Genomic DNA, 57,671 nt, shown 5'->3' on the forward strand with positions numbered 1-57,671 from the left:
GTGCGCGGGCGGGGCACGAGGGGCAGCTCGCGCGTGGGCTCCACCACGGGAGTGTTCAGGAGCAGGGGCTCGATGCGCGAGGCGAGGCCCGCGACGGTGGGCGCTTCGAAGAGCGCGGCCAGGGGCACCTGGACGTGGAAGGTGTCGCGGAGCTGGTTGAGGAGCTGCGCGGCCATGAGGGAGTTGCCGCCCAGCTCCAGGAAGTTGTCGTCGCGGCCGACGAAGTCCATGCCCAGCCGCTCACGCCAGAGGGTGGCGATCCGCAGTTCGACATCGCCGCGCGGCGCGTCCTCACGGCCTGAAGGCACGGAGACGGAAGCAGGCTCCAGGGGAGGGTGGGCGGTCGGTGCTCTGGCGGCCGGAACGTTCACCGGGACAGGGTCCGCAGGCGTCGGAACCGCATGGCCCTCCGGAGCACGGGGCAATGCGGGCGTCACAGTCGGGAGGGCACTTGCAGGCGTCGCACTCGTGGCGGACGCAACCTCGGGCGGACGTCCGGAGGGCTTCGCGGCCGACGGCGCACCGTCCTGGCCGCGAGGCTCCACCCAGCAGCGCTTGCGCAGGAACGCATAGGTGGGCAGGTGCACGCGGCGCCGCTGCTCATGGGCGTAGAAGGCGCTCCAGTCCACCTCCAGGCCCGAGGTCCACAGCTCCCCCACGCACTGGAGGAGGCCGGACTGCTCCGTCGTCGTGCCGCCCCGCCGCAGCGAAGCGAGCGCCTTCACCCGCTCCTTGTCCTCGCCAAGGCAGGCGCGCATCAGCGGCGTGAGGTCCTGGCCGGGCCCCACCTCCAGCAGCACGCTGCACCCTTCTTCGAGGAGCGAACCCACCGCGTCGGTGAATCGCACGGGCTGACGCATCTGCGTGGCCCAGTAGTCGGCGGAGGCCAGCTCACCCGGTCGCGCCACCGCGCCGGTGAGGCTGGACACGTAGCGCACGGAAGGCTCATGGCGCTGAAGCGTGGCCACCACGCGCGCCAGCTCCCCCATCAGGGGCTCCACGTCCGCGGAGTGGAAGGCATGCGGCGAGGGCATGCGCACCGCGCCGGCCTTGCGCTGCTGCAACAGGGGCTGGAAGCGCTCCACCTCCTCCACGGGACCGGAGACGACGCACCGATCCGGAGCGTTGATCGCGGCGAGCGTCAGACGTCCGGACAGCAGCGGCTGAACGTCCGTCGCCGGCAGGGCCACGCCAAGCATCGCGCCCGGGGGCAGCCGGTGCATCAGCTCGCCCCGGACCACGGCCAGTCGCAGGGCTTCGGGCAGGGAGAGGACCCCCGCGACACACGCGGCGGCGTACTCGCCAAAGCTGTGGCCGAGCACGGCGTGGGGGACGATGCCCCAGTCCTGCCACAGCCGCGCCAGTGCCACCTGCACCGTGAAGAGCGCGGGCAGCGCGACGCGGGTGTCCGCGAGCACCGCCCCGTCGGCCTCGCGACCCGGGCGCAGCAGTGCTTCCACCCTCGCGCGCAGCGGCTCCTCCAACAGCGCGAGGCAGGTGTCCACATGCGCTCGGAAGGCCGGCAGGGATTCGGAAAGCTCCCGCCCCATGCCCAACTGCTGGCTGCCCTGTCCGGAGAAGACGAACGCCACCCGCTTGCGGCGGGCCGCCTCCACGTCCTTCACGCGCACTGGCGTGATCGACTTGCGCAGCTGCTTCGCCAGGTCCTCCGCGTCGCGCGCCACCACCGTGCGCCGGTACTCGAAGGCCCGCCGTCCGACGGCCTGCGTATACGCCGTGTCCGCGAGCGTCGTCTCCGCTCCGGAGACCTGCACGGAGAACTGGGACGACAAGGCCTCCAGGGCCCCTGGAGAACGGGCGGACAGCACATGCAACGCGAGCTGCTTCGCCACCGCCTCCAGCGCCTCGGGCGAGCGCGCCGACAGCACCTGCTGGGCAAGCTTCAGCGAAGCCGCCTCCAACGCTTCCGGGGCCCGGTTCGCGAGCACGTGCGCCGCGAGCTTCAGCGCCGCCGCCTCCAGCGCCTCGGGTGAACGCGCCGACAGCACGAAGAGCTGGTGCGAGCGCGACGTGGGACCACTGGGGGCCACCGGCGCCTCCTCCAACACGGCGTGCGCGTTCGTTCCGCCCACCCCGAACGAGCTGACCGCGGCGCGTCGGGGCGTCTCCCCCCGGGGCCAGGGTCGCAGGCGGGTGTTGACGAAGAACGGCCCCGAGTCGAAGTCGATCTGGGGGTTCGGCTGCTCGAAGTGGAGGCTGGGGGGAATCTCGCCTTCACGCAGCGACAGCGCGACCTTGATGAGGCCCGCGATGCCCGCCACCGTGTCCAGGTGGCCCACGTTCGTCTTCAGCGACGCGAGCGCGATGGTGCCCCGATGTTCGGTCCCCAGGCCGTAGGCGCGCTGGAGCGCCGCGACCTCGATGGGATCGCCCAGCGGGGTCGCCGTGCCGTGCGCTTCCACGTAGCCAATGTCCTGGGGCGCCACGCCCGAGCGGTTCAGCGCCTGGGTGATGACGGCCGCCTGCCCCTGCACGCTCGGCGCGGTGAAGCCGGACTTGTTGCGCCCGTCGTTGTTCACGGCGGTGGCGCGGATGACGGCGTGGATGGGGTCGCCGTCGCGCACGGCATCCTCCAACCGCTTGAGCACCACGGCGGCCACGCCACTGCCGGAGACCGTGCCCTTGCCCTGCGCATCGAAGGCTCGGCAGTGGCCATCCGGGGAGTAGATCATCCCCTCCTGGTGCACGTAGCCGGTGCGCTGCGGCACCGACAGCCGGGTCGCTCCCGCGAGCGCCACGTCCGACAGGCCCGTCAGCAGGTTCTGACAGGCGACGTGCACCGCCACGAGCCCCGTGGAGCACGCGGTGTACACGAGCATGCTCTCGCCGGTGAGCCCCAGCTTGTAGGACACCTTCGTCGGCAGGCTCTGGTACGTCGCGGTGCCGAACAGCTCGAAGAAGGCCGCCGAGTCCAGTGGCAGGTGCTGCCGGACCTCGTTCGCGTAGCCGGATTCGTTCGCCCCCGCGAACAGGGAGATGACGCCCGGGAAGCGCGAGGGGTCGATGCCCGCGTCCTCCAGCGCGGCCCAGGCGCACTGAAGGAACAGCCGCTGCTGCGGGTCGGTCCACTGCGCCTCGCGCAGGGACATGTCGAAGAAGGCGGGATCGAACTGATCAATGTCCGCGAGCACGCCCTGCGCGGGGACGAAGCCCGGGTGTTGCCACAGCTCCACGCCCGGAGGCAGGCCGGGCAGGTGCTCCAGTTCCTCGGGAGAGAAGCGGGAGATGGACTCCACGCCCTCGCGCAGGTTCTTCCAGAACTCCTCCACCGAAGTCGCCCCGGGGAACCGCCCGGACATGCCGACGATCGCGATGGCGCCCGAAGGCAGCGCGGGCGTCGGAGCCTTCTCCGACGTTCCCGGTGACACCCCGGAGGAAGGCCCAGGTTCTGCCGTAGTCGAAGCCGTAGGGAGCGGCACTGATTGCCCCAGCGTCGGCCCAGGCGAGGCGGTGAGAATCAACGCGGGTGCCGACACTGCCGCAGCCGTAGGCGTCGGACGTGGAGCCGCCGGCTCCGCCAGAGACGTGACGGCCTTCGCGCCCTCCCGCTCCAGACGCTGGGCGAGCGCATGGACAGTGGGATGTTCGAACAGCCAGACCACGGGCACGTCGCGCTGGAGCGCTTCACGCAGCCGGTGGCTGACGCGCACCACGGTGAGCGACGTGCCGCCCAGGTCCTCGAAGAAATGGTCGTGCACGCCGATGCGGCGGGCTCCCAGTTCCCGCGCCCAGATGGCGGAGAGCTGATCCTCCAGCGGACTTCCGGGCTCCACGAAGCGGCCCTTGCGCGCGGTGGACGCGGCGTCGGGCTCCGGAAGGGCCTTGCGGTCCAGCTTGCCGTTGGGGGTGAGCGGCAGGGCCGGCAGCGTGACGAACGCGGTCGGCACCATGTACTCGGGCAGCCGCTGCCGCAGGTGTTCGCGCAGGGCCTGGACGTCCAGCACGCCAGCGACGGTGGGCACCACGTAGGCCACGAGCCGCTTGTCGCCCGGCACATCCTCGCGCACGAGCACGGCGGCATCGGCGAGGGCAGGGCGCCAGCCCTTGAGCGCGGCTTCGACCTCGGACAGCTCGATGCGGTAGCCGCGCACCTTCACCTGGCTGTCGATGCGGCCCAGGAAGTCCAGGCTCCCATCCGCGCGCCAGCGCACCAGATCGCCCGTGCGGTAGACACGCTCGCCCCGCGAGGTCGCGAACGGATCCGGCACGAAGCGCTCCGCCGTCAGCTCCGGACGGGAGAGGTAGCCACGCGCGAGCCCGTCACCACCGATGAGCAGCTCCCCGGGAACGCCCACGGGCACGGGCCGGAGCGCGCCGTCCACCACGTACACCCGCGTGTTCGACACGGGGGGACCGATGGGGAGCAGGTCGCCCGTCACATCCTCGGGGCGCTCCATGCGCAGGCAGCAGGTGAAGACGGTGGCCTCGGTGGGGCCGTAGCCGTTGACCACCGGAAGTCCCAGCGTCTCCACCACGCGGCGCGTGTGCGTGGGCGACAGCACGTCCCCGCCCACGAAGAGCTGCCGCAGTCCACGCAGCACCTCCAGCTTCACGTCCACCACCTGCGCGAACAGGCCCGCGGACAGGTAGAGCGACGTGACGCCGTGACGGCGCAGGACCTGTCCCAGCAGCTCCAGGTCGGTGGGGGGCTGCGGCGGGAAGACGACGAGCCGACCTCCGGACAGCAGCGGGCCCCAGATCTCCAGCGTGGACGCGTCGAAGGACAGCGGCGCGATGAGCAGGAAGGACTCTTCCGGAGTGAAGCGCGCCCAGGCGGCACCGTGCAGCAGGCGCAGCACGCCCCGGTGCTCCACGGCGACGCCCTTGGGGCGCCCCGTGCTACCGGAGGTGAAGTCCACGTACGCGAGGTTCCGCGCGGAAATCACCACATCCGGAGCGGTGGTGGGCTGTCCCTCCAGGGACTGCTCCTCCACGAAGAGGCAAGGCACCGCGTCCGGAATGGACAGCGTGGAGCGCAGCGAACGCGTGGTGACGAGCAGCCGGGGCGGAGCGTCCTCCACCATGAGCGACAGCCGCCGCGCCGGATACGCCGCGTCCAGTGGCACGTACGCGCCCCCGGCCTTGAGGATGGCCAGCAGCGTGACGATGAGCTCCACGGAGCGCTCCAGGCAGACCGCCACGAGCGCATCCGGACCGACGCCCTGCGACCGCAGCACGTGGCCCAACGCATTGGCGCGCGCGTCGAGCTGGGCATACGTCAGCCGCGTCTCTCCGAACTCCAGCGCGATGGACTCCGGGCGCAAGGCGACCTGATGCGCGAAGCGCTCGGCCAGGTTCGACTCTCGCGGGTAGTCCACGCCGGTGGCATTCCACGTCGTGAGCACCTGTCGGCGCTCCTCCGCCGTGAGCCACTCCAGGCGGGACAGCGCCACGTCCGGATCCGCGACGACCGCGTCCAGCAGCGTGCGCAGGTGGCCGATCAGCCGCTCCACGGTGGAGCGCTCGAAGAGGTCGGTGCTGTATTCGAGCACGCCGCGCAGGCCGTCCGGTGCCTCGTGCAGCAACAGGCCCAGGTCGAAGCGCGCCGTGGCGTTGTCCACCGGCACCGGGCGCAGCGTGAGGCCCGGCGCCTTCAGCTCGCCGGTGGGGGCGTTCTGGAGCGCGAAGACAGCCTGCACCAGGGGATTGCGGCTCAGGTCGCGATCCACCTGAAGCTCCTCCGCCAGCTTCTCGAACGGCAGGCTCTGGTGCTCGAACGCGGCGAGCGTCGAGGACCGGACCTGGGCGAGCAGGGGCCGGAACGTGTCCCCCGACCGCACGCGCCCGCGCAGCACCAGCGTGTTCACGAAGAAGCCGACCAGTCCCTCCAGCTCCCCGTACTCACGGCCGGCGATGGGCGAGCCCACCAGCAGCTCCTCCTGCCGCGAGTAGCGCGACAGCAGCACCTGCCACACCGCGAGCAGCGCCATATAGGGCGTCGCCCCTTCCTTACGGCCCAGCGCCACCAGCCGCTCCACCGACTCCGAAGGCAGGTGCACGGGAAGCAGGGCACCGTGCGTGGACTGGAGCGCGGGGCGGACCTTGTCGGTGGGCAGCTCCAGCACACGCGGAGCCCCGGCGAGGTGCTGCTTCCACCACGCCACCTGCTGCGCCAGCACGTCCCCCTGGAGCCAGGAGCGCTGCCACACAGCGAAGTCGGCGTATTGCACGGGCAGCGCGGGAAGCACGGGCGTGCGGCCCGAGGCAAAGGCCTCGTAGCCCGCCACCACCTCCCGCACCAACACGCCCAGCGACCATCCGTCGGAGACGATGTGGTGCATGCACAGGAGCAACACGTGTGCCCCCGCATCCAGGCGCAGGAGGCGCGTGCGAAGGAGCGGCCCCCGGCCCAGGTCGAACGGACGCGCGGCCTCCTCCACGGAGATCCGGCGGGCCTCGTCCTCGCGCCTCTCTGCGTCCACGGCCGACAGGTCGGTGACGGGCAGGTCCCACGCGGAGGCGGGATGCACCGTCTGGACGGGCTGCCCGTCCTTCATCGCGAACGTGGAGCGAAGGGCCTCGTGGCGGGCGACGACGAACTCCAGGGCACGGCGCAGGGCCTCGGTGTCCAACGTGCCTTCCAGCCGCAGCGCGGTGGGGACGTTGTAGTGACTGCCGCCCGGGCGCAGTTGTTCCACCACCCAAAGCCGCTGCTGCGCGAAGGACAGCGGCAGGTCCCGTTCCCGCGACGTGGGGACGAGCGCGGGAATCGCCGGGCCGGTGACGCGCGAGAGCAGTTGGGCCTCCACCCGGTCCGTGAGTCGCGCGACGGTGGGCGCATCGAAGAGCGCGCGCAGCGGCAGCTCCACGCCGAACGTGGTCCGCAGCCGGGAGATCAGCTGCGTGGCCAGGAGCGAGTGGCCTCCGATGACGAAGAAGTCATCGTGCAGTCCCACCGTCTCCAGGCGCAGCAGGTCCTGGAACAGCGTGGCGATGCGCTTCTGGAAGAACGACAGGTGCTCCGGAGCCGAGGGGCCGGCGGCGACCGAGCGCGCATCCGGCGAGGGCAGCGCCTTGCGATCCACCTTGCCCACGGGCGTGAGCGGCAGGGCCTCCAGCGACACGAACGCGGAGGGCACCAGGGGCGCGGGCAGCCGTTCGGAGACGAAGGCGCGAAGCACCGCCGCGTCCACCGGCGTCCCAGGCACGTACCAGGCCACCAGCCGGGGATCGCCCGCGCCACCGTCCAGCACCCCGGCCACCGCGGCCTTCACAGAAGGGTGCTGCCGGAGGATGGCTTCCACTTCGCTCAGCTCGATGCGGAAGCCGCGCAGCTTCACCTGCGTGTCGATTCGGCCCAGGAAGTCCAGGGTGCCCTCCGGCAGCCAGCGCACACGGTCTCCGGTGCGGTAGAGCCGGGCCCCGGGCACGTCGCCGAAGGGCGAGGGCACGAAGCGTTCGGCGGTCAGCTCGGGGCGCCCCAGGTAGCCGCGCGCGAGGCCATCCCCACCCAGGTACAGCTCGCCCGGGACGCCAACCGGCACGGGCTGTCCATGGGCATCCAGCACGTACGTCTGGACCCGCGTCATCGGACGACCGATGGGCACCGACGTGGCGTGTTCCGGCAGGTCCACCAGGTCATGCGTGGTGACGCCGACCGTCGTCTCCGTGGGGCCATACAGGTTCACCAACCGGCCTGGAGGCCCCGCCCGCAGCACCCCGCGAGCCGCATCCGCGTTCGCGGCCTCACCCGCGAAGAGCACCACGCGCATCGTGGCGAACGCGTCCGGAACCTCGCGGGCCACCGTGTGGAACAACGCCGTGGCGAACAGGGCGGTGGTCGCGCCCACCTCGCGCAGGGTCCGTGCCAGCTCCCTGGGAGACAGCGTCACGTCGCGCGGAAGGATGACCAGCCGGGCGCCGTTGAGCAGCGCGCCCCAGACCTCGAAGGTGGCCAGGTCGAACGACGGCGTACCGGCCTGCACCATGCAGTCGTCCGGCGTCAGCCGCACGTAGTTCGTGTCCCGCACCAGGTGCGCGATGGAGTGGTGCGTGATGCCCACGCCCTTGGGCCTGCCGGTGGAACCCGACGTGTAGAGCACGTAGGCCAGCTGCTCCGGATCCACGACCACGCCTTCGGGTGGCAGCACCGACTGTCGGTCGAGCACCGCCGCGTCGGAGTCCAGGCACACCGTGGGCAGGGAATGCACCGGCAGCGCCCCCAGGAGTTCCTGCTGGGCCACCACCGCGCAGATGCCCGCGTCCTCGAACATGAACGCGAGCCGCGGACGTGGGTACGCCGGGTCCATGGGCACGTAGCAGCCGCCGGCCTTGAGGATGCCGAGCATCCCCACCACCAGCCCCAACCCCCGCTCCACGCACAGCGCGACGCGGGCCTCCGGCCGCAGCCCAGAGGCGAGCAGGTGCCGGGCAAGCTGGTTGGCGCGAGCCTCCAGCGCCGCGTAGGTGAGCGACCGTCCTTCGACTTGCACCGCCACGGCGTCAGGCGCGCGCAGGACGTGCGGCGCGAACAACTCCGGGACGCCATGGGGCGTGAGCGGCCGGTGCGTCGCGTTCCAGTCCACCAGCACGCGTTGACGCTCGGAGCCTTGCAGCAGCGAATGCCGCGACACCGGAACCTCTGGCCGGGACGTGAGCGCCCCGAGCAACGCCTGGAGGTGCGTCACCATCCGGGCGACGGTGGTGGGCGTGAAGAGGTCGGTGCTGAAGTTGAGCTCGCCGCTGAACGCGCCGTCTCGCTCCTGGAGGCTGAAGTCCAGGTCGAACTTCGCCGTGGTGATCTCCCCGCTGCGCAGCTCCAGGCGCAGGCCGGGAAGCTCCAGCGCTCCCACCGGTGCGTTCTGGAGCGTGAAGGCCACCTGGAACAGCGGCGAGCGGCTCAGGTCCCGAGCCCCCTGCATGCCCTCCACCAGCTTCTCGAAGGGAAGGTCCTGGTGCGCGTACGCCGCGAGCGTCGTCGCCTTCACCTGGGCCAGCAGCGACCGGAACGAAGCGCGCGGGTCGATGCGGGCCCGCAGCACCAGCGTGTTCACGAAGAAGCCGATGAGGCCCTCGGTCTCCGCGCGGTTGCGGTTGGCGATGGCGGAGCCCACGAGGACGTCGTCCTGTCCGGCGTAGCGCGACAGCAGCAACTGGAAGCCCGCGAGCAGCACCATGAAGGGCGTAGCGCCCTCCCGTGCCGCCAGCGCCTTCACGGACGCGGACAGCTCCGACGACAGCGTCACGGGAAGGGACGCACCCCGGAACGACTGCGTGGCGGGGCGAGGCTTGTCGGTGGGAAGCTCCAGCGCCGTGGGCGCATCGACAAGCTGCTGACGCCACCAGTCCAGCTCCGCCTGGAGCACGTCCCCCCGCAGCCACTGGCGCTGCCAGAGCGAGAAGTCGGCGTACTGGAGGGGCAGGGCGGGAAGCGTGGCCGGCTGACCGGCCGCGAAGGCGCGATACAGCGAGCCCAGCTCGCGCGCGAAGACGCCGATGGACCAACCGTCGGACACGATGTGGTGCAGCGTGAGCAGCAACCAGTGCCGCCTTGCCTCCAGCCGCAGCAGCACGGCGCGCACGAGCGGACCAGTGCCCAGGTCGAAGGGGCGGGTGGCCTCCACCGCGGAGTGCCGCCGCGCTTCTGCCTCGCGACGCTCCTCCGGAAGGGACTCCAGGTCGATGACGGACAGCGAGAGCCGTCCCTCTGCGTGGATCCGCTGGACCGGCGAATCCCCCTCGGAAGCGAAGGTGGTGCGCAGGGCTTCATGGCGCTGGACCAGGGCTTGGAGGGACTGCTCCAGCGCGCTGGCGTTCAAGGTGCCGTCAAGCATGAGGACGCCGGGCACGTTGTAGAAGGCACTGCCGGGCTGGAGCTGATCCAGGAACCACAGGCGCTGCTGCGCGAAGGACAGCGGCACCGGTCCGGTGCGAGGCGCGGCCACGAGCAGCGGCACGCGCGCAGTCGAATCCTCCCGGGCCCGCAGCGCGGCGACGCGGACGGCGAGCGTCTCCACCGTGGGCGCGGCGAAGAGGTCCCCCAGCGGCAGCTCCACCCCGAACGCCGAGCGCAGGCGCGACACCACCTGCGTGGCCAGCAGCGAATGGCCGCCCAGGTCGAAGAAGTCATCGTGGATGCCCACTCGAGCCACGTGCAGCACTTCGCCAAAGAGGCCCGCCAGTTGTTCCTCGATCGCATCGCGAGGGGCGACGAAGCGCTCCGTTGCCACCGGGGCTTCGGGCTCCGGCAGGGCCGAGCGATCCAGCTTGCCGTTGGCGTTGAGGGGCATCGCCTCCAGCACCACGAAGGCACCGGGGATCAGGTAGTCGGGAAGCCGCTGCTGGAGGGCGGAGCGCAGGGCTTGTCCTTCCAACGCCTCACCGACGACGTAGGCCACCAGCCGCTTGTCTCCGGCAGGGGCCTCGCGCACCACGGCCACGGCTTCATGCACGCCCGGCAGGGCGCGCAGGGCCGCTTCGACTTCGCCCGGCTCGATGCGGAAGCCGCGCAGCTTCACCTGGAAGTCGGTGCGCCCCAGGAAGTCCAACGTGCCGTCCGGCCGCCAGCGGGCCCGGTCTCCGGTGCGGTACAGGCGCGCCCCGGGCGTGGTGCTGAACGGGTGCGGGAGGAAGCGCTCGGCGGTGAGCGCGGGCTGGCGCAGGTAGCCCCACGCGAGTCCTTCGCCCCCGACGTACAACTCCCCGGGCAGACCAGGGGGCACCGGGCGCATCACTGCGTCCAGCACGTACGCTGTGGAGTGTGGCAGCGGACGTCCAATGGGAACGGAGGCGCCTACCGGATCACCCGCGTGCATCGCGTGGGTGGTGGAGAAGGTGGTGTTCTCCGTGGGGCCGTAGCCGTTGACGAGCACGGCGTCCGGACCGATTCGCGCCAGGTGCTCCCGCACGCGGACGGCGGGAAGCACGTCACCGCCCGCCAGCACCTGGGGCACCGCGGCGAGGGCGTCCGGATGGTGCACCGCCATCTGTTCGAAGAGCGCGGCCGTCAGCCACAGCGTGGTGACGCGATGGCGGGCCAGGGTCTCGGCGATGCGCGCGAGGGACAGCTCCCCCGGAGGCGCGAGCACGAGCCGGGCGCCGTTGAGCAGCGCGCCCCAGATTTCAAGGGTGGATGCATCGAAGGCGGCCGGTGCGAGTTGGAGGACGACCTCCTCGGAGCCGAAGCGCAGGAAGTCGTTGTCCACCACCAGTCGCAGCACGGCGCGGTGCGGAACGCAGACGCCCTTCGGCAGGCCCGTGGAGCCGGAGGTGAAGAGGACGTAGGCGAGGCTGTCACCCTCCAGCCCTGGAGCAGGCAGCGCCGTCGCCGGACGTGACGCCAGCGACGAGGACTCCTCGTCCAGCAACACCAGCGGCGTCAGCAAGGCAGGCAATTCGTCCGCGAGCGAAGCCACGGTGATGACCAGCGCGGCGCCGGACTGTTCCAGCAGCAGCGACCACCGCTCGGGCGGGGCGTTCAGGTCGACGGGGACATAGGCGGCACCGGCCTTGAGCACGGCCAGCAGCGAGAGGATGAGTTCCCGCGAACGGGGCAGGAGCACCGCGACGCGGCTGCCCTCGGCGATGCCCAGGGCGCGCAGGTGGCGCGCGAGCTGATTCGAGCGCGCATCCAGATCGCCATAGGTGACGTTGCCCTCCTCGGAAACCAACGCCAGGGCGTTGGGCGCGAGAGCGACCTGCTGAGCGAAGCGCGCGGGGATGGACTGCCGGGAGAAGTCGCGCACGGCCGGGACGCCGCTCCAGTCCTCCAGCACCCGCCGTCGGTCCTCACCCGCCAGCAGCGACAGCCCCTCCATCGGTGAGTCGAGCTGTCCGGGAAGCGCTTCGAGCAACGTGGCGTAGTCGCGGAGCAGACCTTGGAGGAAGGCGGCGTCGCAGAGGTCGGTGTTGTAGTGGAGGCCGCCGGTGAAGCCGTCCGGTGACTCCTCCAGGATGAGGCTGAAGTCGTACTTCGAGGACGTGACGGGGGAGGGCACTTCGCGCAGCGTGAGCCCCGGAGCGAGCCACTCCGTGGTGGGTGCGTTCTGGAGCGTGAGGGTGACCTGGAAGAAGGGCGTGTGGCTTGGGTCGCGCGCGGGCTGAAGCTCCTCCACCAGCTTCTCGAAGGGGACGTCCTGGTGTTCGAAGGCGCTCAGCGTCGTCGCCTTCACCTGGGCCAGCAGCGTCCGGAACGAAGCGCGCGGGTCGATACGGGCCCGCAGCACCAGCGTGTTCACGAAGAAGCCGATGAGCCCCTCGGTCTCCGCCCGGGTGCGTCCCGCGACCGGAGCGCCCACGCTGACGTCTTCCTGGCCGGCATACCGCGACAGCAGGAACTGGTACGCGGCCAGCAACACCATGAAGGGCGTGACGCCCTCCTGCTTCGCCACCGCGTGCACAGCGTCCGCCAGCCTCCGTGGCAGTCGCACGGGGAGATGATCCCCATTGACAGTCTGCACGGCCGGACGCGGCCGGTCGGTGGGAAGCATCAACAGCGGAGGCGCACCGGCGAGTTGTTCCCGCCACCATCCGAGCTGCGTCGCGAGCAGCTCCCCCTGCATCCGCTGTCGCTGCCACGAGGCGAAGTCGGCGTACTGGACGGGCAGGGGAGGCAGCGCGGGCGTCTCTCCGGAAGCCAGCGCGCGGTAGAGGGCGACCAGCTCCCGCACGAGGATCCCCGTGGACCAGCCATCCGAGGCGATGTGGTGCGTGAGGACGAGCAGCACATGCCGCGTCTCCTCCAGGCGCACCAGCACCGCGCGGAAGAGGGGACCCCGGGCCAGGTCGAAGGAGCGCCGTGCCTGCTCGGAGATGACCTCTCGCAGCCGGGCCTCGCGTGGCTCGGGGGCGAGCGTGCCCAGGTCCACCGTTTCGAAGGGACACGCCGTGTCGGAAGCGATGCGCTGGACCGGGCCGTGGGGACCGGCGGCGAACGTGGTGCGCAGCACCTCATGACGTTGGACCAGCGCGTCCAGCGCCTGTCGCAGCGCCCCGGCCTGGAGGTCTCCCTCGATCAGGACGGAGCCGGGCAGGTTGTAGGCGACGGAGCCGGGCTGGAGCTGATCCAGGAACCACAGGCGCTGCTGCGCGAAGGACAGCGGCAGGGCTTCGTCACGGGAAACGGAGCGCAGCGGCAGCTCCTGGACTCCGGGGGCGTGTCCCTGGCCTGCGTCGATCGCCGATGCGAGGGCCCCGAGCGTGGACGTCTTGAAGACGGCGCGCAGCGGAAGCTCGAACTGGAAGGCCGCACGGATCCGCGAGAGGAGCTGCGTGGCCAGCAGGGAGTGGCCTCCCAGGGCGAAGAAGTCGTCGTGAACGCCCACGCGCTCGACGCGCAGCAGCTCCGTCCACAGGGCAGCGAGTCGCTCCTCGGTGGGAGTCCTCGGAGCGACATGCACCGGGGCGACGACCGTGGCGGCGTCGGGGACGGGCAGGGCCTTGCGGTCGACCTTGCCGCTGGCGGTGAGAGGCAGGGCGTCCAGCGGGACGAAGGTCGCGGGCACCATGTACTCGGGAAGCTTCTCCACGAGGAACGCACGGAGGGCCTCGGTCTCCACCCGGGGCGCGTCCGCACGGCCGACGAGATACGCCACCAGCCGCGTGTCGCTGGCCGTGGTGCCGGCGCGAGCGACCACCACCGCCTGACGCACGGCGGGGTGTTGCTCCAGCGCGGCTTCAATCTCCCCCAACTCGATGCGCAGCCCGCGCACCTTCACTTGGAAGTCCGTGCGGCCCAGGTACTCGATGGCGCCGTCAGGCAGCCAGCGGGCCACGTCCCCGGTGCGGTACAGCCGGGCCCCGGGCGTGTCGCCGTACGCATCCGGAACGAAGCGCTCCGCGGTCAGCTCCGGCCGGCCGAGATACCCCCGTCCCACCTGCACGCCCCCGATGAACAGCTCCCCGGGAACACCCTGGGGCACCGGCCGCAGCGTCGCGTCCAGCAGTCGGATCTGCGTGTTGGCCACCGGATGGCCGATGGGCACCGAGCGCCCCAGCTTCCCGCGCACGCACTCATGCGCGGTGACCTCCACCGCGGCCTCGGTGGGGCCGTAGAGGTTGTGCAGGCGCACGGTGGGAAGCCGCTCCAGGCACCGCTCGGCCAGCTCCAGCGGCAGGGCTTCTCCGCTGCACACCACCTGGCGCAGCGACGCGCAGCGCTCCAGGCCGGGTTCCTCCAGGAACACCTGGAGCATGGACGGCACGAAGTGCGTGGTGGTGACGCGCTCCCGGGCGATGAGGTCCGCCAGATAGCCCGGCTCCTGATGTCCACCGGGCCGTGCCACCACCAGCCGCGCTCCCGTCATCAGGGGCCAGAAGAACTCCCACAGGGACACGTCGAAGCTGAAGGGCGTCTTCTGCAACACCGCGTCGTCGGGCGACAGCGGATGCGCGCCCTGCATCCACAGCAGGCGGTTGATGATGCCGGGGTGCGCGTTCATCGCGCCCTTGGGTCGTCCCGTGCTGCCAGAGGTGAAGATGACGTAGGCCAGCGCCTCCTCGGGCGACACTGGAGGCGGGGTCGCGGAGGGCTGGCACTCCACCTCCTCCCATTGGGAGTCCAGGCGGAGCACCGTCCCATCATGGACGGGCAGTCGCGATACCAGCCGCTCCTGGGTAAGGAACACGGCGGGCCGCGCGTCCTCCGCCATCCACGCGAGGCGCTGGGCGGGGAAGGACGGATCAAAGGGCACGTAGACGCCACCGGCCTTCAGCGTGGCGAGCAGCGCCACCACCAGCTCCAGCGAGCGCTCCAACAACAGCCCGACCCGGACCTCCGGCCCCACGCCCAGCCTTCGCAGGTGCCACGCGAGCTGGTTGGCGCGCGCATCCAGTCGGGCATACGTCAGGGATGCGCCCTCGAAGGTGACCGCCACCGCGTCGGGCGTGCGCGCCACCTGCGCCTCCACGAGCTGATGCAGCAGCACCCCGCGCGCAAACGCCTCGCGAGGTCCGTTCCACGCATGGAGCACGCGCTGACGCTCCTCCGCGTCCAGCAGGGACAGCTCCGACAGGCGCGCTTCAGGTCGGGCGACGGCGTCCTCCAGGAGGTTGCGCAGGTGGCCCAGCAGCCGTGCCACCGTGGCCTCGTCGAAGAGCGCGGTGCGGTATTCGGCGGTGAGCCGCAGGCCCTCCGGCCGTTCAATGGCGAAGAGGGTGAGGTCGAACTGGGAGAAGCCCCGGTCGACGCTGCGCGCATCGAGTGAGATTCCGGCGTGCCGCGCGAGGGACAGGGGCGCGTTCTGCAGGGCGAACATCACCTGGAAGAACGGAGGAACGTCCAGGTGGCGCGGCGGCTGGAGGACCTCCACCAGCTTCTCGAAGGGCACGTCCTGGTGGGCGAAGGCCCCCAGCGCGGACGCCTGCACGCGGGCGATGAGCGCCCGGAAGGACGGGTCACCTTCCAGCGAGGTGCGAAGGGCCAGCGTGTTGACGAACAGGCCGATGAGCCGCTCCAGCTCCGTACGGGAACGCCCGGCGATGGGCGTCCCCACCGTGAGATCGTCCTGGCCTGAGTAGCGCAGCAGCAGCACATTGAAGCCCGCGAGCAGGACCGTGAAGAGCGTGCTGCCCTCCTGCCTCGCGAGGGCCGACAGCCGCTGGAGCAGCTCCGGAGGCAGCAGCGCGGACACGGTCGCGCCCCGGGGATCCCCCTGCGCGCCACGGGGTCGGTCGGTGGGCAGCGTCAGGACGGCCCGGGCATCCAGCCGCGAGCGCCACCACTCGAGCTGGGACTCCAGCGCGGGGCCCCGCAGCGACTCGCGCTGCCACACGGAATACTCCGGGTACTGCAGGGGCAGCTCGGGCAGCGTCACGGGTTCGCCCGCCGCCAGCGCTTCGTAGGCCGCGCCCAGCTCCTGCACCAGCACGCCCAGGGACCAACCGTCGGAGACGGCGTGGTGCAGCTTGAGCATCAGCAGGTGATCGCTGTCGGAGATGACGAAGAGCGCGGCGCGCAGCAGGGGCCCCTGCTCCAGGTCGAACGGCGCCCGGGCCTCTTCCCGCAGCCTGCGCCACGCCGCGTCCGCGTCCGCCACGCGTTCGACGGGAAGCGGCACGACGAGCGCGGGCGCGATGTGCTGCCACGGACGCCCGTCCTGCTCCACGAAGGTGGTGCGCAGCGCGGCGTGACGGCGCACGACTTCATTCAGGCTGCCCGCCAGCGACTCCACGTCGAGCTTCCCGGAAAGACGCACGGACTGGATGAGGTCCAGCCCTGCCTGCCCAGGCGCCAGCCGCTCCTGGAACCACAGGCGCTCCTGGGCGAATGAGGCGGGCACGCGGTGCGAGGGCCGAAGCTTCTCGCGCAGCAGCTCCGCCAGCCGCGCGCGCTTCTGCTCAGGGGTAGGGGCCATGGGCTTGCGACTCCTTGAGGGGGCTTCGCTGGGGCACTCGGAAACAGCGTTGCGACACGTTCCCGGGCTGCGAGGCGGCGGATAGTAGACAGCGCCTCCGACACCCGGCAGCGTTTTGCGCCCCTGCCCGGTCGTCAGCTCGCAGCGGACCCGAGGCTGCGTGGACCGCGCGGGAATTCAATGCCACGCCCGGTGTTGGGCGCGCCGTGACAGCGGTGTTTGACCGTGATGGTGGAACGCCCTGCGCATCCCCTTCGCAGGCTGACGACGATGCCCGACGCTGCCCCCTCCACGATTCGCGAAGCGACGCCCGGTGACGCTGGCCTCCTCACGCGCGTGTTGCGCGAAGCCTTCGAGGAGTACCGGGGACGCCTGGAGCCGCCCTCCAGCGCGCACGACAAGACGGAAGCCGTGGTGACGCGGGAGCTGCGGGACGGCGGGGCCTTCGTGGTGGAAGCGGACGGACTGCCGCAAGGCTGCGTGTTCTTCCATCCGAAGGAGGACCACGTCTACCTGGATCGGCTCGCGGTGCTGCCGGCCTTCCGGGGCCGGGGACTGTCGCTCCAGCTCATGCGCGCGGTGGAGGCCCGAGCGCGCGAGCTGGGACACACGCGGGTGCGCCTGTCGGTGCGGCTCGCGCTGACGTCGCACCACGCGTGGTACGCGAGCCAGGGCTACGCCTTCCATTCCCACGGCACGCACGCGGGCTACACATCGCCCACGTTCCTGGTGCTGGAGAAGGCGCTCTAGCCCGGAGGTAATCAGTCCCGGGGCAGGGTGATGCGCCGGCCCTCCGCGTCACTCTGGAGGGCGGCCTGGAGGACGCGCACGGTCTGGCTCGCGCTCAGCGCGGACACCGGCACCGGGGCGCCGTGCAGGATGGCGGCGGCGAGCTGGCGGTAGAAATGGCCGTAGTCGCCGGGCGCGGTGGGCACGCTCTCCCCGGAGGTCAGCAGCCGGCCATGGTTCGCCGGAGGCTCGCTGCCGAAGTCCGGATGGCCGGGGCGCAGGCCCGCTTCGAGCTGGCCCTCCTGCGGATCCAGGCCGGACTTCACGTAGGCATCCCGGTCCCCCTGCAACACGAAGCGGGGCCACGGTGCATGCACCACCGAACCCGAGTGCAGGAGCACGCGCAGCGCGCCATACCGCAACACCAGATGGAACCAGTCGGTGCCCTGTGCGCCGGGGCGCTGCCGGCCCAGGTCCGCGCCCACCGACTCCGGAATGCCGAAGAGCTGCACGGCTTGATCGACGAGGTGCGAGCCCAGGTCCCACAGCGTGCCGCCGCCGGGCACATCCTGTTCCTTCCAGCGCGCCTTCACCTCCGGACGGAAGCGGTCGAAGTGGCTCTCCAGGCTGTAGAGCGTCCCCAGCCGTCCCTGGCTCAGGAGCTGGCGCACGGTGAGGAAGTCGCCGTCCCACCGGCGGTTGTGGAACACGGTGAGGCACAGGCCGCGCTCCTTCGCGAGCCCGTCCAGCCGGAGCGCTTCGTCCGCATCCAGCGCGAAGGGCTTCTCCACCACCACGTGCTTGCCCGCGCGCAGGGCCTGTTCGGCGAGCGACGCGTGGCTGTCATTGGGCGTGCAGACGACGAGCACGTGCAGGTCCGGATCCGACAGCAGGGAGTCCACCGTGCCCGTCCGGACGCCCGGCCAGTCGCGCGCCACGACGTCGGCGCGGCGCGACGCGACGGCGGCCAGCGTGAAGGCGGGCTCCGTGGCCACCAGCGGCCCATGGAAGCGCGAGCCGGACAGGCCATAGCCGAGGAGACCCACACGCAACACGGAACCCGGGGCGGGAGCAGAAGCCATGCGTGGCACGTTAGCGGGAAATGGCGCCGGCGCGGACCTCCCTCCGTGCCGCGCCGCTGTTGTCCAGTCGACAGTCTTGAATCAAATACAGAAATACAGTCATAAACAGGAAAAAGCCGCATCTAGAGTCATGTCTTCACGTCGAGGGGGTATTGACACATGAAGACTCAAAAACACGCATTCATCCGTGGAATGGTCGCTGGACTGCTCGTCACCGCTTTGGTCGGCTGTGGTGATGAAGTGGGTTCCCCTCCCGGAATAGAAACAGCGACAAGGGAGGCGGCGAGTCACTGCACCATGATTGACGCGACCGATCCCGAGGTCGCGCGACTTCTCAAGGGCGCGAAACGGACGCCCATCGGCCTGCCCACGGAAGAGCATGTGAATGGGCAGAGGATTTCGTCCTTGCGATTCCAGGTGGAGCCCGAGCTCACGTCGCAAGCCGTCTCGGGTGGGTCATTGGCCCCCATGGCCATGGGAATCGGGAAGGTCGTCTGCACGGGGGGATGCACGGGTAAGAACTGTGCTGCGCCCACGGGGTGCACTGCCACCCATGGAGGCTGCACCCGGGTCGAGTGCGATGCTCACTGTGATGGCTCCTGCACCATCCGGACGGAGTACGATCCCGCGGACGCAGGTGTTTCTGACGCAGGTGTTTCAGACGCGGGTGCCGCCGACTCGGGCATCGCTGACGCGGGCGCCTCGGACGCAGGCGCCTCGGACGCAGGCGCCTCGGACGCGGGTCCCGCCGCGTCCTGATGCGCGGAGGAGTCCCAACCCCCGGGCCCCTCCCGACGCGTTAGAGTCGGCGGCGTCGTCCGCCTCCCGGAGGAGCAAGCCCCCATGGACACCGTGCCCGTCATCGACGTCCGAGCCCTCGTCGACGCCACGTCGAGCCTCGCGGCCCGCCGCGAAGTCGCCGCGAGGATGGGCGTCGCGTGTCGGCACAACGGGTTCTTCTACGTCACCGGGCACGGCGTGGACGTGGGGCTCCAGGCGCGGCTGGAGTCCCTGGCGCGGGAGTTCTTCGCGCGGTCGGAGGCGGAGAAACAGTCCGTGCGCATGGCCTTGGGAGGCCGGGCGTGGCGGGGCTTCTTCCCGGTGGGCGGCGAGCTCACGTCGGGCCGTCCCGACCGCAAGGAGGGCTTGTACTTCGGCACGGAGCTGTCGCCGGAGGATCCGCGAGTCCTCGCCGGCACGCCGCTGCACGGCCCGAACCTGTTCCCCCGGGAGCCGGCGGGCCTGGGCGGCGCGGTGCTTGAGTACATGGAGGCGCTGACGTCGCTGGGGCACGCGCTGATGTCTGGCATCGCGCTCAGCCTGGAGCTGGAGGAGGACTTCTTCGCCGCGCGTTACATGAAGGACCCCACGGTGCTGTTCCGCATCTTCAACTACCCGCCGGGCCCGGAGGTGGACGGGGAGGGGCTGCCGGTGTGGGGCGTGGGCGAACACACCGATTACGGCGTGCTCACCATCCTGAAGCAGGACGACGCGGGCGGGCTCCAGGTGAAGTCGCGCAAGGACGGGCAGGTGCGGTGGATGGACGCGCCGCCGGTGGAGGGCACGTTCGTTTGCAACATCGGGGACATGCTCGACCGGATGACCCGGGGCGTGTATCGCTCCACGCCGCACCGGGTGCTCAACCGCGCGGGCCGCGACCGTCTGTCATTGCCATTCTTCTTCGACCCCGGCTGGACGGCGGAGATCCACGCCATCGACTCACCGGTGCTGCGCGACGGCGGCGCGGATGACCACGCGGAGCGGTGGGACCGCCAGAGTGTGCATGCGTTCCGGGGCACGTATGGGGACTACCTGCTCGGAAAGGTGGGCAAGGTGTTCCCGGACCTGCGCGCGGAGGTGTTGTAGTCCCGTGCCTTCCCGGCTCACTCGCGTCGCCGCGCCCGGATGACCAGTGACGGGCTGTCCAGCGAGAAGGGGTGGCCCTCCAGGTCTCCCCAGAGGCCGTCCTCCCGCAGGCCCGCCTGTTCGAGCAGGCCGAGCAGCTCATGCGCGGAGAACAGGCGGTAGTGGATGCGCTGCTCGTAGGCCTTGCCCGTCCGTGGGTCCCGTCCCTTGTAGTGGCGGTGGTTGCGGCTGGTGCGCGGCTCGAAGCGGTTCTCCTCCCACCAGAGCAGGGTTTCGGACTCTCCCCACTGGCGCGGAGGCTGGCGGAGGGCGTGGTCGCGGTTGTCGACCTCGATGAGGAGCTGGCCGCCGGGGACCAGCGTCTCCCGGATGGAGCGCAGCGCCTCCAACTGGGCCGCGTCGTTCTCCAGGAAGCTGAAGGACGTGTAGAGCAGGATGGCGGCGTCCTGGCCCCGGCTGGGGATGGTCCGCATGTCCGCCTGCACCCAGGTGATGTCCACGCCGGCCCGCTGGGCGCGCTCGCGGGCCATGCCCAGACGTTCGGAGGACAGGTCCAGGCCGGTGACGCTCAGGCCACGCCGGGCCAGCTCAATCGCATGGCGTCCGTGTCCACAGCACACGTCGAGGATGTTCGCGCCGGGCTTCAACTCCAGCAGGCGCAAGGCCTGCTCCACCTCCGTGGCCGCGGTGGCGTCGAGCGGCAGATACCAGACGTCATCGGTGATGGCGAAGGCGTCGTGGTACCAGGGGGGAGCGTCGGGACGCGGCTGGAGTTGCTGCCGGATGTGGGGCAGCAGTGCCGGGCCCAATGCGTCGCGCTGGCCCGCGGTGAGGTAGCGGGCGCCGCGCACCCATCCGACGCAGGTGGCCGCGCCGCATCCGCAGGGGAAGGGTGCCGCCAGGTTCCACTCGGAGGTCAGGTAGTTGAAGGTGACTTCCTGCCCGGCCGCCAACGCCGTGCGCGCCGTGAACCGGGGCGACTCCGTGTCCGAGCCGGGGTGGAACAGGGCCGTCGGTTCGCACGCGTGGTTGATGAAGCGCCAGGGGGCATCCGGCGTCGCCAGGTGCTGGTCCACGCCCACCTGGAGCGTGTCCCGGCCGGGAGCGCGGACCCGGCTGCCTTCGATGACGAGCAGCACCTCGCCCGCCGCCACCGCCCGCGTCGTCACCATGCAGGTGCCGAAGGGGCCGGACGAACGGACGAGCAGCGCAGGCGTGGGGGAGTTCGAGGAGGCAGGGGGCGTGGACATGGATGGACGTACCTGGCGGCTTCTTCCCACTATTCCAGGATGGATTCTCCATGCAAAATGAAGGTTGCCCGCACCTGGAAACTCAGGTGGAAACTCAGGCCCAGAGTTCCTGTTCGAATGTAGCGAGCAGGGCCCGGGCGAGGATGCCGTCGGGCTCTGGGATGGACTGAACGGGAGGTGAGCACCGTCTTCGTCCGGGTTCAAGCCGCGGGGAATGCAAGATGGGCGATGCACGCTCTCCGCGCGCATCGCCCGTCAAAGACAACCCAATCTGTCGCGAACTACGCGCCCGCGTACTTGCGGCGGTGTTCGACAATCTCCGCCAACCGGAACGTGCCCGGCTCCGGCGCGATGGCTTCCGGCGCGTCGTACGGCAGGTTCATCAGCCGCTCGTACTCCTCCACCGACACGCGCTCACGCTTCGCCAGCACCGTGTCCAGGTCCGCGCGCGCCATCCGCTCCGCCGCCTTCTCACCCACCACGCCGGAGTAGAACTCCGCGCAGCAGCCGCTGCCGTAGGAGAGCAGGCCCACGCGCTGGTTCGCCAGCGCCGCGCCCTCCGCGTGCAACTGGCCCGCGAGCGCCAGGTACAGCGACGCCGTGTAGACGTTGCCCACGCGCGCGTTCAGGCCCAGCGACTTCGCCACCTGCGCGTCGTAGCTCGCCTGCGACTTCGCGGACTCATCGCGCGCCTCGGGCGTGGCCGGGCCGGGGCCCACCGCGTCCTCCAGGTCGCACAGCCGCACCTGCGCGTGCGCCTTGCGCGCCATCTTGCAGAAGGGCACGTGGTACAGGATGCGCGCCAGCTGCTCACTGGGCAGCTTGGAATCCCAGCGCACCAACCCCTGCTCCATCGCGCGCTGGCGCCAGCCCCGGTACGCACCCGCCATCGCGTCCAGGTAGCAGGTGATGGAGTAGTGCCCGTCCACCAGCGCCTCCCGGCGACCCACCGGGCGCCAGAAGTCATACACGTCCGACGTGCACACGCCGTTGAGCCCCACGTCCAGCGCCAGCAGGTCCGGCGTCTCCGACACCAGCAGCGCCACCGCGCCGCCACCCTGGGTGGGCTCGCCCGCCGTCTTCAGGCCGTAGCGCGCGATGTCCGTGCACACCACCAGCGCCGTGCGTCCCGCGCCCGCGCCGGAGGCGATCCACTCCACTGCCGCCATCAGGCCCGCCGTGCCGCCGTAGCAGGCGTGCTGCGAGTCGAACGTGCGCATGGAGCGCGGCAGCTTGAGCAGGCCGTGCACGTGCGACGCGATGGGCTTCGAGTGGTCCACGCCCGTCTCGGTGCCCACCACCAGCATGCCGATCTTCGACGTGTCCACCGACTGCTGCTGGATGAGCCGAGCGGCCGCCGTGGCCGCCAGCGACACCGAGTCCTCACCCGGGTCGTTGATCGCCATCTCCTTCGCGCCCAGGCCGGCGGTGAACTTCGCGGGGTCCACGCCGCGCGCGCGCGCCAGGTCCTCGATGTCCACGTACCGCCGGGGCACCGCCACGGCCAGCGCTTCGATTCCAACCCGCTTCTTCATGGGGAACTCCTCAAGTCCAGTTGCTGCGAATCCGAATGACTCACGCCTCGGGCGGCACCAGCACCAGCCGGCCCGCCACCTCGCGGTTCTCCAACCGGAAGTGCGCACGTCCCGCATCCGCCAGCGCCACCTCCTCCGACACGAAGGGACGCACCTGTCCGGTCGCCGTCAGCCGCAGCGATTCGTCCAGCTCCTCGCGCGTCGTCGCGTATGCACCAAGAATCTCCAGCTCCTTCACGATGACCAGGCCCGGGTTCAGGTTCACCACCCCCGACTCCAGGTTGCCCACCACCACCACGCGGCCACCCGGCGCCATCGACTTGAGCGTCTGGTCGAAGGTCGCGCTGCCCACGATCTCCACCGCCACGTCCACGCCGTTGCCGAACGTGCGCTTGCGCGCCTCCGAACCGAAGTCCAGCCCGCGCGAGACGATCACCTCGTCCGCGCCGGCCTCCTTCAGCGCCGCCACCTTCGCCTCGCCGGAGGTGATGGCGATGACGCGCGCCCCGTCCACCTTCGCCAGCTGCACGGCCGCGAGTCCCACGCCGCCGCTCGCGCCTGTAATCAAGACCGTCTCACCGGCCCGCACCTTGGCCCGCGTGCGCAGGGTGTGCACCGCCGTCCCCAGCGTGCAGCACACCGTCGCGGCCACCGCCCAGGGCAGGCTTGCCGGCACGCGGCCCAGGCCTCGCACGGGCGCGACCATGAACTGCGCGTAGCCGCCCTGGAGTTCCTCACCGAAGAAGCGGTTGTCCGTCTTGCACAGGCTGTTGCGGCCCGCGAGGCACAGGGCGCACTCGCCGCAGGACATGCGCTGCAGGGTGGCCGCGCGGTCTCCGACCTTCCATCCCGGCGTGTCCGGACCCACCTCCACCACCTCGCCCGCGGCCTCATGGCCCAGGATGGCGGGGACGTGCGTGCGGGGCAGGTTGCCGCGGCGGTTGATGACGTCGTGGTAGCAGACGCCGCACGCGTGCACGCGCAGCAACACCTCGCCCTTGCCCGGCCGGGGCACCGGCACGGTCTCCAGACGCAGGTTCTCGGCATTCCCGAACTGGCGAAGAACGACAGCCTCCATGCGGTGCCTCTTTCCGTGTTGCGACAAAGGGTGTGAAGGACTTCAGCTCCCGACGAGTGCGTCGCGGAGGTTGCGGGGATCCAACGCGCGGATGGCGCTCACCGTGCGCGCGTCGGGAAGGGAGGTGACAGGCAGGGCATCCGGCACCGCGAACTCGAAGCCGGTGCGCTCGGTGATGCCGTCCACCGACGCCCAGGGGTGACGCGACAGCAGGCGGGCGCCACGCGGACCGCCCAGCTCGAACGTCCCCAGGTCGGAGATGAGGCGCACCGGACGGCTGGGGTCTCGCGTCGTGGCCACCTGGACCTGCGGCACCAGGTTGCGGCGCGACTGACGCGGCACCAGCAGCACCGGGTTCTTCACCCACTGGCGCAGCGTGGCCGCGCCCGCGACCCCGGGGAACTTGGCGCGGGGCTTCTCCAGGCTGCCCGACGCCGTCATGTTGGTGCGGCCCGCCGGGTCCACCTCCGCCGCGCCGAAGAACACCGTGTCCACCCGGCCGCGCCGCGCATGGTCGAACAGGTCCGCGATGCTGACCTCCGCCGACCGACCCTCCAGGTAGCGCAAATCCTCCGACGACGGGTACAGCTCCGGCAGGTCCGGATCCAACGAGCCCACGCACGCCAGATACGTCAGCCCCGGCGCATGCGTGGCCCGGGCTACCGCGATCGCCAGGATGACCAGCGGGGACGCCACGCCGGTGGCCACCACCGCGCCGTCTTCAATCTCCCGCGCGAGCAGCGACACCACCGTCTCCGCGGGCGTCGCGTCCATCGTCGTCGCTGTCATGCCGCGCTCCGCGTCGCGCGCAGCGACATGAGGAAGTCCCGCGCTTGCCCTGCCTCGGCCGCGGCCAGGTAGGCGGCCAGCATCGCGTCGTCGTGCGGGTACTTGCCCAGGCAGCCCGTGGGCAGCGCGCCGCCAGGGGCGAGCACCACGCGCTCCACCTGGAAGCCGGGGATGGTGACGCGCGACAGCTTCGGCACGCGCTCCTCCACCGTGGCCACCACGCGCTTCGCCGCGTTCGCGACGAGCAGGTCCGTGGTGGGGTCCTCGATGTAGAGGTTGCCCTTGTCGTCCGCCGCCTGAGCATGGATGACCGCCACGTCCGGGTAGAACGCGGGCTCCACCGGCACGCGGCGGCCGGTGAAGGGATCCTCCACCGTGCGGGGGGCGTCCACCTCCGCCAGCTCCGACACGTCCGCGTCCGGAGCGGGGATGAACGGCAGCCCCATGCCGGCCGCGCGCAGCCGCTGCACCACGCGATAGCCGTCGTGCTCACGCCAGGCGATGTCGCCTGCCTCGATGGCCCGCTTCAGGCAGGGCAGGGGACGCACCCGGTTCTCCAGCACCAGCGCGCCGAAGGGGAACTCCACCCGCTTGAGGCAGCCCCCCGCCACCAGGAACTCCGCCGGCAGCGGGTTGGGCAGGGAGATGAGCTGCAGGTCCCGCTTCTCCTGCGCGACCAGCTCCAGCACCAGCGCCATGGGCGCCCGGCCCAGCATGAACCCTCCGGCCGCGACCCACGCGCCGTTGGGAATGGAGGCCACGGCCTCCGTCAGGGAACACCATCGGGCGCGGTTCACTGGGGCTCCTCCCCGGAAGCGGCGCGCGGCACCATGCGCAGCGGCGCCGAAGCATTCGCATCCGTCGTGGACGCGGCGGGCGTGGAGAGGCCGGGGAGGATCATCGCCACCATGCCGTCGGCGATCTGTTCCTCCGTCAGGCGGCCGTCCGGCTTGAACCACTTGTAGACCCAGAGGACCATGCCCAGGAACGAGAAGGCCGCGACCGTGGGGTCCACGCCGGGCAGCAGGCCCTGGCGGCTCGCATCCGCGAACGCGTCCTCCAGGAAGCGCACGTAGCGCTTCTTGCGCCGGTCGATGAACTCTCGCGGTTCACCGGTGAGCGTGGCGTGCTCGTGGAGGATGATGATGACCTCCTTGCTGCGGCCGCTCGTCACCAGGTGGATGTTGTGGCGCATGCACTGGCGCAGGCGCTCGACGGGGTCCACCACGTCCTGCACGGGCGCGAGGACCTGCTCCTCGAACACGTCCATGCCGTAGTTCATGATGGCGAAGAGCAGCTGCTCCTTGTTCTGGATGTGGTGGTAGAGCCCCGCCTTCGTCATGCGGCACGCGGCGGCGATCTCCTGCATCGAGGTGCCCTCGTAACCCCGCTCGCAGATGAGCCGGGCCGCCGTCTCCAGGATGGTCCGGTACCGCTCGCCCTCGTCCGGTTTGCGCCCCGTGGGTGTCACGCGTGCTCTCCTTGCCGGCATCCAACGCCTTCGCCGGGCTCGACGACCTACCGACCGGTAGGTCACCACTGCCTACCGACCGGTAGGTAGCACTGGCCGACGCGCGTCGTCAACGGGCAAGTACTGGAGGGCAGGTGGGATAAAAGGCCCTGTAAACAAGGACTTGGGACGACTTGTCAGGTTAGGTTGCGGGGCGTTCCATGCGCTCCACGCTCCTGCCCATCCTGCTGTTGTGCGCCGCGCTGGCCAGCGTGGGGGTGGGGGTCTGGACGCTGGTGAAGCGCAGCCGGACCACCCTGGTGGAGCAGTTCGCGGGGGACCGGCAGAAGCAATTGGACGAGGCCGTGGGGGGCGTCACCGACTCGCTGGAGGAGGTGGGCAAGAACCTGCGGTTCGCCGGGGAGCTGATGTCCCAGCCGGGGAGCCTCGCGGAGCACCGGCGGGAGCTGCGCGCGCTGCTGGAGGCGGTGGGCCAGTACAAGGCCATCGCGGCCTATGACGGCGACGGGGTGGAGCGGCTGCTGCTGTTGGACCGGCGCACGGACTCGAAGGTGCCGCGCGAGGGGCTGGTGCCGGAGATGGGAGAGACGGCGCGCCGCGCGCTGCTCAGGCCTCCCGGGGACCTCACCACGTCGCCCATCCTGGACGCGGCCAACGGCGGCTGGTTGCGCATCCTCGCCACGGCGCTGCCCGCGACGGACGGCAAGCCCGAGGGCGCGGTGGCGGTGCTGGTGGACACCGAGTCCTTCTTCGCGCCGCTGCGCATCGTCACGTCGGACCTGGAGGCGCGGCTGCTGCTCGTGGGCACGCATGGGCAGCCCACGCCCGCGAGCGACGCGGGGCTCGCGGAGTGGTTCGGCCGCGCGGCGCAGAAGGACGCGGGCGTGCCCGGGTTCGCGTTCCTCGTCTCGCGCTTGAAGGCCGGGGCCCGCGGCATGCTGCCCTTGTCCGAACAGGAGGCGGAGCGGCTGGGGTTGGGGCGCGCGGAGGTGGTGGCCGTCTACACGCCCATCCGCATGCGCGGTGGCAGCCATTGGGCGGTGGCGACGCTGGTGTCCACCGCGGCGCTGCGCTCGCATGAGCAGTCGCTGGTGGTGCGGCTGTTGGGCGCGGGCGGGCTGGTGGCGTTCTTCCTGGTGGCCTTCGCGGTGTACGTGGTGCTGGCGCGGCGGCGCGCGGTGGCGCTGCGAGAGAGCCGGCGGCACGCGGCCCAGCTCGCCGCGCTGCATGATCAGACGCGAAAGATATTGGATCACATCCCCACGGGAGTCCTGGCGCTGACGGCGGATGGGCGGATCCGCGCCGTCAACCAGGCGCTGCGCTCGCGCGTGCCCGGCAACGTCACCGGATCGCCGCTGGCGTCCGCGTTCCCTGGGGCTCCGGAGCCGGTGCTGGAGCGGCTCTCCGCGCTGGTGGCGTCCGCGCTCAAGGAGGACCGGCCGCTGAGCCTGCTGGGCGAACCGCTGGCGCTCTTCGGGGAGGAGGGCACGTACAACCTGCACGCGGTGCCCCTGTCGGCGGGGGATCCGGAGGAAGAGGTCCGGGCGCTGCTGGTGGTGGAGGACCTGAGCGACGTGCGCGCGCTGGAGACGAAGCTGCTGCGCGCGGAGAAGCTGGCCACGGTGGGCGTGCTCGCCGCAGGCATCGCGCATGAGATTGGCACGCCGCTGGGCGTGGTGCGTGGCCGGGCGGAGTACGTGCAGGGGAAGCTGGGCCCGTCGCATCCGCAGGGGCCGGGCGTGGGCGTCATCATCGAGCAGATTGATCGCGTGAGCCGCACGCTGCGCCAGCTGCTGGACTTCTCGCGCCTCCAGCCCGCGATGGTGCGGCCGGTGGCGCTGGAGCCGCTCGCGCGCAGCGTGCATGAGTTGCTGCGCGTGGAGGCGGAGCGGCGGCAGGTGTCGCTGACGCTGGATGTGCCGGAGTCGGTGCCGGCGCTCGCGGCGGACGCGGATCAGCTCCAGCAGGTGCTGCTCAACCTCACCCTCAACGCGTGCGATGCGTGCAGCGAGGGCGGCAAGGTGGAGGTGTCCGCCTCCGCGCTGGTGGGCCCGGAGGAGGGCGCCTGGGGGCTGGTGGCGCTCACCGTGCGCGATGATGGGTGCGGGATTCCGAAGGAGCGCCTGAACCAGGTGTTCGATCCGTTCTTCACGACGAAGAAGCGCGGCCAGGGCACGGGGTTGGGGTTGACGATGGTGGCCCACGTGGTGCGCAACCACGGCGGCCGGGTGGAGCTGGAGAGCACGCCGGGGCAGGGGACGCGCGTCACCGTGCTGTGGCCGGTGGCGCGTGCCGTGCCCGAGGAACGACATGTCGAACGACAAGCCGGCTGACGCACGCATCCTGGTCGTCGACGACCATGTGGAGATGGGGCGCATGCTCCAGGAGCCGCTGGCCGACGCGGGCTGGACGGTGGACCTGGCCACGGGCGGCCAGGAGGCGCTGACGCTCATCCGCGCGCGCGTGTACGACGCGGTGCTGACCGATTTGCGCATGGAGAAGGTGGACGGCCTGGACGTGCTGGCCGCCGCGCGCGCGGTGGATCCGGAGCTGCCGGTGCTGCTGATGACGGCCTTCGGCGGGGTGGAGAGCGCGGTGGAGGCGATGCGCCGGGGCGCGTACCACTACTTCACCAAGCCCTTCCGCCTGGATGAGGTGCGCCTCTACCTGGGCCGCGCGCTGGAGGACCGCCGGCTGCGCGCGGAGCACCGGGCGCTGAAGCAGGCGTCGCAGGAGCGTTCCGGGCTGGGCGCGATGGTAGGGCGGAGCGCTCCCATGCGCGGGATGTATGAACTCATCGACCGGGTGGCGCACGCGGCGGCCCCGGTGCTGCTGCGCGGTGAGAGTGGCAGCGGCAAGGAGCTGGTGGCCCGCGCGCTGCACTTCGAAGGCCCGCGCGCGCCTGGACCGTTCGTGGCCGTCAACTGCACCGCGCTGCCGGGGCCGCTCCTGGAGAGCGAGCTGTTCGGCCATGTGAAGGGCGCCTTCACCGGGGCCACATCGGTGCGGCGCGGCCTGTTCGTGGAGGCGCACGGGGGCACGCTGTTCCTGGATGAGATTGGCGACATGCCCACGGAGCTCCAGGCGCGGCTGTTGCGGGTGCTGGAGGATGGCGAGGTGCGCGCGGTGGGCTCGGACGCGCACCGCACCGTGGACGTGCGCGTGGTGGCGGCGACGCATCAGGACCTGGAGGCGCGGGTGCGAGAGGGTCGCTTCCGCGCGGACCTGTTCTACCGGCTCAACGTCGTCACGCTGCAGGTGCCTTCGCTGAAGGAGCGGCGAGAGGACATCCCGCAGTTGGTGGAGCACTTCACCGCGCGCTCCCGGGCTCGCAATCCACGCTCGCGTGTGACGGCGCTGTCACCGGAGGTGGTGGCCGCGCTGGGCGCCATGCCCTGGCCGGGCAATGTGCGCGAGCTGGAGAACCTGGTGGAGCGGCTGGTGGTGCTGGTGCCCCGGGAGACGGTGGAGCTGGACGACCTGCGTCCCCATGCGCCCATTCCGGAGCCGGAAGCCAATCCGCTCGCGCTGGCGCAGGAGGGCGTGTGGACCCTGCGCCGGCTTGAGGGCGAATACATCCACTGGATGGTGCAGCACTGCGGCGGCAACAAGACCCGCGCCGCGGAGCTGCTGGGCATCGACGTGTCCACCATCCACCGCCGCGAGCGGGAGAAATTGTCAGGCCTTGTTTTGTGAGAATGAAGTCTATTTGGAAAGACTCAATAGGACGTGAAATGAAGACTCGGTTGCCGGTCATTTTGCTCGTGCTCGTGGTTGCGGCCAATGCTCGCGCGGATGATCTGCCTGATGCTGGAGTGACAGGTCAGGAGCCAATTGGGGCTGAAGAGCGTGAGAAGGTGCTGCCACCACCGCTTCAGAAGACATCGCCCAAGACTTGGTCAAGGCATGGATGGCAAGATTTGCGCTGGGGTATGGGGCCAGGGGATGTCGCTGATGCTCTAGAGGGACGATATTCATCTTCATATGTCATGCCCCCATTGGGGAATCGCAAAGACCCGAGCCATCATGTTGTTCTTGCTGAAACAATATTTGGATTTCAGGTGAGGGCTGGTTTTTACTTTGACGGTGGTCGGCTTGATCAGCTCTCGCTTGGTCAGATTGTTGAAGGAAAAGATCCGTCAGGACTCGAAGGTGTCCTTTGGTTTGGGTCGCTCAAGCCTGCACTAGAGGCGAAGTATGGGAAGCCCTCTTGCTTGCCGACGACTGATGAGAACCCCCAGTGTGACTGGGATAGGAAAGATGGGCGGATCAGTCTCAGTGTGCGAAGTGGAAAGGGCTGGGTAACCTATTTTGCGCCGATATCTGCTGAGAAGTTAAAGCAGATGGAAATGGAACGGCAGCAGAAGAAGAGAGAGTATGTGCGTGAGATGAACAAGCTTTGAGGGGAAGGTGCGATGTGAAGTGCTGGTGGTTTCTGTGTGGCGTAGTGGATTCTGTTGTGCGCGGCCCGCGCGCGACTGCGGACGTGAGCGAAGGCGCTGCTGGAGCCGCTCATCGTCACCCATCGTGACGCTGCGCCCCTTGCCGGATGCGGCCTGGGTACAACTGGGGCGCAGCTTGCACGGCCCGCAGGCTTCCGGGTCGAAGTGCACGACGGCGCCGGGCTCGAAGGGCTCCACCTCGCCCGCGGACATCGCGAGTGGGCCTTCCTGACCGCGTGGAACCCGGGCTCACGGCCTCGCGGCAAGGAAGAGAATCAGCGGGAGCAGGAGCGGCTGACGTCCCAACTCGTCGCGGGCGGCTGGGTGGTGGCGCCCGCCATTGGCGAGGCTGAGGACTGCAGTTGGTCCGAGCAGAGCCTCTTCATCCCGGGACTGCCCCGCGCGGAGGCGGAGCGCTTCGGTCGCGCGCACGGTCAGGTGGCCGTCCTGGTGGGTCGCACCGGAGGTCCCGCGGAGTTGCTGCTGTGTGACAACGAAGCGCCGCCATCCGCTCCATGAGTACGGGCGACAGCCGCAGACCCGTGTCGAGACGAAGTCGGGGCGCGAGCTTCACCGTGCCGCCATGAAGTCGCGCCATCGTCCACGAACCAGAGTAGGTTCCCCCTCCCTGTTCGTTGGAGTTCCGTCGATGCCACAAGCCACACCGCGCTCGTCACTTCCGGGAGCGCGTCCCAGCGTCTTCCTGCTCGCCGGAGCGTTCGTCACCGGCATGTTCCTCTTCGCCCATGGCGGCTGCGGAGGTGACGAGTGCCAGGACGCCGCCGACTGCCGTGAAGACAAGGGACTGCCGGCTTCGAACACGGAGTGGGTCTGCGAGGACAAGCGCTGTGAGCAGCATTCCGTCCAGGTGCCGCCCCCGGATTCCGGCACGGACGCGGGGACGCCCGACGCGGGGACGCCCGACTCGGGGACTCCCGACTCGGGTCCCACCACGGTGAGCGTGCAGGTGCTCGCGTTCAATGACTTCCACGGGCAGCTCGAGGAGCCCGCGGGCCAGATTCTGACGGGCGTGGCCCCCGACGGTGGACCGGTGCGGGTGAACGCGGGCGGCGTGACGTACTTCGCCCGGCACATCGCGGCCCTGCGGGCCACCAATCCGAACACGGTGGTGGTAGCGGCGGGAGACCTCATCGGCGCCTCCCCGCTGCTGTCGGGGCTCTTCCACGACGAGCCCACCGTCGAGGCGATGAACCTGATTGGCCTGGACCTGGTCGCGGTGGGCAACCACGAGTTCGACGAGGGCAGCACGGAGCTGTTGCGCATGCAGTCGGGCGGCTGCCACCCGGTGGATGGCTGCCTGGACGGGGATGGCTTCCCGGGCGCGAAGTTCAAGTTCCTGGCGGCCAACGTGGCCACGGGCGTGGACCGCACGCTGTTCCCCCGCTACGACGTGCGCGAGTTCGAGGGCGTGAAGGTGGCCTTCATCGGCATGACGTTGGAGAACACGCCGGAAAGCGTCATACCCACGGGCGTGGCGGGGCTCACCTTCAAGGACGAAGTGCAGACGGTGAACGCGCTGGTGCCGGAGCTGCGGCGGCAGGGCGTCGAAGCCATCATCGTGGTGGTGCACCAGGGCGGAATTCCGACCTCGGGCTCGCTGGTGAACGAATGCAAGGGCGCGGGTGCGGACGGCCTCATCTCAGGTGCCATCGTGGGCATGGCCAAGGGCCTCAACGACGCGGTGGATGTCATCGTCAGCGGCCACACGCATCAGGCCTACAACTGCGTCATCGATGGCAAGGTCGTCACGAGCGCCTCGTCGATGGGGCAGCTCGTCACGGACATCGACCTGACGTTGAGCAAGGCGACGGGCGACGTCGTGGAGGCGCGAGCGAACAACGTCATCGTCACTCGCGACGTGCAGGAGGTCGGCGCGGTGAAGGAGCTGGTGACGAAGTACCAGGAGCTCGTCACGCCGAGGGCCAACCGGGTCATCGGATGGGTGTCGCAGACGCTCAGGACACAGACGGACTCCGCGGGCCAGTCCACCCTGGGCTTCGTCATCGCGGACTCGCATCTGGAGGCGACGAAGCCCGCGAACCTGGGTGGGGCGCAGGTGGCCTTCATGAACCCGGGCGGCATGCGCGCGGGCATCGCCCAGGGCGAGGTCACCTACGGCGAGGCCTTCACCACGCAGCCGTTCGGCAACAGCCTGGTCACCCTGACGCTGACGGGCGCGCAAATCGAGCAACTGCTGGAGCGGCAGTGGCGGCCGTCGGGAGCCACCCTCATGCTGCTTCCGTCGGCGGGCTTCACCTATGCGTTCAGCGCGTCGGCGCCCATCGGAAGCCGCGTCGACCCGGCGTCCATCCGGATCAACGGCGAGCCAGTGAGCCTGACGGCGGAGTACCGCGTCACCGCGAACAACTACCTCGCGAGTGGGAGTGATGGCTTCCCGGTGTTCGCCGAGGGGACGAACCGGCTGGGTGGCGCCGTGGACAGCGACGCGCTGGAGGCATACCTGAAGGCGCACAGCAGCATGGCGAGCCCCTTGCCCGCCCCCGCGCTCAATCGCATCACCATGCTGCCCTAGAGCGCCGAACAGGTCAGGTCACGACGCGCGAAGGTAACGCGCGGCGACTTCGAGGTTTTGGACGACCGCGAGTCGCCTGATGTCAAAGAGGTTGCGGCGCGTGCCTCGGTAACGGGCCTTCGGGCCCTGGCGGTTGGCGAGATGTGCAAGGCGATGTTCGACGCCGACACGCTCGCGGAGTTGTGCGCGGCCCGCGCGCGACTGCAGACGTGAGCGAAGGCGCTTCTGGAGCCGCTCATCGTCACCCATCGTGACGCTGCGCCCCTTGCCAGACGCGGCCTGGGTACAACTTGAGCGCAGCTTGCACGGCCCGCAGGCTTCCGGGTCGAATTGCACGACGGCGCCGGGCTCGAAGGGCCCCACCTCGCCAGCAGGGCACGTGAGGGTGCCGTCGCGGATGTTCACTTTGAAGTCGCGCTTGCCGAACAGTCTCGTTGGTGCAGATCCCGACGTCATCATTCAGGCGGCCAAGGCCCTCTCCTCCGACCGCTCGACCACGGCGACGCTGTTAGGACTGCTCCAGTCGGAGCGCCGTGTGGAGACGCGGCAGGGCCTGCTCTACGCGCTCTGCTGGCATGGCGATCTCGGGACGTGGGACGTCATGGTCCACATCCTCGCGGATCCGCGAGAGGCTCCCCAGGTGCGGGGGCAAGCCGCAGAGGGACTGTCCTACCTGTTCATGTCGGTGAGGACGGATTCGCCGGAGTTCGACGGGGCGGTCCATGCGCTGCGCGAGGCCCTGAACGATCCCTCGCCCGAGGTCCGCTACTGCGCCGTCAACGCCCTGGGCTCGACAGGGCATCCGCCGCTCATCCCGGTGCTCCAGGAGATGCGCGGGGACCGGACCCCGATTCCTGGCTGGGTGGGGACCGTGAGCGAGGAAGCCTCCAGGGCCATCGAGGCGCTCGAAGGGCTGCACCGGATGCGCCTCAAGAACGGACGTTGAGGTCCCCGGGACGCACGGCCCTCCGTCGTCGCCGGCGCTTCAACCGCGCGTGAACGGCCACACGAGCGGCACCGCGAACGTGAGCAACACGAGCATCAACACCGTGAGGGGCGTTCCCACCCGGAGGAAGTCGACGAAGCGGTAGCGCCCGGGGCCGTACACGAGCGCGGCGGAGGGCTCCAGGGGCGTGAGGAACGAGCACGACGCCGCCAGACACGTCCCCAGCGCGAACGCCCGTGGGTCGAGCCCCATGTCCATCGCGGAATGGATGGCCACGGGCAGCATGACCAGCGCCGCGGCCTGATTGCTCATCGGGATGGAGAGCAGGACGGTGGCGCTCATGATCACGCAGAGCACCCCGCGCGGTCCCACGACACCCGCCAGGGGCAGCACCGCGCGCGCCATGAACTCGCCCGCGCCGCTCTTCTCCACCGCCAGCCCCAGGGCCAGCAGCGCGCCAATCATGATGATGACCCGCCAGTCCACGCGGAAGACCGTGCGTGTGTCGACGCAGCCTGTCGCCACCATGAGCAACAGCCCGGCCAGTCCCGCGATGGCGGGGGAGGTGACGCGCAGCCCCGCGACCGCGACCGTGGTCGCGAAGATGAGCACGGCGAGCAGGGCGCGCCGGTAGCGCGGTCGCTGGTAGTCCACGCCGCCGAGCACGGTCAGCTCCTCTTCCCGCGCGAGCTCTCGGACCCGCTGCTCCGGTCCGCCGACCAGCAGCAGGTCGCCCACCGACAACGGGATGTTCTTCAAGGCGTCCCCACCGGCCAGGCTCCCCATCAGGTTCAGGTGCTGGTGGGAGCCCTGCAACGTGGGGTGGCGGTGGATGGCCAGCGCCACGAGCCCGTAGCGCTGCGCGAAGCGGATGTCCCCCAGGGACCTGCCCGCCAGCGCCGACGTGGGCGGCACCGACACCTCCGTGAGGGCATGCGCTTGACGGGAGTCCTCGGGAATCCGCAGGTCGGCGCTGAGCCCGATGCTGCGCAGGTCCTTCACCCGCAGGATGTCGTCCAGGCTGCCGGCGATGATGAGGTGCTCCTGGGGCTCCATCAGCTCCTGGGGGGCGGGAGGGCGCATGATCCCCTCGCGCACGACGCCCCGCACCGGGACCCCCAGCCCCTCCGTGAGCTGGCGCAGCGGCTTGCCCACGAGCCGGGAGCCGGGCGTGAGCACCGCCTCCGTCACGTATTCCCGCAGGGGCGGCGCTCCCGCGACCGGGTCGCCTTCGCGCGGGGGCAAGAGCCACCGCATGAGCAGCAGCGTCACGCTGATCCCGATGATGGCGAGCGGAAGCCCCACCGGCGTGAGCTCGGTGAAGCCAATGCGTCCCAACCCCCGCTGCTCCAGCGCCGAGCTGACGACGAGGTTGGTGGACGTGCCGAACAGGAAGATGGTTCCCCCCAACATGGAGGTGAACGCCAGGGGCATCAGCAACCTGCGCGAGGCCACCTTCGCCTGCGCGGAGGAAGCCGTCGCGACGGGGAGGAACGCCGCCGTCACCGCCGTGTTCGAGGCGACGGAGGAGAAGGCGCAGACGGCCGCCAGCAGCATGACGATGAAGGCCCGCGTGCTGAACCGCGCGAAGAAGAGCAGCCGCCGGCCCACGAGCTGCATCACCCCCGTCGCGCTGAGCCCCTGGGTCAGCGCCAGGAGCGCGAAGATGAAGACGACGGTCTCGTTCGAGAACCCGGAGAGGGCCTCGCGAGGCGTCAGCAGCCCGCTCAGCACCAGCAGCACGACGATGGCGAGCGAGCTCACCTCCGTGGGGATGCGGTCGATGGAGAGCAGGACGATGGCGATCACCACCACGACCAGCGCGATTGTCACCGTCATGACTGCAAGTTGGGGGGAGTCAGGCCTGGCCGGGAGTGGCCGGAGGGCCGCCGAGCCGGGCAGGAGGGCGAGTGCCCCCGGGGTTGCTCGGAGGCAGCCGGGTCCCCGAGCGCGAGCCGTCATCCAGGCGGGTGAGCCGCTTGCCTCTCAACGGATGGACCCGCGTCCTCCTGCCGGGAGCCTCCACGCGAGGGTGGAAGCGCGAGCCGCGGCGGAGGAAGCGACGGAGGATGGGCTTCGCGCGCCGCGCGTGCTGAGCGGCCGCCACCCGCTGGAGCCGATGGATGCGCTCGTCGAGAACACTTCCAGCGTCCTCTTCTCCGGCGGGCGCCGTGAACGGGAGGCCCGTGTCGGTCAGCACGTCGGGCTCGCTCCATGAGGCATGGGCCTTCAGCCGGCGCAGCAGGGCCGCGAGGTCCTGGGCTTCCGGCAGGAGCCCGGCGGCGACCCGGTCGGCGACGAAGTCCCGCGCGGGCGGCATCCCGAGCCGCCTCAGCCTCCGGGTAAGCCGGGTGAGAAGGCCCGGCGTGCCCCCACGCCACCCGGCGCGCGTTGCGCAGCGCACCGTCATCGCGACCAGCGCGGCGACGAGCGTGGCCCGGCGTGTGTGGCCCTGGGCGATGTGCGCGAGCTCGTGCGCGACCAGGGCGCACAGCTCCGCCTCATCGAGTTCGTCGAGCGCGGCGCTCGTCAGGACGAGGTGGGCGGCCCGGGGGCCCGCGCCGAGGGAGAAGGCGTTGGGCTGCTTGCGCCGCACCACGTAGAGGCGGGGAGCAGGAAGCCGCGCGGCGATGCTGAGGTGGGCCAGCAACGTGTACAGCCGGGGTGCCTCCTCGAAGTGGAGCCGGCGCGCGCCATGGCAGCGAAGCACGAAGGGGCCCATGCGCGTGGAGAGCCAGCGGCCGAACCCGGCCAGGAGCATCCCGCACAGCAACCAGGCCGTGAATGAAGCGATGGCTGAGGAAATCCACATGGGCATGCTCCTTCCTGGCAGTGGGGACCGATGGCGACATTCCAGGGACAACACCCGTCGCGCCGCGCCTCATCCCAGCCAGGCGGGCGCAGGGCTGCTTCGGGAAGCGGAAGGCCTGATGGCTTGACGTGCGCGCCGGGCGGTCCCATCGGATGAAGATGCCCTCTTCTCAGCCACGCAGGACCGACGTGTCCTGGAAGATGCTCCTCCTCGCCTTCACCGCCGTCGTGGGGAGCTTCTTCGCGACGAGCCTCGTCGTGCAGCGCTCCTCCTCCGCGGTGGGCAGGCTGTCCGAGGACATCATCTACAACTCGGCGCCGAGCATCGAACACCTGGCGCTCGTTCGCAGGTCGGTCTTGGAGGTGGAGCTGCTGCTCGCGCGGTTCATCAATGAGCCCCAGCGTCGGACCGACTTGGGACGGGACCTGGACGAGGCCCTGGCACATGCCCGGCGGGGCCTCAGCGGGTACATGGCGCTGACGGCCTTCCCGGGGGAAAACGCGGTGCGGATGGACATCCAGGAGTCCTGGATGCGCTTCGACAACGCCGTCACTCGCGCTCGCACCGTCGCGGAGTCGAGCCCGGAGGCCGGAAGGGGACCGCTGTTCGACCAGGAGGTGGACCCGCCGGGCCGGCGCCTCCTGGACGATGTCACCCGCTCCATCGAATACAACGCGGTCCGCGGCCGGGAGCTGGCGGAGCGCATCCGGGAGACCCGACGGCAGACCCTGGTCCTCGCGACGGGCCTCAACTTGGTCTGTGGCCTCCTGGCCGGGGTCGTGGCGTGGCTGCTCCATCGCGAGCTCCAGGCCCGGCGCGCACTCGCCGACGCGCACACGAGGTTCCTCGAAACGCGCGCCGAGGAGCTGGAGCAGTTCGCGGGCCGCGTCGCGCACGACATCCGCAATCCGCTGTCCTCGGCCCGGCTGTCCGCCGAGCTCGCGGTGCGCAAGAGCCCGGATGAAGCGTCCCGCGCGCCCCTCCAGCGCATCATCCGGAGCCTGTCCCGCGCGGACGCCATCACGGGCGCGCTCCTCGACTTCGCGCGCTCCGGCGCGAGGCCGGACCCGGGGGCGCGGACCGAACCCAGGGCTGTCATCTCGGATCTGCTGGTCGGCTTCGAGGCGGAGGCGGAGCAGGCCGGCATCGAGCTTCATTGCGAGCCGGTTCCCCCGATCCTGGTCGCGTGCAGCACCGGCGTCTACCTGAGCCTGCTCGGCAACCTGGTCCGCAACGCCATCAAGTACATGGGCGATTCGTCCACCCGCCGCATCACCCTCCGGGTGGTGGAGGAGGGCGCCATGATTCGCACGGACATCCACGACACGGGCCCGGGGATCGCCCCGGAGAACCTGCCCTCGCTGTTCGAACCGTACTTCCGCGCGCAAGGAGGCGTCGCCGAGGGGCTCGGGTTGGGGCTCGCGACCGTCAAGAAGCTCGCGGAAGGGCACGGGGGCCACGTCGGCGTCATGTCCGAGCGGGGGACAGGGAGCACGTTCTGGTTCGAGCTTCCGCGCGCGGGTTCGTCCTGGGACACGGCCCTGACACACCCCGCCCCAGCGTCCATTCATCGACACTAGGGCGCACCCACCCACGGGGCGGTGGCAGGCCGGTCTGGCAATCCGCCACGCCCTGCTGGCGGATTGCCACGGTCGGGAGGTGATCACTCGTTGGCCCCCGGGGACGGTGGTCCCGGCACGGACGTTGCTGTGGTCTGGGGTCGTGGCGTCCCTGCGCACAACCCGGGCCTTGCTGCTCGGTGCGGATGAGTCCCTGGCATCGTTGCTGGCGGACGTGCTGGGCGACCTGGGCATCGCCCTGTTCCTCGACGCTGCGGACGCGGCGCGGCCGGACCTGGTGCTGGCGCACGTGGAGCGCGGCGAGGCCATCCTCCCGGTGCTGATGCGCGCCCGGGCCTGCGCCGCCGCCGTGCCCATCCTCGTCCTGCTGCCCTTCGCGGATGAGCGTCTGGTGTCCCGCGCCCTGTGTCAGGGGGCCCGGGCATGTTTCGCGCTGGGCCGTCCGCTCGATGAGCTGCGCGCCCTCCTGCGCACACAATTTCCCTCGTTGGAGACCACCCATGGGTGAACCAATGGCCGTCGTCACCGTGCTGCACCCCGTCGTCCCCGTCCGTGAACGTGAAGTCGAGCAGCGCCGGCCGGCGGCTCCTCCGGAAGCGGTGGACGCAGGGGAGCCGTCGCTCTTCCAGGCGGGCCAGGTCCGCGTCACCCGCGAGCGGCTTGTCGTGGGCGGCAGGGCCTGGGCGCTGCGCGACGTGCGGCAGGTGGACACGGTGCGACGCACGCCGAAGCTGTGGCCGTACCTGCTCGCGGTGGGACTGGGCGGGGCGGTGGGGCTGCCCCTGTTGTCCTGGCTGTCCGTCACCGTCGCGGCGATGCGGGGTGCCTACGAGGTGGGGCTCGTCCTCACCGCGGTGGGCCTCTTCTCCTCCATCGCCGCGCTGCTGCTGGTGGAGGAGACGCACTACCTGGTGCTGGGCCTGCCGGGCGGGGCGCGGCGCGTGTTCGGCAGCCGCGACGCGCAGCTCATCGCGCGGCTTGCGGGGACGGTCCGGCAGGCGCGTTCGCACGCGTGAGGCTGTCGCGCACCTGCGAGACAATCTCGAAGGAGCGCAGCCGCGCGGCGTGGTCGTGGATCTGCGCGGTCACCATCAGCTCGTCCGCGCCCGTCTGCGCGATGAGGTCCTGGAGGCCCTCGCGCACGCTGGCGGGGGAGCCCACCACGGTGCACGCCAGCATGTGTTCGATCTCCGCGAGCTCCATCTCGTTGAGCTGACCGTCCATGCTGTCCACCGGCGGCAGCAGCGGGCCCGGGCGGCCCCGGCGCAGGTTGATGAACGCCTGGAGCAGTGACGTGAAGAGGCGCTGGCCCTCCGCGTCCGTGTCCGCCGCGAAGACGTTGACGCCAATCATCGCGTACGGCTTCTTCAGCACGTCCGACGGGCGGAACTGGGTGCGGTACAGGTGCAGCGCGCTCATCATCTGCGCGGGCGCGAAGTGCGACGCGAACGCGAAGGGCAGGCCCATGGCGGCGGCCAGCTGCGCGCTGAAGGTGCTGGAGCCCAACAGCCACAGGGGCACATGCAGGCCCGCGCCCGGCACCGCGCGCACGGCCTGGCCCGGCGTGGGGTCCTTGAAGTAGCCCTGCAGCTCCACCACGTCCTGCGGGAAGGTGTCCGCGGAGCCCATCAGGCTGCGACGCAGCGCGTGCGACGTGCGTTGATCCGTGCCGGGCGCGCGGCCCAGCCCCAGGTCGATGCGGCCGGGGTAGAGCGTCTCCAGGGTGCCGAACTGTTCGGCGATGACGAGCGGCGCGTGGTTGGGCAGCATGATGCCGCCCGCGCCCACACGAATCTTGGAGGTGCCTCCCGCGACGTGGCCGATGACCACCGACGTGGCCGCGCTCGCGATGCCCGTCATGTTGTGGTGCTCCGCCAGCCAGAAGCGCTGGTAGCCCCAGTCCTCCGCGTGGCGGGCCAGGTCCAGGGTGCAGCGGAGGGCGAGTCCGGCGTCGCCTCCCGAGATGACGGGCGACAGGTCGAGTACGGAGAAGGGAATCATCGTCGGGGTCCCGGTGGCGGAAAAGAAGACCTTCGATAGCCGGGGCCTTCGTGACTTTCACGCCATTGACGCATCCGACGCCCCCCAGGCGTACTGGCGGGGGCTGCCCCTCCGATTAGAAGAGCTTGACGAAGATCAGCGTGGCAGAGCCCTGGGCGCTCATCAGGCCCGAGGGTGAGGCACAGCCCGCGGCCAGGTCGGCGGTGACAAACGTCACCGTCCGGACCACATTCGCGCCGGAGAACTTCCCCGAGGAGACGAAGCCGCTGAAGGTCTGTACGGTGCGCGGCCCCTGGGCTTCGACCTTCGGCGCGCTCAGGGTCAGGGTGGAGGTCTCGTTCGGCCCCCACGTCAGCGTCGTCTGGGGAGGGGCCGGGTCCAGGGCTTGGGGACAGGCGCCACCGGAAAGGGTCGCCGTCGCGGTCAGCGTCGGGGTGCCGACCGGCCCTCCCAGCAGCAGGGTGCAGTCGAAGGTTCCGGTCGTGGAGACGGTGACGGGCCGGGGCGTGCGGGTGAGCCCCGGCGTGTACGTCGTCTGGGTGTTGCCCCCGGTGGGAGTGCCTTCAAGGCAGACCACCACCGTGGGGCCCGGGGGCCTGGCCGCCGGCGGAGGCGTCCCGGTGCGTTCCGGGGGCTCCGCGCCCGCTTCGAGCGCGACTCCCACGACGAAGCCCGCGACCGCGCTCACCAGCAACCTCGACAGGAACGACGGACGGCGCTTCAGGCGCTTCTTCATGGGCTCCCCGCTGTCGGGCTTCGTCGGAATCCTCTCCGAGGAAGCAGGGAGTGCAGGTTCGTCAGCGCGGCCCCACGGGACAAGCCGTGACGGGGGGACGACGCACTGGCGCGCGGGGAACAGACCTTCAACCGCGCACATGCGCCGCGCGGGCGCGTGAGACCTCAGTCGCGGCCGGGGCCCTGGGTCCGGTCCGGCTTCGCGCGGGCGAGCGCGGCGTGGGCGCGGGACAGCGTGCCGTGTGGATCCTCTTCGCCCTGCACCGTCACGGCGACGGACACGCGTCCGGGCACGCCGGGCACGTCGTGGAACTGCTGGCGCACCGCCTCCGCGCCCACCGCGTCCGCTCCGGGCAGCGCGAGCAGGAACGTGTCCCCAGTCCATCGCACCGCGAACCCCGGCGGAGGACACAGACCGTCCGCGCGCCGGGCCAGCTCCCTCAACGCGACATCGCCAGCGTCGAAGCCGCGCGTGCGGTTCAGCACGCCCAGCTCCACCAGGTCCACCAGCACCAGGCTGAAGGGCAGCCCTTCACGGCGGCAGCGGCCAATCTCCTTGGACAGCCGCTCCTCGCCCACGCGCCGGGTGTCCAGGCCCGTGAGCGCGTCCTGGCGCAGGAGTCCCTCGCGCTCCCCCTTCACGTCGGAGCCGACGCGCAGGTCCATCAGCGACAGCAGCTGCGCGACGCCACCGGGCACCACGAAGGGCCGGGCCACCCACCGCACCACGCGCGGCCGGGGCCGCTCCAGCGTGAGCGTCAGGTGCAGTCCCCGCGAGGCCTCCGCCGCGAGGTCCAGTTGCCGCAGCGTGCCGCCCGGATCCGCGCTCAGGTTCGCGACGTGCTGGCACAGTGAATCGAAGGACATGCCCGACAGCCGCTCCTCGGGCAGCCCCATCAGCTCCGCCAGCGCCGCGTTGGCGGCGTAGGGCTTGCGGCCCGGCGCCACCACCAGCACCGGCACGTCCAGGGCGCGCACGGCTTCGCGCACAAGGGCCAGGGCGCTCGCCTCCGTGAGCACCGGCTCCGACTGGCCCCCCGCGCGCGGCGGCGAGCGGATCCGGCTGCTGGCCTGCGTGTGCTCCAGGCTCTGCGCCACGCGGCCCGCCAGCTCGCGCAGGGCCGCGAGGTCCTCCGGGCCCAGCATCAACGGCCGCGTGTCGATGACGCACAGCGAGCCCAGCACGTCGCCACTGGCGGTGATGAGCGGCGCGCCCGCGTAGCTGCCGACGATGCCGTCGCGCACCAGGGGGTTGTCGCGGAACACCGGGTGGCGCGTGGCGTCCGGCACCACCATGGCCTCGCGCCCCTGCACCACGTGGTGGCAGAAGGCCCAGTCGCGCGGCGTGCCCCGGTCCCGGGCCAGCGAGCCCGTGAGGCCCACGTGGGCCTTGAACCACTGGCGGTCGCCCAGCACCAGCGTGAGGAGCGCGACGGGCACGCCGAACGCCTGGGCCACCTCGGAGACCAGCTCCTGCAACTGCGCGTCGGGAGGGCCGGGATCCACCAGCTTCAGCTCGTCGATGCGCGCCAGGCGCTGCTTCTCCTCCTCGGCGGTGGACTCCAGCAGGCCGCCCCCGGCGAGCTGCCCGGCGAGCGCGCGTCGCACGCCGTCGCGCATCGCCTCCGGGCCCGCGCGCCGGCTGAGGAGCGCGTGGATGCCCAGCGCGTCCTTGAGCTGCCACGCGCGCACGCGCAGCTCGTCGAAGGCCGTCACCACCACCACCGCCATGCCGCCCGCGTCCGAGCGTCCCCGCAGCCACGCCAGCAGCGCGAACCCATCCACCCTGGGCAGCGCCAGATCCGTCACCAGCAGCGTCGGGGCCCCACGCTGGCGCACCCACTCCTGGGCCTCCGCGCCGTCGCGCGCGACCACGCCCTCCAGCCCTTCCTGGGTCGCGAGCGCGAGCAGCGCCGTGGCGCGGTGGGAGTCGGGTTCGGCGATGAGTGCGTAGCGCGGCATGGTTCACGGCAATGCTGCCATGCCTGCCCCCCGCGCGTATCAGGGCACCTCCGCCCGGGCAGGCCGGGCCGGGTGGCCGACAGGTGGGACGGGCACCGGGCGACGACCTGGCGGCGTCGCGGCCAGGACGCACTACCTCCGTGAATCCCCCGGCACGGAGCGCGAGGACTCCTCGCCCTCGGCGGCCTTCGGTCCTCCTGGAGGCGGTACGGCGGCCTCGCTCGGGAAGCGTCCGAAGAGGCGCTTGAGCGCGCCGCGCTGCCGTTGCAGGTCCTCGGTGCGCGCCACCGCCTCCGCGAGCGTCACCAGCGCGAGCCCGACGACCCCGGGCAGCAGGGGCACCACCCAGCCGATGTCCGCCAGCAGCCAGCCCCCGAAGGCCGTGTGCGCGACGAGGAGCAGCGCCGCCTGCCCCACCACCGCGCCCATGGTGCGCGCGCGTCCCCGGCGCCAGAGCAGCAGCGCCAGCACCACCGCCGTCTCCACCACCCCCGTGAGCGCCGCCCGTCCCGTGGAGCGCAGCACCCGGCCGGAGCGCAGGTTGTCCATCGCGAACGCGTGGATCTCCACGCCCGGCACGGCGAGCTGGCCGGGCAGGGTGCTCTGGCCATGCAACCCGGTGGCGGTGACGCCCACGAAGACGGCCTTGTCCCGAAGCGCCAGGTCCAACCCCACCGACGACGGCCCCGCGAGCAGCACGTCCGCCAGGCTCACGCGCGGCAACCAGTCCGGCGAAGGCAGTCGCATCAGGGGGGCCCCGTCGTCGGTGGCCGCCACGCGCAGCAGCGCTTCGGACCGCTCCGGCCACAGGCGCAGCGCGGTCGCCAGCGCGAGCGAGGGCCACGCGCGCCCGCCCACCTCCACCGCGTAGGGATAGCGCCGGATGACGCCGTCCGCGTCCACCAGCACGTTCAGCGTCCCACTGCTCCAGGCCGTCATCCTCAGCGGGGCCAGGTTCGTGGTCAGCCCCTTCGCCTTCAGTCGCAGGCCTTCGGCGGGCAGGGCCACCGGGGCCAGGGTGTCCCCCTCGCCGGGGACCGCACCGCCCTCGTCCGTCAGCGCCATGCTGCCCAGGACGACCTTGCCCAGCCCGGAGAAGGTCTCCGCGAGCCGCGCATCCCCGTCCTGCGCATGCAGCCGCGCCTCCAGCTCGGAGACCAGCTTGGAGCCCTCGGGCAGCTGCGCCAGCCCCGACGTATGCAGGCGCTCCAGCACGTCCTCACCCAGGTCCAGCGCGTCGCGCGACTCGGGCTGGTCGAAGAGGATGTCCACCACCACGGCGGACGGACGCTGCGCCGCCAGCGCCTGGAAGGCCCGGGCCCAGGTGGCGCGCGACAGCGGCCAGCGCTCACCCAGCGCCGCGATCGCGCGGTCGTCCACCTCCACCAGCACCAGGTCCGCGGTGGTGGGCAGCGGGGGCAACAGGCGGCTCACCGCGAAGTCATACAGGGCGCGCTCGCCCAGGCCCGGCGCGCCGCCCATCACCGCGGAGCCCACCGCGAGCAGCAGGCCCACGCCAGCGCCCAGCCCCCGCAGCACCGCGGGCGAGGACAGCAGGGGCAGGGGAGCGCGGTCAGGTGGGCTCATCTCATCCAGGGATGTCGAAGCTGAAGATCTTCGAGGGGTAGCCTACGAAGCCGTCCGCGTCCACCGCCAGCACCCGCCAGAACCATTTGCCCGGGCCCGGCGCCGCCCCCGACAGCGTCGGCGTGGCCGACTCCTGGACCTTCACGTCGCCCGCGAAGTCCGCCGAGGACGCCACCTCCACCCGGTATACCTTCGCCCCGGGCACCGCCTTCCAGACGAGCGCGGGCACCGTCGGGTACACGCCCCCGCGAGGCTGCTCCAGCACCGGGGCCGCCAGCAGGGCCCGGGGCGCTTCCGGCGCCTGGGCCGGCTTCGCCCGCGAACCGTAGCCCGCGCCCACGTCCACCGAAGCCGCGTCCACGCCCAGGGCCACCTTGCCCTCCAGCGTCTCCACGCGGCTGGTGCCGTCCTCCTGCTGCACCACGCGGAAGCGCGTGCCCCGCACGCCGGCCACCGCGCCGCGCGTGCGCACCTCGAAGACGGAGCCCGTGCCGCCGGGCGCCGCCTCCGTCTCCACCGTGCCGCGCACCAGGTCCAGCAGCACCTTGCGCTGGCGCTCCGCCGTCAGCTCCAGCGTGCCCAGGCGCACCGCGCTCTCCGGCGACAGGAACACGCCGCTTCCGTCCGCCAGCGACAGCTCCGCCCGGCCGTTCTTCCCCGTCGCCACCAGCTCGCCCGCGTACAGCGAATCCCCCGCGAGGCGCGAGCGCATCGCCGCCTCGCCAGAGCCCGAGGACACCGGCCCGCTGGCGGTGCGCACCCGCGCCACCGCCGGCTGGGTGGGCCGCTCCACGTACGCGAGCTGCAACTGCCCCGGTGCGTCGGGGATGCCCGGGGGCGCCACGAAGGACACCCGCGTGCGCGGAATCCCCGCCGTCACCAGCACCTCCGCGGCCGCCTTCGCCGCCGCGAGCCCCTGGCCGTCCAGCCGCTGCGCGTCCGGCAGCTTCGCGGCCACGGTGAGGCCCCGGATGGAGGGACGGGCCTTCACGGCCTCCGCCACCTCGCGCAGGCAGGCCTCGGTCTGGGCGCCCCGAGGCTCCAGGAGGCGGCCCGTCGTCAGCCGCCCGTTGTCGAACGTCAGTCCCCCGCAGGGGCCGTCCGCCTCCGCGGCGACTCCGACGGCGGGAGACGCCAGCAGCGTCAGGGTCAGCATCAGCGACGGGGTGCTTGCCCTCACGGTGTCACTCCTTCCGCCGTGTCGGCGGTCTTCACGATGTTGAACTCCACGCGCCGGTTGTTCTCCCGACCGAGCGGCGTGTCGTTGGTGTCCACCGGCTTCGACTCACCGAAGCCCACCGCCTCCAGGCGCATCCCGGAGATGCCCCCCTTCATCAGCCAGTCGCGCACGTTGTTCGCGCGCCGCTGGGACAGGTCGAGGTTCTTCGCGTCGTCGCCCTGGCTGTCGGTGTGGCCTTCCACGCGCACCCGCTCCAATTCCGGATGCGTCCGGAGGATGGACACCACCTGCTGCAGGAGGCCGAAGGACTTCGGCAGGATGACGTCCTTGCCGGTGGCGAAATACACCTTGTCCAGGATGACGATGCGCGAGTTCTCCAGGCGCACCTTGGACTCGCCCTTGTCCGGGCAGCCGTCGTCGTCCTTCACGCCGTTGATGACCTCCGCCTCCAGCGGGCACTGGTCCTTCGCGTCCGGGATGCCGTCGCGGTCGTTGTCCGGCTCCGGGCAGCCGTCCTCGTCCTCGAAGCCATCCACGTCCTCCGGCGCCGCCGCGCAGCGGTCCTCCGTGTCGGGGATGCCATCGCCGTCCATGTCCGCAGGAGCGGGCGGCAGGCTGAGCGCGGGCGGGGGCGCGGCGCCTTCACCCGCAGGCTTCGTCTCCAGCACCGAGTCCGGGCAGCCGTCGTCGTCGCGGTAGCCGTTCACCGTCTCCGGCTCCGTGGGGCAGATGTCGTTCACGTCGGGGATGCTGTCGTTGTCGTCGTCGGGATCCAGGCAGCCGTCGTCGTCCTGGAAGCCGTCGAAGTCCTCCGGGCCCAGCGCGCAGGTGGGCGCGGGCTTCGGGCCTCCGGGCGCGAAGGTCAGGCCCGCGAGGATGCGGAAGGCGGGCGTGCCGTAGCCGCGCGTCAGGCCGGGGCCGGCGCCCACGTGCGCGGCGAAGCCGTTGGCGAAGCGGTACTTCACCGCGCCCAGGAGCTCCAGGGGGACCTCCTCCGTGTTGGACTCCTTCAGCCCCACCGCGCCCGCGAACGTGACCTGGGCGGACAGCGCCTGCGTCACCGGCACCTCCGCGCCCACGCCGAACGCGAACTCATTGCCCACGCGCAGGTTGCGCAGCTGCTCCGTCTGACGAAGGTTGACGCCCACGTTGGCGAGCAGCCGCAGATGCGGCGTGGCCCACTCACCGGCCACGCGCGGCTGGAAGGTGGGCCCGTCCGAGCCCAGGAAGTTCGAGCCGCCCGCGGTGGGCAGCGTGAAGGGCGCCAGCACCGCGAGGTTCAGCGAGCCCCCCGACAGCAGCGCCAGCTTGGGCACCACGCGAAGGTCGCCCAGGCCCGTTTTGCCCACGCCGTTGGCGAACGACTCCGCCACCGCGCCCGCGGGCTCCGAACCAGTGGTTGTCACCGGCAGCACCACGCCAACCTCCAACCGGTCGAAGAGGGACACCGCGCCCATCAGGTCCAGCGAGAGTTGGCGCTCCACGATGTGGTAGACGAACGCGTCCTCGCGCGGGTCGTAGAAGTTGAGCGGCTGGTGCGCGTAGTTGAGTGACGCGCCCACGTTCCACGTGAGGTGCGGCGCGACGCGGGCGCTGTTCAGCCCCAGCACGTCGTAGGCGCCCGGCCCCGGCTTGTACTGCTGCACGTCGATGGCCTGCGACACCGTGGGCTGCGCGTCCGCCCGCGACGCCGCGCCCAGCGTCAGGCCCACCGCCACCATCAGCGAAAGCCCCCGCGCCGGGAAGGGCCCCGCCCTGTGTCGGCCGGTCTTGATGGGCTGGGTCATGCCGTCGTGGTCCACGTTCTTCCTTGTCGTCCGGGAGGTGTCATTGTCGCTGTCGGGGTCACGCGCGTCGATGAAACCGTCGCCGGCCGTGTCCACCCGCTCGTCCGGCAGGCCCGCTGCCGTCGGAATCCGGCCCGCGGCTCACTGCGGGGACAGCAACTGCGAGACGTGCTCGGCCAGGGCCGGCAGCGGTTGGGGCTTGCTCAACACCAGATCCACCCCCAGCTCCCGGGCCCGGCGCCCCAGGTCCGGAGTGGCGAACGCCGTCAGCAGGACCATGCGCGTGGCGGGGGAGGAGGCCCGCACCCGCTCCGCGATGACCAGCCCTTCCTCGGACAGCGTCCCACTCAGGCGCAAATCGCTGATGACCAGGTCGTAATGCCCGTGCGTCACCCGCTCCAACGCCCCGTCCAGGTCCGTGGCGGAGTCCACCGCGTACCCCGCGCTGACGAAGAAGCGGCCGAGCACCCAGCACAGCACGGCTTCGTCATCGATGATCAACAGGTTCCGGGGCACACAGGAGGGCATGAGCAAGGCCAGGGCCAGCTTCGGGACAGCAGGGGGACTGAGTACTTCCAGGGGCTTGCACGGCACGGCGGCGCGGGCCGGACGGCTGCGTCCAGCTTGCGGAATCCATTTTCCAGAATCCGGATTCGCTCCCCGCGCGTCGCTGCGTGTCACTCGCGCATGGGGATGGGGTGCAGCTCATCCTCGTTGTCCGCGTGCGGAATGAGCGCGGACAGGTGGAGGATCAGCACCGGCATCAGCTGCGGCTTGGGCAGCAGCTTGGTGATGCCGCTGGCCCACGCGAGCTGCCGCACCTCCTCCAGGGGCAGGGCCGTCATCAGCAGGATGGGGACGATGGCGTCCTGCTCCCGCAGCTCCCGCGCGAACGTCAGCCCTTCATCCATCCCGGGACGGCCGAACGGATGGTCGATGAGGACCGCGTCGAACAGGTTGGCGTCCAACTGGCTTCGCGCCTGTGCACCCGTGCGCGCCGTGAGGACGGTGAAGCCCGCGGCCGTCAGGTGACGCGCCGTCGCCCCACGAACCGGGGGCTTCGAATCGAGGAGGAGGATTTTCCCGTGCATGCCCCAGGACAGTGCAGCGGGTGTGCCATGCACAGCCAGGTGAGCCAATCCCAGTCAATGCGCGGGATTGGCGGGGAAGGGTGGGGCCGGAGCCCCGGAGGATTCCAGGTTCTGGAATGTCCTCCGGAATCCGGACTCCGTTGGGGCTCCAGGGGATGCGGCTTTCAGGGGCCCCGGTGCTGCCAGCCCTTGAGCTTCGCGTAGAGCGAGCTGCGGGAGATGCCCAGCTTCGTCGCCGCGCGCTCCACGTGGCCGCCCTCGCGGGCCATCACCCGCTCGATGTGGCGGCGCTCCAGCTCCTCCAGCGTGAGGTCCTCACCCAGCGGTTCCTCATGGGGAATGGACTCGAAGCGCAGGTCGCCCCGGGACAGGCGGCTTGCGCCGGACAGGAGCACGGCGCGCTCCAGCACGTTGCGCAGCTCGCGGATGTTGCCCGGCCAGCCGTAGGTCATCAGGGCCTTCTCCGCGTCGGGCTCCAGCTCCACCTGACCCCGGCCGCGCGCGCCGCCCATCTCCGCGAGGAAGTGGCGGGCGAGCACCGGCACGTCCTCGGCGCGCTCGCGCAGCGCGGGCACGTGGAGGATGAGGGTGCTGATGCGGAAGTACAGGTCGCTGCGGAAGCGCTTCTCTCGCGAGGCCAGCGACAGGTCCTGGTGCGTGGCGGCCACGAGCCGCACGTCCACGCGCCGGTCCTTCACGTCGCCCAGGCGGCGGAAGCGCTTCTCCTCCAGCACCTTGAGCAGCTTGGGCTGGACGGCCACGTCCATGTCGCCAATCTCATCCAGGAACAGGGTGCCCCGGTCCGCCACCTCCAGCAGGCCCTGCTTGGCGGCCACCGCGCTGGTGAAGGCGCCCTTCTCATGGCCGAACAGCTCCGAGTCCAGCAGGTCCTTGGACAGCGCGGCGCAGTTCAGGTCCACGAAGGGCGCGTCCTTGCGCGAGCCACCCTCATGCAACCAGCGCGCGAGCACGCTTTTGCCGCTGCCCGTCTCCCCGGTGACGAGCACGGGGCTGTCGCTGTCGCGCACGCGCTCCGCCTGATCTCGCAGCGCCCGGATGGCCGCGCTGTCGCCCAGGAAGGGATCCACCCGCGAGCGGGCCGTGCGCGAGCGGTCCGCGGCGTGGCGCTGGCGTTCGCGGCGCTGGGACACGAGCCGCTCCAGCACCACCTTGAGCACCGCCAGCTCCACCGGCTTGGTGAGGAACTGTTCGGCGCCCTCCTTCACGGCCTGGACCGCCAGCTCGATGGAGCCATGGCCGGTGAGCACCACCAGGGGCACCGCCGCGTCGATCTCCTTGAGCCGGGGCAGCAGCTCCAGCGCGGTGCCGTCCGGCAGCCGGTAGTCGATGACGGCGACGTCGGGCCGGTGCGAGCGGAAGCCCTCCTGGGCCTCGGCGACGCTGGTGGCCTCGTCCACGTCGAACCCGTGCTGGGTGAGGTAGCCCTTCATGCCCAGGCGGACGCCGGGCTCGTCGTCCACGAGCAGGATGCGGGTGCGGGTCATGAGGCTTGCGACTGCGGGGAAGGGCCGGAGTTGGCGGCCGGGGGGCTGACGGGCAGCAGGATGGTCACCTCGGCGCCTCCCGCCGGATGGTTGGACAGACGGATGCGTCCCTGGTGCTCCTCCAGGATGCGCTGGACGATGGACAATCCCAGGCCGGTGCCGCCCCGGCGCTTGCTGAAGAAGGGCTCGAAGACGTGGGGCAGGTCCTCCGCCTTGAAGCCGGGCCCGCCGTCGTGGACGGTGCAGCGCACCCAGGGGCGGCCCGCTTCCTCCACGGCCTCCACGGCCAGGTGCACGGTGGTCCCTTGCGGCGAATGCTGCACGGCGTTCTCCACCACGTTGCGGAAGACATGGAACAGGCGGCGCGAGTCCATGCGCACCGGGGGCAGCCCTTCCGACAACTGGCGGGTGAGCTTCACCGCCGCCTTCTCCCCGGCGAGCTCGCACGAGGACAGGGCCTCCGACACCACGGACGTCACCGCGCCGTCGGTCCACTCGCCCCGGGCGGGCCGGCCGTATTCGAAGAGCTCCTGGGTGAGGTGCGTGAGCCGGCGCACCTCGCCGCGCAGCACGTCCAGGTAGGGCTGAAGCTCGGGACGCGTGCCGAAGGTGGCCTCCACCGCGTCCACCACGGCGGAGATGGAGAACAGCGGGTTGCGCACCTCGTGGGCCACGCCCGCGACGATGGCGCCCATCGCGGCCATCGTCTCGCTGCGGCGCACGTGCGCCTGCAGCTCCAGGAGCCGGGTGATTTCGGTGGCCACCAGGATGATGCGCGGGTCCTCGCTGCCGGCCTCATCCACCCACGCGGCGGCCAGCTCCCAGGTGCGGCCGGACGCGGCGTCGTGCACCTGGCGGTTCGCGGTGCCGTGCGTCTGGTGCAGCTCCTCCACCAGGGGGCCCGCGCTGGACCAGGGGGGCGCGCCCACGGTGGAGGCCAGCGGCTGGCCCGTGGGGTCGGCCTGCTGGAAGAGCGCGGCAGCGGCGCCGTTGAGGCGGTGGATGATGCCGTCGGTGCTCAGCACCAACAGGGGCGAGGACACGGCGTCGAAGGTGCGGCGCCATTCCGTGGCGGAGCGGCGGAAGCTGTCATGCAGGCGCTGACGCAAGTCATCCGCGAGCCGCCGGTCCGTGATGTCCGTGACGACGCAGCCCAGGTGCACGGCGTCCTGCGCGTCCAGGCCGGAGGCGGCGGCGCGGCTTCGCACCCAGCGCACGCGGCCGTCGGCGCAGATGATCCGGTGCTCCACCTCCGCCTCCGTGCCGGGGGACAGTCCCTCGATGCACTCGCGGTAGCGGGCCCGGTCCTCCGGGTGGATCATCTCCGCCCACAGCGGCGCGGGCGTGCCCTCCGGCCCGGTGCTGGTGAAGGCGCTCGCGGGATAGCCCGTGGTGCGCTCGATGACGGGCGTGCAGTAGAAGTCCCGCAGCACGCCGCCGCGCAGCTTGCCGCCCCACAGGTAGTCGGGCAGCGACCGGGTGAGCACGTCCAGGCGCCCTTCGTGTTCCTGCAGGGACTGCTCGGCGCGCAGCCGCTCGGTGACCTCCGACAGGGAGGCGATGACACCCAGCACCTCGCCACCGGAGCCGCGCACGCGCGAGTAGCCGCCAAACCAGAAGCGCGCCTCGCCCGGGGCGGCGGGCGTCTCCACCTGGAGGCTGACGTCCTGCAGGGGCGTGTCGGTCTCCAGCGCGCGGGCGAGCCGGGGCGCCAGCACGGTGCCCAGCGCGGGCAGCACCTCCGTGACGTGGCGGCCCAGGTGCGCGCTCGCGGGCAGGCCGTTCATCGCTGCGAGCGCGGCGTTGACGTGCACGTACTTCAGGTCGCGATCGAAGAAGGCGAAGCCCACCGGCGTGATGTCCATCACCGCGTCGCGCAGGGCCCGCGCGTCATCCGCCCGCTTCAGGGCCCGGGAGCATTCCTCCCGCGTCCTGGCCAGCGCGCGCAGGGCCAGGAAGGCGCCCGCGGCCGCGAGCAGTAGCGCGCCTCCCGCCAGGACGGCGATGCGGGACCCGGGCGCCCAGGCTCCGGTCCCCGCGCCCAGCGCGCCCATGAGCACACCGCAGGCGAGGACGAACGAGACGGCTCGGGGCAGGGACGGCGACGGAGGCGGAGTGGACATGACGCGCGGGGAGCGCGCTGGACTCTACGATCCCTCGCATCCACTTGCATCGCCGCCCGGGACCTCCCTCCCGGGCGCTCCTGCTCAGACCGCCGGACCCGCGATGATGTCGGGCGGTCCGGGGCGGTTCGGATCATGGGCCGGCGGCTCCTGGATGCCCGGTTGGATTTCAGGATCCTGCTGGGGCGGCGGAGGCTCCCGGCGCTGGGGCTCCCGCTGCGGCGGATCCTTCTCCGGCACCTGGGGCCGGGGCGGCTCGATTTCAGGCGTGGGCTTCGGGTCCGGCTCCTTCACGGGCTTCGTCGGCGGATTCGTCTGTGGATTCGTCGGCATGTGCTCCCACACTGTGCATGCCCTGCCTGCGGGACACCGGGCTGCGTCACCCGGTGTCCGCCGGTGACCGCTTTTCAACGGCCCGGGTCATCCGCCCGGGGCGGGCGCGAAGCCATCCGCGTCCGGGGATACGCTGGCGGTGCGAAGTGCTCCACCCCCGTTCGAAGGCCGCGTCACGGCCCACACCTCCACCACCGCTTCGATGCGCGGGGTGAGCTGGAGCATGGAACTGGGAAAGCAGCGCGTGGGCAGGGCCGCGAAGAGCTGCCGTGCCAGCTCGGCCTCCGTCGTGCTGCCCACGGCGACGTGGGGGCGCACGATGAGGTCGGTGAAGCAGGCGACCTGCTCCCGTCCGCCGCTCACCAGCCGGGCCATCGCGGTGCTCTGGTAGAAGAGCACGCGCACGCCTGCCTCCCTGGCGTCATCCAGGAAGGCCTGCAGGGTCCGGCCCTCCACCGCGCCCACCAGCAGGGCCTCCGGGGCCCATCTCCCATCGGAGCACTCCTCCGCCGCGTTCAGGGGCAGGCCAATCGGGACAGGGGGCGCCTGGTCGCTTGTCAGCACCGCCCCTCTCTCTCCCTGCCAATACAGGCGAGTTTCGTACTCGGTGATGGAAACGGAAGTCATCGGGCGTCTCCTCGGCAAGGACAGTCGCGGTGCGCTTTCAACACGCATGCCACGACAATGCTTCGCAGACCGCGAGGCATTGCCCTGGAGTACGAGTCCTCTCAGGTAGGCCACTGATCGCGGGGCCACACGCGCCCTGGCCCGCGATGCGGACGGCCACGAACGGCCCTTCCGGACAGTATCGCGCCCGCGAGCTTTGCCTCACATCCAGCGCCACTTTGAGCTGACACGAGGAGCTGCATGCGCATGGATCGATGGGGCGGGGTGGGCGGACTGTTGGCGGTATGGCTTTGCGCGGGAGGTGCGACCGCCCGCGGTCCTGCCCGGGGTGGAGCCTGTGGTGCCTTGGACACGTCAGCCGTCTGAGCGTCCGCGCACGAGTGACGTCCCGTGCGTCTGGACGGCTGCCCGCCGGAGGGTGGGCACCCCAAGGCCGCATGGTCACCGTCACCGCGCGTCCCCTTCTTGTGATTCATGAACGACGAGAGGCACCCCATGTTCGAGGCCTACGCGAGTCAACTGATCCAGGCACCCGTGGATGTCGTTTGGGACCGGGTGGGAGGCTTTGACAGCCTTCCTCGCTGGCATCCGGGCATCCTCTCCAGCGAACGGGTGGCCCACCCCGGGCCGGGGGCGGGGCCGTTGCGCCGGCTCACCACGCGGGATGGCGCGGTGTTCCTGGAAGCGAGGCTGGAGCACGACGCGCACGCGCGCAGCTATGTGTACACGATGCTGGAGGGGCCGCTGCCGGTGCGCGACTACCAGGCGAAGCTGCGGGTGACGCCGGTGACGGCGACCGGGCAGACCTTCGTGGAGTGGTCCGCGAAATTCACCCCGAAGCCCGGACACGCGGACGAGGCGGAGGCGCTGGCCCGGAGGATCCGCGACGAGCTCCTCGCACCGGGACTCACGGGCCTTGCCCACACCTTCCTTCCGCCCTCCGCGAAGGCCCCCGCGCCGGACCGGCCGTGGCGGCGCTGAAGGCTCACAGCCGCTGGAGGAAGCGCACCAGGTCCTGCTTCTGCGTGGGGGTGAGCGTTTCCGGAGGTCCGCCCGGGAACTCGGGCGGGTGCACCGGCAGCACGAGCCCGGTGAAGCCGGTGCCGGGCAGGATGAAGCGGCTGTAGGTGTCCACCGCGTCCGCGAGCGTGGCGTGGCTGTTGTCGTGGAAGTACGGCGCGGACCGGCCGATGCCGCGCAGGGAAGGGACGTCGAAGGCCTCGAACTCCGCGGGGTCTCCGCTGATCAACGCGCGGCCGGGGTCCGTCGAATACCACTGGGCCGCGAGCGCCGGGCCGGTGATGGGCGCGCCGTGTTCATCCAGCGCGGGGACGATGTCGTTCGGATCTCCGCTCGCGGTGACGGGGATGGGCGGCAGGTCGGTGACGGGATGCTGCCGGGTGGCGTCCGTGTAGAAGCGGAAGCGGTACTGGGGGAAGGGCACGGAGTCGTTGAAGAGAGGAACGACGCCGCGCTGCCCCAGGTACGTCATGTACGCGAAGCCGATGTTGAGGAACTCGCTGTGCGGGTGGGGCACGCTGGCGGGTTTCGGTGGCTGTCCGGGCGTGACGTTGAATTGGATGTTGCCATTGGGTTTGAAGGAATAGAAGAGCGCGTCGTGGACGTCGCGCCGCACGATGCGGTTCTTGGTGCGGTCTCCGTGACACGCCTCGCAGGCCAGCGCGTAGACGTCCCGGCCGCGGCGTTCGCCCGCATCGAGCACGAGGAGCGCGTCGGGATCCGGGATGTCGCTCAAGGGCAAGCCCAACTGGAGCAGGTCCGACACGAAGCGGGCGCGGGGGGAGCTGAACACGCTGCGCTCGAACGCGGCGATGCGCTGGCGCACCGGGCCGGGCACCGTGCCGCCTTCGCTGTGGTTCGTGACGGCGCTCTGCACCTGGTCGGTGAGGCTCGTTTCGCGGCCATCGAACTGGAAGGGGCCGGGGAAGCCGGTGTCCGCGATGCTGGGCACGCCGCGCCAGACGGAAATCCTCCGGTCCGGTGACGTGATGACGTTCCCCTGCACGTCGATGACATCCATGTTCGGGGGAAGGGGGAGCACCACGCGCACCAGGCCCTTCTTGAGGTGCGCATAGGTCGGCACGGGGGCGGTGGGGTCATCCGCGTCGATGCGATTGAACAGCGGGTCCCCGGGGTTCTTCGCCCAGACGGCCTCCACGTGCGCGGGCGTGAGGGCGGTGTCGTCGGAGAGGACGTGGCACGTCGCGCAGGAGCGGCCATTGGTGCCGGGCAGCGCCTCCTGGAAGTGCTGCTTCCCGGCGAGCGCCAGGGCCGGAGACACCAGCTCCGCCTGGGACGTCACGGGTTCGGGACTGGCTTCGACGAAGGTTCCTGTCTCGGTACAGCCCGCGAGCACGAAGACACCCACCGTGCACGCGATGAATCGACGTCCTGCCATGTGCTTCCCTCCCGGATGATGCGGCGGAAGAGGGAACACCGGAGGGCTCCGGAACTGTCACCCGCGCCTGGGACACGAGGCGCAGAACCCCTTTCAGTGCGCATTTGAAGAGAACACGAGACGCCTGGCGCGGTGGCGTCATGGGACGTACCGCTCGGCGGTGTTGAGCACCACGCCGCCGTCAGAGCCTCCAATCATGAGCACACTCCCCGATTCCAGCCACGTCGCGGTGTGCGAGACGCGCGCCGATGCCATGGGGGCGATAAGCTCCCAGCCGCCATCTCGCCGGAGTATCTCCGCGGAGGCACGCGGCTTCGCGTAGGGGCTGGAATACCCGCCGGCAATCAGCACCTCGCCCGAGGGTAGAGCGGTCGCCGTGTGCAGGAAGCGGGCTTCCCTCATGTCTGCCTGGGGCGTCCAGGAATCGCTGCTCGGGTCGAAGAGCTCCACCGTCTTGAGGACCGTTCCAGGTGAGCCTTCGAGGGAGCCGGTCACCAGGATTCCTCCCAAGGGCAGCAGCGTCGAGGCGTGCCCGTTGCGTCCATCCTCCATCCGCTCCCCAAGGAGTCGCCAGCCTGCATCTGGCTGCTTCGCGTCGTAGACCTCGGCGGTCGTCTCCGCTCCATAGCGATTGAAGCCTCCGATGGCCAACACCACCCCCCCGTCCAGCAGGGTGAGTGTCAGCACATTGCGTTCAACTTTCATGTTCCCAGCATTCGTCCAGGAGTCGTCGTTCGGGTCATAGATCGCGGCGGTGTCCAGCCCATCGAGCTCCGAGTTCCCGCCACCCGCCACCAGCACCTTCCGTGAGGGCAGCAAGATGGCGGCATGGTTGGCGCGTGCTCCAAGTGGGATGGGAGTGGCAGGAGTCCATTGATTCGCATCCACGTTGTAGATTTCAGCACTGCTCAGCGCTTCGCCTGCGGGACCCCGCCCCCCGACCACCAATACATTGCCATTCTCCAACAGGGTGGCGGTGTGGCCCACGCGAGCCGTCCCGAGGTTCGGCCCGGGATGCCAACTGTTGGCTGAGGCGGTGTAGAGCTCCGTGGTGTTCGTCGGGCTGTCCCCTGGGTTGTTACCCGTGCTGCTTCCGCCAACGACGAGCACCCGGCCGTCTTGCAGCTCCGTGGCCGTATGGCCTGTGCGCCGTGTCTGCATCGATGTCACGGATTTCCACCCCGGCGGTTCGCGCCCGCCATCCGGAAGCCCTGCGTCCGCGCCGCCGTCCCGGTCGCTCTCACCGTCCAGTCCACCGTCCCCGCCATCCAGTCCACCATCCTCGCCGCCCGGCACACCTCCAGCGTCACCTCCATCCAGGATGCCATTGCCGTCAGGGCCCCCATCCGGCGCCTCAACCGGGCAGGCGCCAGGTCTACCGCGACAGAATCGGTCCACCGCGTCGTCGACGTCGAGGCACGCAGCGACATGGACGCCGAGCACCAGCATTCCAAGGCTTGTCAAACGAAGCAGGGCCTTCATGGCCACCTCCCAGACACGAACACGGACGTCCCATCCAGCCCGAATCGCAGGGGCGCCGGCTCCTTCGGCTCTCCCCCCAGCAGGTACATTCCCGTGGCGGTGCCCAGCCCCACCAGGCCTCCCACCAGCATCCCCACGGAGACTGTCTGCATCCGGCGCGCGCTGTTGGCCACGTTCCTGGCATCGGCCCCCGTGGGGATGTCCGACGCCATGTCAGCCAGCCTCGACTTCTTCCCCTCCGCCAATCCCCAGACGACGCCCGCCGCGGCGACGAGGGCCCCGCCCGTCACGGCGGGGATGATTGCTCGGTCTCGCAATGATGCGTGCGAGCCGGACACCTCCGACACCGGAGAGGATGAAGACTCCGGGAGTCCCGGGACCACCGCGAGGAT

Annotated in this window: 38 protein-coding genes and 1 pseudogene (1 of these 39 running past the window's edge); 12 read left to right on the forward strand and 27 right to left on the reverse strand. The window is 70.8% G+C overall.

Annotated features, from left to right (window positions below; all coding sequences use genetic code 11):
* The coding region (locus tag D7X74_RS03060; RefSeq protein WP_120531401.1) for a non-ribosomal peptide synthetase/type I polyketide synthase at positions 1 to 16,313 on the reverse strand (16,313 nt) is incomplete at its 3' end.
* Positions 16,314 to 16,583: 270 nt separating this feature from the next.
* Between D7X74_RS03060 and D7X74_RS03065 the strand changes: the two genes are divergently transcribed.
* Positions 16,584 to 17,063 (forward strand): GNAT family N-acetyltransferase, encoded by a 480-nt coding sequence (locus D7X74_RS03065; protein WP_158622162.1) that lies wholly within the window; start codon positions 16,584 to 16,586, stop codon positions 17,061 to 17,063.
* Positions 17,064 to 17,074: 11 nt separating this feature from the next.
* Here the strand turns inward: D7X74_RS03065 and D7X74_RS03070 are convergent, their stop codons facing one another.
* Positions 17,075 to 18,097, reverse strand: a complete 1,023-nt coding sequence (locus D7X74_RS03070) for an oxidoreductase (RefSeq protein WP_233595415.1) — start codon at positions 18,095 to 18,097, stop codon at positions 17,075 to 17,077.
* 870 nt (positions 18,098 to 18,967) lie between these two features.
* On the opposite strand from D7X74_RS03070, the gene D7X74_RS03075 reads away from it, so the two are divergent.
* Positions 18,968 to 19,990, forward strand: a complete 1,023-nt coding sequence (locus tag D7X74_RS03075) for an isopenicillin N synthase family oxygenase (RefSeq protein WP_120531403.1) — start codon at positions 18,968 to 18,970, stop codon at positions 19,988 to 19,990.
* Positions 19,991 to 20,007: 17 nt separating this feature from the next.
* Here D7X74_RS03075 and D7X74_RS03080 read toward each other — a convergent pair whose 3' ends face one another.
* From D7X74_RS03080 to D7X74_RS03105, 6 genes are all read right to left on the reverse strand, one after another.
* On the reverse strand, positions 20,008 to 21,240 hold the full coding sequence (locus D7X74_RS03080) for a methyltransferase domain-containing protein (protein WP_233601940.1): 1,233 nt from the start codon (positions 21,238 to 21,240) through the stop codon (positions 20,008 to 20,010).
* Positions 21,241 to 21,521: 281 nt separating this feature from the next.
* Complete coding sequence (locus tag D7X74_RS03085; RefSeq protein ID WP_120531404.1) at positions 21,522 to 22,775, reverse strand: hydroxymethylglutaryl-CoA synthase family protein; 1,254 nt, start codon at positions 22,773 to 22,775, stop codon at positions 21,522 to 21,524.
* Between the two features lie 40 nt (positions 22,776 to 22,815).
* Positions 22,816 to 23,853: a zinc-binding dehydrogenase gene (locus tag D7X74_RS03090; RefSeq protein WP_120531405.1), complete on the reverse strand. Its 1,038-nt coding sequence runs from the start codon at positions 23,851 to 23,853 to the stop codon at positions 22,816 to 22,818.
* Positions 23,854 to 23,895: 42 nt separating this feature from the next.
* Positions 23,896 to 24,642: a CoA-transferase subunit beta gene (locus D7X74_RS03095; RefSeq protein ID WP_120531406.1), complete on the reverse strand. Its 747-nt coding sequence runs from the start codon at positions 24,640 to 24,642 to the stop codon at positions 23,896 to 23,898.
* Entirely contained in the window at positions 24,639 to 25,439 is an 801-nt protein-coding gene (locus tag D7X74_RS03100) for a CoA transferase subunit A (RefSeq protein WP_120531407.1), read from the reverse strand. Before D7X74_RS03100 ends, D7X74_RS03095 begins: the two co-directional genes overlap by 4 nt.
* A complete protein-coding gene (locus D7X74_RS03105; RefSeq protein ID WP_120531408.1) occupies positions 25,436 to 26,113 on the reverse strand; it encodes a TetR/AcrR family transcriptional regulator in 678 nt (225 codons plus the stop codon). The genes D7X74_RS03100 and D7X74_RS03105 overlap by 4 nt, the downstream gene beginning before the upstream one ends.
* Before the next feature lie 200 nt (positions 26,114 to 26,313).
* On the opposite strand from D7X74_RS03105, the gene D7X74_RS03110 reads away from it, so the two are divergent.
* Genes D7X74_RS03110 through D7X74_RS42570 form a run of 3 tightly spaced genes read left to right on the forward strand, consistent with a single transcriptional unit; the run spans position 26,314 to position 30,516 of the window.
* Entirely contained in the window at positions 26,314 to 28,446 is a 2,133-nt protein-coding gene (locus D7X74_RS03110) for a nitrogen regulation protein NR(II) (protein ID WP_120531409.1), read from the forward strand.
* Positions 28,424 to 29,809: a sigma-54 dependent transcriptional regulator gene (locus tag D7X74_RS03115; protein WP_120531410.1), complete on the forward strand. Its 1,386-nt coding sequence runs from the start codon at positions 28,424 to 28,426 to the stop codon at positions 29,807 to 29,809. Before D7X74_RS03110 ends, D7X74_RS03115 begins: the two co-directional genes overlap by 23 nt.
* 38 nt (positions 29,810 to 29,847) lie before the next feature.
* A complete protein-coding gene (locus D7X74_RS42570) occupies positions 29,848 to 30,516 on the forward strand; it encodes a hypothetical protein (RefSeq protein ID WP_147446449.1) in 669 nt (222 codons plus the stop codon).
* On the opposite strand, the gene D7X74_RS45175 is transcribed toward D7X74_RS42570, so the two are convergent.
* Positions 30,448 to 30,768 carry a transposase gene (locus D7X74_RS45175; protein ID WP_120531411.1) on the reverse strand — a complete coding sequence of 107 codons (321 nt, stop codon included), beginning with the start codon at positions 30,766 to 30,768 and terminating at the stop codon, positions 30,448 to 30,450. The two genes, D7X74_RS42570 and D7X74_RS45175, sit on opposite strands and share 69 nt — an antisense overlap.
* Here D7X74_RS45175 and D7X74_RS03125 point away from each other — a divergent pair.
* Together D7X74_RS03125 and D7X74_RS03130 are read left to right on the forward strand one after the other, a co-directional pair.
* Entirely contained in the window at positions 30,721 to 31,074 is a 354-nt protein-coding gene (locus D7X74_RS03125) for a DUF3293 domain-containing protein (protein ID WP_233601941.1), read from the forward strand. The genes D7X74_RS45175 and D7X74_RS03125 overlap by 48 nt on opposite strands.
* Positions 31,075 to 31,204: 130 nt before the next feature.
* Positions 31,205 to 33,109: a bifunctional UDP-sugar hydrolase/5'-nucleotidase gene (locus tag D7X74_RS03130; RefSeq protein WP_120531412.1), complete on the forward strand. Its 1,905-nt coding sequence runs from the start codon at positions 31,205 to 31,207 to the stop codon at positions 33,107 to 33,109.
* Positions 33,110 to 33,127: 18 nt separating this feature from the next.
* Here D7X74_RS03130 and D7X74_RS03135 read toward each other — a convergent pair.
* A pseudogene (locus D7X74_RS03135) lies at positions 33,128 to 33,538 on the reverse strand (transposase); the annotation flags it as partial.
* On the opposite strand from D7X74_RS03135, the gene D7X74_RS03140 reads away from it, so the two are divergent.
* A complete protein-coding gene (locus D7X74_RS03140) occupies positions 33,528 to 34,055 on the forward strand; it encodes a HEAT repeat domain-containing protein (protein ID WP_233595459.1) in 528 nt (175 codons plus the stop codon). The pseudogene D7X74_RS03135 and the gene D7X74_RS03140 sit on opposite strands and share 11 nt — an antisense overlap.
* A 39-nt stretch (positions 34,056 to 34,094) precedes the next feature.
* Here D7X74_RS03140 and D7X74_RS03145 read toward each other — a convergent pair whose 3' ends face one another.
* Complete coding sequence (locus D7X74_RS03145; RefSeq protein ID WP_120531414.1) at positions 34,095 to 35,894, reverse strand: SLC13 family permease; 1,800 nt, start codon at positions 35,892 to 35,894, stop codon at positions 34,095 to 34,097.
* Positions 35,895 to 35,913: 19 nt separating this feature from the next.
* Entirely contained in the window at positions 35,914 to 36,867 is a 954-nt protein-coding gene (locus D7X74_RS03150; protein ID WP_158622164.1) for a M48 family metallopeptidase, read from the reverse strand.
* A 200-nt stretch (positions 36,868 to 37,067) separates the two neighbouring features.
* On the opposite strand from D7X74_RS03150, the gene D7X74_RS03155 reads away from it, so the two are divergent.
* From D7X74_RS03155 to D7X74_RS03165, 3 genes are all read left to right on the forward strand, one after another.
* A complete protein-coding gene (locus D7X74_RS03155) occupies positions 37,068 to 38,447 on the forward strand; it encodes a HAMP domain-containing sensor histidine kinase (RefSeq protein ID WP_233601942.1) in 1,380 nt (459 codons plus the stop codon).
* A gap of 142 nt (positions 38,448 to 38,589) precedes the next feature.
* Positions 38,590 to 38,955 carry a DNA-binding response regulator gene (locus D7X74_RS03160; RefSeq protein ID WP_120531417.1) on the forward strand — a complete coding sequence of 122 codons (366 nt, stop codon included), beginning with the start codon at positions 38,590 to 38,592 and terminating at the stop codon, positions 38,953 to 38,955.
* Positions 38,948 to 39,463 carry a DUF6232 family protein gene (locus tag D7X74_RS03165; RefSeq protein ID WP_147446451.1) on the forward strand — a complete coding sequence of 172 codons (516 nt, stop codon included), beginning with the start codon at positions 38,948 to 38,950 and terminating at the stop codon, positions 39,461 to 39,463. Before D7X74_RS03160 ends, D7X74_RS03165 begins: the two co-directional genes overlap by 8 nt.
* Here D7X74_RS03165 and D7X74_RS03170 read toward each other — a convergent pair.
* The 12 genes from D7X74_RS03170 to D7X74_RS03225 all read right to left on the reverse strand — a co-directional run bounded on the left by D7X74_RS03170 (position 39,414) and on the right by D7X74_RS03225 (position 53,378).
* The gene (locus tag D7X74_RS03170) at positions 39,414 to 40,448 is read right to left on the reverse strand and encodes an LLM class flavin-dependent oxidoreductase (RefSeq protein WP_120531419.1); all 1,035 of its coding nucleotides are present in this window, start codon (positions 40,446 to 40,448) and stop codon (positions 39,414 to 39,416) included. The genes D7X74_RS03165 and D7X74_RS03170 overlap by 50 nt on opposite strands.
* Before the next feature lie 115 nt (positions 40,449 to 40,563).
* Positions 40,564 to 41,184 carry a hypothetical protein gene (locus tag D7X74_RS03175; RefSeq protein WP_120531420.1) on the reverse strand — a complete coding sequence of 207 codons (621 nt, stop codon included), beginning with the start codon at positions 41,182 to 41,184 and terminating at the stop codon, positions 40,564 to 40,566.
* 164 nt (positions 41,185 to 41,348) lie between these two features.
* On the reverse strand, positions 41,349 to 43,145 hold the full coding sequence (locus D7X74_RS03180; protein ID WP_120531421.1) for a diguanylate cyclase domain-containing protein: 1,797 nt from the start codon (positions 43,143 to 43,145) through the stop codon (positions 41,349 to 41,351).
* Between the two features lie 132 nt (positions 43,146 to 43,277).
* Positions 43,278 to 44,732 carry a CHASE2 domain-containing protein gene (locus tag D7X74_RS03185; protein WP_120531422.1) on the reverse strand — a complete coding sequence of 485 codons (1,455 nt, stop codon included), beginning with the start codon at positions 44,730 to 44,732 and terminating at the stop codon, positions 43,278 to 43,280.
* A 1-nt stretch (position 44,733) separates the two neighbouring features.
* Complete coding sequence (locus D7X74_RS03190; RefSeq protein ID WP_233601943.1) at positions 44,734 to 45,912, reverse strand: FecR domain-containing protein; 1,179 nt, start codon at positions 45,910 to 45,912, stop codon at positions 44,734 to 44,736.
* A complete protein-coding gene (locus D7X74_RS03195) occupies positions 45,909 to 47,699 on the reverse strand; it encodes an OmpA family protein (protein ID WP_120531446.1) in 1,791 nt (596 codons plus the stop codon). Before D7X74_RS03195 ends, D7X74_RS03190 begins: the two co-directional genes overlap by 4 nt.
* Positions 47,700 to 47,840: 141 nt before the next feature.
* On the reverse strand, positions 47,841 to 48,227 hold the full coding sequence (locus D7X74_RS03200; RefSeq protein ID WP_120531424.1) for a response regulator: 387 nt from the start codon (positions 48,225 to 48,227) through the stop codon (positions 47,841 to 47,843).
* Between the two features lie 149 nt (positions 48,228 to 48,376).
* The gene (locus tag D7X74_RS03205) at positions 48,377 to 48,790 is read right to left on the reverse strand and encodes a response regulator transcription factor (RefSeq protein ID WP_120531425.1); all 414 of its coding nucleotides are present in this window, start codon (positions 48,788 to 48,790) and stop codon (positions 48,377 to 48,379) included.
* 164 nt (positions 48,791 to 48,954) lie between these two features.
* Positions 48,955 to 50,295: a sigma-54 dependent transcriptional regulator gene (locus D7X74_RS03210; RefSeq protein WP_120531426.1), complete on the reverse strand. Its 1,341-nt coding sequence runs from the start codon at positions 50,293 to 50,295 to the stop codon at positions 48,955 to 48,957.
* Positions 50,292 to 52,418: an ATP-binding protein gene (locus D7X74_RS03215; RefSeq protein WP_120531427.1), complete on the reverse strand. Its 2,127-nt coding sequence runs from the start codon at positions 52,416 to 52,418 to the stop codon at positions 50,292 to 50,294. The genes D7X74_RS03210 and D7X74_RS03215 overlap by 4 nt, the downstream gene beginning before the upstream one ends.
* An 84-nt stretch (positions 52,419 to 52,502) precedes the next feature.
* Positions 52,503 to 52,751: a hypothetical protein gene (locus tag D7X74_RS03220; RefSeq protein WP_120531447.1), complete on the reverse strand. Its 249-nt coding sequence runs from the start codon at positions 52,749 to 52,751 to the stop codon at positions 52,503 to 52,505.
* A gap of 87 nt (positions 52,752 to 52,838) precedes the next feature.
* Positions 52,839 to 53,378: an OsmC family protein gene (locus D7X74_RS03225; protein ID WP_233595463.1), complete on the reverse strand. Its 540-nt coding sequence runs from the start codon at positions 53,376 to 53,378 to the stop codon at positions 52,839 to 52,841.
* A gap of 474 nt (positions 53,379 to 53,852) precedes the next feature.
* Between D7X74_RS03225 and D7X74_RS03230 the strand changes: the two genes are divergently transcribed.
* Entirely contained in the window at positions 53,853 to 54,359 is a 507-nt protein-coding gene (locus D7X74_RS03230; protein WP_120531428.1) for an SRPBCC family protein, read from the forward strand.
* 4 nt (positions 54,360 to 54,363) lie between these two features.
* Here D7X74_RS03230 and D7X74_RS03235 read toward each other — a convergent pair whose 3' ends face one another.
* The 3 genes from D7X74_RS03235 to D7X74_RS03245 form a co-directional block, all read right to left on the reverse strand.
* Positions 54,364 to 55,797, reverse strand: coding sequence for a cytochrome-c peroxidase (locus D7X74_RS03235; protein WP_120531429.1), 1,434 nt, complete (start codon positions 55,795 to 55,797; stop codon positions 54,364 to 54,366).
* A 138-nt stretch (positions 55,798 to 55,935) separates the two neighbouring features.
* Positions 55,936 to 57,279, reverse strand: a complete 1,344-nt coding sequence (locus D7X74_RS03240; RefSeq protein WP_233601944.1) for a kelch repeat-containing protein — start codon at positions 57,277 to 57,279, stop codon at positions 55,936 to 55,938.
* On the reverse strand, positions 57,276 to 57,671 hold the 3' portion of the coding sequence (locus D7X74_RS03245) for a hypothetical protein (protein WP_233601945.1). Its footprint extends 456 nt past the window's final position; 396 of the gene's 852 nt are visible here — the last part of the coding sequence; the start codon falls outside the window, past its right edge; it ends in the stop codon at positions 57,276 to 57,278. The genes D7X74_RS03240 and D7X74_RS03245 overlap by 4 nt, the downstream gene beginning before the upstream one ends.

The organism is Corallococcus sp. CA047B (assembly GCF_003612065.1).
Lineage (GTDB): Bacteria > Myxococcota > Myxococcia > Myxococcales > Myxococcaceae > Corallococcus > Corallococcus praedator.

Bases quoted from the DNA above. Each gene is read 5' to 3' on its own strand.
- D7X74_RS03065 (WP_158622162.1), top strand. From the start codon at position 16,584: ATGCCCGACGCTGCCCCCTCCACGATTCGCGAAGCGACGCCCGGTGAC.
- D7X74_RS03075 (WP_120531403.1), top strand. From the start codon at position 18,968: ATGGACACCGTGCCCGTCATCGACGTCCGAGCCCTCGTCGACGCCACG.
- D7X74_RS03080 (WP_233601940.1), bottom strand. From the start codon at position 21,240: ATGTCCACGCCCCCTGCCTCCTCGAACTCCCCCACGCCTGCGCTGCTC.
- D7X74_RS03085 (WP_120531404.1), bottom strand. From the start codon at position 22,775: ATGAAGAAGCGGGTTGGAATCGAAGCGCTGGCCGTGGCGGTGCCCCGG.
- D7X74_RS03090 (WP_120531405.1), bottom strand. From the start codon at position 23,853: ATGGAGGCTGTCGTTCTTCGCCAGTTCGGGAATGCCGAGAACCTGCGT.
- D7X74_RS03095 (WP_120531406.1), bottom strand. From the start codon at position 24,642: ATGACAGCGACGACGATGGACGCGACGCCCGCGGAGACGGTGGTGTCG.
- D7X74_RS03110 (WP_120531409.1), top strand. From the start codon at position 26,314: ATGCGCTCCACGCTCCTGCCCATCCTGCTGTTGTGCGCCGCGCTGGCC.
- D7X74_RS03115 (WP_120531410.1), top strand. From the start codon at position 28,424: ATGTCGAACGACAAGCCGGCTGACGCACGCATCCTGGTCGTCGACGAC.
- D7X74_RS42570 (WP_147446449.1), top strand. From the start codon at position 29,848: ATGAAGACTCGGTTGCCGGTCATTTTGCTCGTGCTCGTGGTTGCGGCC.
- D7X74_RS45175 (WP_120531411.1), bottom strand. From the start codon at position 30,768: ATGTCCGCGGGCGAGGTGGAGCCCTTCGAGCCCGGCGCCGTCGTGCAC.
- D7X74_RS03130 (WP_120531412.1), top strand. From the start codon at position 31,205: ATGCCACAAGCCACACCGCGCTCGTCACTTCCGGGAGCGCGTCCCAGC.
- D7X74_RS03145 (WP_120531414.1), bottom strand. From the start codon at position 35,894: ATGACGGTGACAATCGCGCTGGTCGTGGTGGTGATCGCCATCGTCCTG.
- D7X74_RS03150 (WP_158622164.1), bottom strand. From the start codon at position 36,867: ATGTGGATTTCCTCAGCCATCGCTTCATTCACGGCCTGGTTGCTGTGC.
- D7X74_RS03155 (WP_233601942.1), top strand. From the start codon at position 37,068: ATGCTCCTCCTCGCCTTCACCGCCGTCGTGGGGAGCTTCTTCGCGACG.
- D7X74_RS03165 (WP_147446451.1), top strand. From the start codon at position 38,948: ATGGGTGAACCAATGGCCGTCGTCACCGTGCTGCACCCCGTCGTCCCC.
- D7X74_RS03170 (WP_120531419.1), bottom strand. From the start codon at position 40,448: ATGATTCCCTTCTCCGTACTCGACCTGTCGCCCGTCATCTCGGGAGGC.
- D7X74_RS03175 (WP_120531420.1), bottom strand. From the start codon at position 41,184: ATGAAGAAGCGCCTGAAGCGCCGTCCGTCGTTCCTGTCGAGGTTGCTG.
- D7X74_RS03180 (WP_120531421.1), bottom strand. From the start codon at position 43,145: ATGCCGCGCTACGCACTCATCGCCGAACCCGACTCCCACCGCGCCACG.
- D7X74_RS03185 (WP_120531422.1), bottom strand. From the start codon at position 44,732: ATGAGCCCACCTGACCGCGCTCCCCTGCCCCTGCTGTCCTCGCCCGCG.
- D7X74_RS03195 (WP_120531446.1), bottom strand. From the start codon at position 47,699: ATGACCCAGCCCATCAAGACCGGCCGACACAGGGCGGGGCCCTTCCCG.
- D7X74_RS03200 (WP_120531424.1), bottom strand. From the start codon at position 48,227: ATGCCCTCCTGTGTGCCCCGGAACCTGTTGATCATCGATGACGAAGCC.
- D7X74_RS03205 (WP_120531425.1), bottom strand. From the start codon at position 48,790: ATGCACGGGAAAATCCTCCTCCTCGATTCGAAGCCCCCGGTTCGTGGG.
- D7X74_RS03210 (WP_120531426.1), bottom strand. From the start codon at position 50,295: ATGACCCGCACCCGCATCCTGCTCGTGGACGACGAGCCCGGCGTCCGC.
- D7X74_RS03215 (WP_120531427.1), bottom strand. From the start codon at position 52,418: ATGTCCACTCCGCCTCCGTCGCCGTCCCTGCCCCGAGCCGTCTCGTTC.
- D7X74_RS03220 (WP_120531447.1), bottom strand. From the start codon at position 52,751: ATGCCGACGAATCCACAGACGAATCCGCCGACGAAGCCCGTGAAGGAG.
- D7X74_RS03225 (WP_233595463.1), bottom strand. From the start codon at position 53,378: ATGACTTCCGTTTCCATCACCGAGTACGAAACTCGCCTGTATTGGCAG.
- D7X74_RS03230 (WP_120531428.1), top strand. From the start codon at position 53,853: ATGAACGACGAGAGGCACCCCATGTTCGAGGCCTACGCGAGTCAACTG.
- D7X74_RS03235 (WP_120531429.1), bottom strand. From the start codon at position 55,797: ATGGCAGGACGTCGATTCATCGCGTGCACGGTGGGTGTCTTCGTGCTC.
- D7X74_RS03240 (WP_233601944.1), bottom strand. From the start codon at position 57,279: ATGAAGGCCCTGCTTCGTTTGACAAGCCTTGGAATGCTGGTGCTCGGC.